Here is a 57,671-nt window from a genome sequence, read left to right as displayed (position 1 = left end):
CCTCCTGCTTGATCGTTACATTCGGATGCTCCTTCTGATACTCGTCAATAATTTGATTCACAATTTTGTTCTGTCCTGCGGACACGCCTGCTGGCCATAAATGCATGAAGTTCACCGTCACTTGATTGCCTTCATTGCTGCCTGAGCCTTCACCTCCAGAATCACTACCTGCACTACCACAGCCAGCTACAATCAAAGCAAGGCACCAGATGAGGAGAAGAATCGTCCACTTTTTGTTGAACATGCATACAACCCCTTTTCTCATGTATAATCGCGGGAAATGTAACCGCTTCACCAAAATTGTAACAATGTGCTCCCATCGAGATAAGGTAACAACGATTAGGATTAATACCACTATGATTGGAAAATCTCGGTACGGATTAGATCTGCTTATCAGGGTCGGACAGACTTTGACGATATTGACCTGGGCTTAGCCCTTCCAGACTACGGAACACCTTCACGAAATACCGAGCCGTCTGGTAGCCTACCTGCTCGGCAATCTCTGCTACTGGCATGGATGTACCTACCAGCAATTCTCTCGCCCGCTGGACACGTCGGTGGGTGAGATATTCGCTGAACGTAAGTCCGGTCTGTTCCTTGAATAGCACGCTCAGATAGCTTGAATTCATATGTAATGCATAGGCTGTCTCACGTAGTGATAAGGGGTCCTGTAAATGCTGATCAATATATCGAAGCGCCTCCTGCACCTTGGTCACATAGGCCTTCTCCTGTCCAGCTGTCTCCAGTAGCTTCACATCAATTAACTGCTCCATGCGTATGACCCGCTGCATATTCTCTTCTTTGGCTAATGCCGCTTCTACCGCGCCTACGAGCTGTTCTTTATCCAAAGGCTTCAGCAAATAGTCCACTACACCAAAGCGGAGTGCCTGACGGGCCAACTCAAATTCAGAGTAACCGGAGATCACAATAATCGCTGGTGGACGAGACCTGTGATGAATGCGTTCAATCAGCTCCAGCCCGCCTAGCTCAGGCATACGGATATCGGTTACTACCAACTGTGCTTCCTGTGCCTGCAGCCATTCCAGTGCCTCTAAGCCGCTGGCAGCAGTCTCAATCCGGCAACGCCCAGAGGACCAGGTGCTTATGGTCTTTTTGACCCCTTCACGTGTTCTTGGTTCATCATCTACGATCAGAATTGTCTTCATATCGCTTCACCTCTTCTACTTCCTCCAGCATGATCAGGGATTTCGAAGGATATCGTCGTGCCATGTCCTGGTTCGCTTTCTATCCGTAGGCAAGGTCCACAATTGTCAAAAAATAACCGCAGACGCCGCTCGACATTGGCAAGACCCACACCACTACGTTTATTACTCTCTGTGTGCCCTGCGCTAAAACTAGCATACAGCTCCTCCACCTTATCCCGGCTCATGCCCGGACCATTATCCGTTACGGAGATGAGCGTATGACCCGGACGTTGAGCAGGAATAACACGTACGACGACTTGTCCGGGCTCCAGACGCTGCTCCACACCATGCCAGATGGCATTCTCTACGATGGGCTGAATCAGGAGCTTCGGGATTAGCAGGCACTGGCTCGCCTCGTCTACCTCCATGGACCAGGAAAGACGATGCATGAGACGCATGTTCATAATGACCAGATAACGTTCGACATGCTCCAGTTCTTCACGAAGCTGGACCCATTCATCGCCCTCTCGGCGATGAATAACGTAACGGAACAATCCGGACATCGCCACGACAATACGGGCCAGTTCTTCCTGCCCACGTTCATCCAGCTCCCAGCACAGCGCCTCCATCGTATTGAACAGGAAATGCGGATGGATCTGCGCCTGAAGTGCCTTCAGCTCCGTTCTGCTCTGGAGGATTTCCTTCTGGTAGACGACCTGGATCAACTCATTCAATGAATCTACCATCTGATTATAGGAAAGACTGAGCTCCCGAATCTCAACCGTTCGTGAGCTGAGAGGTATAGGATTCATCGTCCCTGAGCCTATTCCCCGCATTCCTCGAATCAAATACCGGATCGGCCGAATGAGCATGGTCGTCAGAATAAAGCTCAGTATCAGAAACAATACGGCTCCAATCAGCGCAGATAGCAGGATCGACTGGCGTAGTACTGGAACCCATTCTGTCGTATAGTTCACCGGTGTCAGCATGATCAGCTTCCAGCCAGTGGGCTCCAATTCGTTGTGTACAGCCACATAGTGCTCTTTCCCGAGCTGTAACGTCCCCTGATCCCGCTCAGCTGCAAAAACATCTGCGGCGTCCACAGCAGAGGAAGAATTCGCCGATAGCACATGCCCTCCCTGATCATATAGCCATATCCCTTCCCTAGTGACGGTAGAGAAGCTACTCGTAGCATCCGTTAAAGTGAAGTAGGCCTTATCTAATCGAATATAAAGATATCCACCGTGAGTGAAGGATTTCTCGACCAGACGTATTCTCCTTACTGCTACAACTGCACTGGCATCAACCGGATCTTCACCGAACCAGACTAGCTGCCCCTTCCCCGCATCAGCCTGCTGAATCCAGTCAGGAGGGAGCCTGTCCACGAGACTTCCATCATCCAGAGGAAGCAATCTACGATAATTACCTGTATAGATCTCCAGTGACTTGATGTCTGTAGCATAAGCTTCATATTTGCTAACCTCACGCTGGAGCTGCTGGCGATTTTCGAACGATAGAGGACTGCCCTCCGCCTCCTGCATCAGCAGGCGCTGAACTGTAGCATTGGTCGATACCTGCGCCGTCAGCGTATTGACCTGATTCAGCATCGCTTCCAACCTGCCCATTGTCTGCATGGAGGTCTGCTGGATGTGACGCTCAGCACTGTTGCGGAGCAATACGGACACCTGCTTATACACAATCATCCCGATGAAAATAAGTACAATGACCATTACGAGCATAAAGCCAAGAAAAATCTGATTCCGCAACGTATTCAGACTGTTGATCCATCTATACACGCGCCTGCACTCCTTTCCAATAGAACATCCTTATTCACGAAAGCAAGCGAATATGGCAGCACAAAAAAGCCTCCTTGCCTCCAATGTGCCGGGCAGAAAGGCTTTATTGTCTATTTCTCCAGCCAAAGGACTCGTCAGCCAGCTGTGGTCAATGGGAGGCGAGCAAGCTAAGCACGCCTACAAGGGACCCTCGCGCTTTGATCCACACAAACATCAGAACGAACCCGCTCTATTTATCTGCCTGTGGGGTGGTTATACCTTGCGAGCTGATGAAACGCCGGCTTGGGGAGATGGGACTCATCGAACAGGAACGGCCAGTTTTTTCGCCCCCGTACTGGAAAATCATCCAGCCATGTATAATCGTCTGCTGCCCCCCAGAAGGTTACAGACGACACATGCTGGCGATACTCCTTCAGCAGCTCGAAGACATCCGCATAGCGGCGAGCCTGCAATTCCAGCATTTCTTCGCTCGGTTGTGTGAGATCCTTACGATGATCGTCGAAGCGATACATGGACATATCCAGCTCGGTGATCTGCAATTGCAGACCAAGCGAAGCATATCTTTCGATGGCTGCGCGGATTTCATCTAGACCTGGCTCATAGAGATTCCAGTGCGCCTGTAGCCCTACTCCATGAATGGGTACACCCTGCTCCAGCAATGATTGAAGAAGCTTATGAATCTTCCGGCTCTTCTGCGGATCGGATTCATTATAGTCGTTATAGAACAACAGCGCGTCTGGATCAGTCTCATGCGCGTACTCGAACGCTTTTGCAATGAAGTCTGGCCCTGCAATCTCCAGCCAACGCGAGGGACGAAGCAGCTCGTCTCCCTCATCCGCAATCACCTCATTGACTACGTCCCAGGCGTAAATATCTTGTTTGTACCTGCTCATGACGGTTCTAATGTGGGATTTCATGCGCTGCAGCAAGGTCTCCTGATCCACCCTAGATCCGTTATGGGTCTCGAACATCCAATCAGAGGTCTGATTATGCCACACGAGTGTATGGCCTCGCATCTTCATGCCATGCTCGCGTGCAAAGGAGACGATACGATCTGCTTCCTCGAAGGTATATTCGTCCTCTGTCGGATGCACACTTATGAACTTCATTTCATTCTCAGCTGTAATACTGTTGAAATGCGCCACTAGCAGATCACGCTGCGTATGAATGGTTCGTGCGCTCACTGCCGCTCCAATCAGAAAGTCGTGTCTGAATTGCTCCTGAAACAGCTCCTTCAGCTTCGGCACTTGGCTCTTGTACTGCGATTGGCCCTTGTACTGCGACATCCAGATCGCCTCCTGTAACCTGTATATTTCGAGCGGATAAGCTCATGACAGCATGCAAGCTATCCTTTGACGCCGCCCAACGTCATGCCCTTCACAAAATATTTCTGAAGAAACGGATATACGAGAATGATTGGCACGCTTGCTACAATAGTCATTGTGGCCCGAACCGAGGTCGGTGTGACCTGATTGACTCCACTCTCAGATCTGGCGAACTGACTGGCATAGTCATTGCCGGAATTAAGCGAGGAGTTGGAATTTTGCAGAATCTTCATCAGCTCGTATTGCAGTGTGCTAAGCTCACCGTATGAGGAATTATACAAAAAGACATCGAACCAGGAATTCCATTGAAACACAGCCGTGAATAACGATACCGTAGCTAGTACCGGAACGCAGAGCGGCAGGACGATTCGGATGAATGTACTGAATTCGCCAGCTCCGTCGATACGTGCAGACTCCAGGATGCCCTCAGGCAAGCCCTCGATGAAGGAACGAATTACGATGACATTAAATACCCCGATCAGTCCTGGAATGATATAGACGGCGAACGTCCCCAGCATACCGAGCTCACGAATGAGCAGAAAATTCGGAATGAGGCCTCCATTGAAATACATGGTCAAAATAAAAGCGATGGATACAAATTTGCGCAGAACATACTCCGGGCGACTAATCGTATAAGCGACCATAGCACAGCAGAATACGGAGGTGAGTGTGCCAATAATCGTCCGCAGCACCGAGATGAGTGTAGCGTGAAAGATAGTCGCTTCCTTGAAGACATACTTGTAGTTCTCCCAAGTAAACTCTCTTGGCCACAGATAAATACCGCCTTTGACCGAGTCATTCGCATCATTAAGCGATACCGCAAGTGTATTAATAAAAGGATACAACGTCACAACGATCAAAAATGTCATGAACACGATGTTACACGTATCGAATATCCGATCCGATGGTGATTTGAACCGGGCATGCATACGCGGTGCAGCGGATGTCTTCGCCATAGCGGTCCTCCCGTCGTTATTGTGCCAATTTCACTGTTACACTATCTTACCTGTCACTCCAAGCTTGCTCCCCTATCTACCCTCATGAAGAGCAACGTCTCAAACCGAGACGATTTGTATGTTAGAATAGCCTCTCACCACCAAGCCGCTTCGCGATATGATTCGCACTGAATAGCAGGATGAAGCTGACGATCGTCTTGAACATCCCTGCAGCAATTGAGAGCGAGAAATTCCCCATCTGAATCCCGTATTTCAGTACGAAAATATCGAGGTTCTCCGAATAATCTACGTTCATGCCATTTCCGAGCAAATATTGCGGCTCAAAGCCTGATTCCAGCAAATTACCGATATTCATGATAAGCAGGATGATAAACACGGGCTTAAGTCCCGGAAGTGTGATGTGCCATATTCGTTGAAAGCGCCCGGCTCCGTCCATCTCTGCTGCCTCATATTGTGCCGGATCAATCATCGTCATGGCTGCGAGATAGATGATCGTATTCCAGCCGACATTCTTCCATACCTCCGAGGCTCCTAGAATCCCCCAGAAATATTCACCTTTGCCGAGCCACAGAATAGGCTCCTGGATCAGGCCAGACCACAAGAGTAGCTCATTAACAATTCCGCCGTCAGCGGATAGCGCAGTTGAGATAATGCTCGCCGCGACGACCCAAGAGATAAAGTGCGGCAAATAGCTGACAGTCTGTACGAAGCGCTTGAACATAATGTTGCGCAGCTCGTTCAGCAGAACAGCAAGAATGATTGCCGTCGAGAAGCCCAGAATCAGATTAATGAAACTCATGGCAAGCGTATTGCGCATCACCCGGAAGAAATGCTCATCCTGAAACAAAAACACAAAATGCTGTAAGCCAACCCATTCCTGGTCAAAAATTTTCTTCGCTGGCTTGAAATCCTGAAATGCAATTGTCCAGCCCCATAAGGGAAGATATTTAAAGATGAACAGCCATATCAAAAAAGGAATTGACATGAAGACGAGCGTTCTCTGCTGTAGCAGCTTCTGAAAAAATCCCTTTCGGCTAGCTTTTACTTCCGTTAAGGTCTGATGCTGTACAGGCTCCAATGAATTCGCCTTATTCACAGCTTCTACTCCTCTCTCTCCCAAAATCCGGTGTAGCCCCTCTCACGCCTTTTGAAGATATATCTTCACGATATACCGGGAAGTCCCTCTGTACGGGAGATCCCGGTGGGCCTGTGAGCACTCGTTTATTTGCCCTGCACTCTGTCGATCTTTTTTGCGATCTCTGTAGTAATGAACTCCTCGTAATCCTTGACACCCAGCTTGTCGAATTCGGCAATGTACTCATTCCAGATGCCTTCGAAATCCGCTGGATTGGCCAGTACCAGGCGTGGGAAGTATTTCCGCTGCAAATCGCTCTTCTTCTGGGTGAAAATCTGTGCCGGGGAGCCCTGTACCATAGGAATGCTCCAGGCCGGGAACCAAGGACGCTCATCAGGTGCGGCAAACAATTGGGAGAAAGATTCGATACCATAGGCATCCAATATCTTCTTGTCGCCCTCGGTATAGGACATCTGCGCTACCTCGGGTTGACGCCCGGCACCCACCGAGTTGCCATCGGGGAGCGTAGAGCCGCTTCCGTACCGTGGCCAGCTGTACTCGAAATATTTGAAGCCGAAGGTCTCACGGAATGCCTCGGCATTGGTCTGGACAATCTGTTCTGGCGTGCGGTAGAAGCGACCGCTCTCATCAACAGAATAGGTCTCGTCCTTGATGCCCCACTGCGATAGAATCTGATTCTCATCCGTCAGCAGATTATCGAAGAACTTAATGATCCGCTCTGGATTCTTGGCGCTGACCGAAATGCCAACCCCACGGTTGTTGATAAAGGAAGGTGGATCCAGATACTGATCCTTAGTGTTCTCGTCAAATACGATAGGCAGAGCCATATATTCCAGATCATCATTGCCAGAGGCTCTGGAGGCTTCACGCAGATTGTTCAGCGCTTGCCCGGCCTGCCATCTGTAATCGAAGAAGCCAAGCACCTTACCAGAAGCCAGCTTCGCCAGATATTGGTCATAGTTGTCTACGAAGGAGGACTTGTCGAACAGCCCTTCCATATTCAGTTGGTTTAGTTCCTGCAAATACCGCTTCGTAATGTCATCATCCGAGTAATCGTTCGCCTGATGCGTCTGCATATCAATAAGGACATCGCCCTCGTTAGGGTAGCCAGCCAGATGCATTGGCGGATTCGTAAAGGCAAAGAATTTATCCTGTGTGGTCAGCGCCAGGTAGCCAGTCAAGCCCTCGCCTGGATGCTCTTTGACATAATCGCGAATCAGGTTCAGATACTCATCCAGCGTCTTGACCTTCGGGTAGCCAGCCTCCTTCAACACACGGCGCTGAATCCAGAATGCTCCCTGCTCCACATTCGGATCGGAGATAAATTCACCAACGACCGGACTCATAGGCAGGAAATAGATGTTCCCATCCTCGGCCTTCATGAGATTATAGTACGGCTCATAGACCCGCTTGATATTCGGACCATACTGGTCAATAAGATCGTTAAGAGCAATGAAGGAGCCTGAGCTGACCAGCTTGTCAATGGAATCCCCGGGTACGATCACGTCAGGATAATCGTTACTGGCAATAAAGGTACCTATCTTCGTATTCTCATCACCAACAAGATGCTCCATTTTGAAGTTGACGCCCGTCTGCTCCTCCAGAATTTTACCTATCGTCGTTTCGTTAGTATTTTTGTCTTTACCAGCTACGGAGTTGAAATAAGTAAAGGTGACCTTGTCATCCGGTCCGCCATCCCCTTCTGCCGATTGGGTTCCTTTTCCGCTACAGGCAGCGAGTAAGGATACCATCATCACCATTGTCAAACAGCCAAGCCAAAGTTTCTTGTACATGCTCTGGGCCGACCCCTTTCGCTTCTGGTTTTTGAAAGCACTTTCATTATATGGGAGCCAATGACACATGTTTACCCGCCAATCTTTAGAGGATACTTAGAAAACTATAGAAGCTGCACCTATGACGTGGCTATCCACTTTCCCAAGGTCCGATCTTAACCTTACTGGCCAAATTAAGCCTACACAAGCTTCAAAGGAATAGAAAGCTGGATGCGTGTTCCCTCCCCAAGCGAGCTATCCATCTGGAATTGAAATTCTGTGCCGTAATACAACTTCAGACGATAGATGACATTCTGAATTCCGATCCGCTCCCCCATCTGCGTTTCTGAATCCATATAGCTATAGATTCGCTCTACCTGCTCCCGTGGCATCCCGGCTCCATCATCCTGAATGATGCAGATCAGATGATCCTGCTCACGCTTCACAAGTACACGAAGGCTGCCGCCAAGCTTCAGCGGCTCAATACCGTGTATGACGGCATTCTCTACGAATGTAACGATGGACATCTTGGGGATTAGCCACTCTCCTTCTTCTACAGGGGAATCGACCGAATATTTAATCTTCTCACCGAACCGGTAGCATTGAATTTCAAGGAAGCAGTGTACAAAGCCAAGCTCCTCCTTGAGCGTGACCATATCCTTCTTCCACACTAACGAATTGCGCAGCAGCTTCGCGAGATGATGAATGATTCGTGCGGTCTCATCCTCATCCTTCATCAGGCTTCTCATCCGGATCGTCTCCAGCGTATTGAACAGAAAATGCGGATGGATCTGGCTCTGCAGAGCATTCAACTGGGCATGCCTCCGCTGTAGCTCCAGATCCTTTTTCTGAATATCAGCCACATATACGTCGTTAATCAAGCTCTCGATCCGCCTTGTCATCCGGTTGAACTCATCGGTCAACTGCCCGATCTCATCTCGCGCCTCCGCTCCTTCAATCGTAGCGTAATTCTGATGCTTGACCTGCTTCATATGCTTGAGAATTCGTACTAGCCGTACATTGAGCGATTGACTAATCCAGAGGATGACCATTGTTGGCAGCAAGAAATTCAGACACGTAAGCACCACAATGAATCTGAGCGACTGCTGGACATCACGTAGAACTACATTTTCGGGAATATGAGCTACCAGGGTCCAGGTATTCAGATTATTCGTGCTGAAGGGCTGTGTCTGGAAGGTGATGTATTTCTCGTCATGCGTGATGTGACTATATAGAATACTTGACTTCAGTACATCCACATTCGGGTCCGTTGTATATTCGACCTTGCCGCTGCTGCCTAGCAAATAGATTTTGCCAGGAATATTGAGATTGCTCAGAATCTGTCGGATAGCATTGGTCTGCATGTCGATCTTGAGGTATTTAACATGATGATCCTGAGAAGTAAAGTAGTCCATTCTGCGCACAACACTGAAGCTGTCCAATTGCCCGAATTGGCCTGTTCGCAAGACCACCGGCTGGGAGGAGGGGTTCTGTGATACTTGTTGGTACCAGCTTTCCTGCTGTACATCGTAGTCAATCAAGTTGATCCCTCCCGAAGGAAGCAATGTGGGATTATCAACATACACCGTAATCTTCTCAACTGAGTTGTATACCGCACTGCCCGAGTTAAGGATACGACGCAGATATGAATCATAAGCTGCGACATAGTTAGCAGGATCTTCATAGACGGTATCCACAATTTCGTTCAGTTGAATATCGGTGTAGAACACAGATGAAACCTCCGTAGCAGCTTGTACCTCGCGACTGAACTCATTTTTCATTTGCTCCAGTGCCACCCGCACATCCTGCATTCGTTGCTCTCTAACACTGGTGGAGGTGACCTGATAGAATACCAGATTGGTAATCAGGATGGGCAGGAAAACAGCCAGAAAATACATCAGGAGCATTTTATCGCGAAGGCGAACGTGATTCAGACTAAGCTTCATCATGCTGTCCCTTCCGCAAGGTGCTTGCCATGTTGCTATCTATGGTGCCAATAGCGTTACCGGCCTGATTATCGTTAGCAACGTTATTAGCATTAATAGACTCATTGGTCTCATTGGTCTCATTGATTTTATTAGTCTCATCAGCATGATCCCTCATCCTGGCCTGGGCTAATCCAGTCTCATTCAGCAAGCGAATACGATACTCGGTCGGTGTAGAACGCTCCATCTTTTCGAATTGGGTCACAAAATAATCCGGATTGGCAAAACCCACGTGCCCCGCAATCTCATAAATACGAAGATCCGTCTGACGCAACAGGCGTTTGGCTTCACTCACACGTAGCTGCAGTAAAAAGTCATTGAAATAGATGCCATATGTTTTTTTAAACAGCTGCCCGAGATAGACTGGATTCATATAGAACTTCGCTGCAATGCTCTTGAGACTAATATTATGATGAAAATGGGTCTCGATATAGGCTCTGATCTGCCCAATACCGCCCTTCTGCTGCTCACGGCGAAGCTGAGCAATATAGTGCGCGCTCTCTACAGCAAATGCCGTAAATAGCCGCTTCAGCTCTCTCAAGGACAGATTATGGTCATGCCAGATCATCATCGCTTCAAGACTGGCTAGCTGGTCCTGCTGTCCACCCATCCGATTCAGAACTCGCACGACACCAAGCACACATTGGTTAATGGCGGTCTTCACCGCTTCAGGCGCGTACAGCTTGCTCTGGAATGAGTGAAACAGTTCATGAATTGTCTGCTCCAGCTCCTCAAATTGTAGCTCCTCGATCTGCTCTAGAAGCTTCGTATACAGACTCTCCTCCAGACCAATATAGTGCAGCTCCAACTTGACAGTGTCCTCGAAGATGACAATACCACACTCATCATAGACATACTTGTACTGCAAGGCTTCCTTCACAGAAGCATAGGCTTGCTGCATTTTATCCAATCCTTGGACGGGCTTACTGAAGTACAACAGTACTCTTCTTTGCTCTCCACTCAGAAGATGCTGCACCTGAACTGCAAAAGCCTGCAGATGTCCATCCATCGACATAATCATCCGCTCAGGTACGATAACTCCGATCCGATTACGATGCTCATGCAAATATAACGGATGGTCGCTCCCTATGACCTCTCGTAGTGCCAGCTCGACCTGCGTTTTGAGCGCCTCTCCATCCGATTTGTCCTCCACACTGGGACGAATGAAGTCATGATCATTCAGCTCCACAAAAAGATAATAAAGCCGCTCACTGGGTTGTAGCTGCAGTCTGGATTCCCATTCCCGCAGCAGTACACTATCCACCTCTCCCATAATGAGGGATTCCATCAGACTTCCTGACAGAAGCTGATTCGTTCGGTGGCGGGCCTCGCGCTCTTCTGCCAGCCGCTTGCTCAGACGAATAAGAGCATCGCTCAGTTCGGCTTCATCGATGGGCTTCAATATGAAATCATGCACACCAAAACGTACAGCTTGCTTGGCATAATTGAATTCATCATATCCGCTTACGATCATAAAATAGGGATTGGCCGTTCCTTGCGACTTGACCCGCTTGATTAGCTCCAGACCATCCAGCACTGGCATACGAATATCCGTGATGACCACATCTGGCTGTAGACGCTCAATGATTTCCAGTGCATCCTCTCCATTGTCCGCCTCTTCCACGATTTCAAACCCGCAGGCCGTCCAATCCACCAGCTTCAGTAGTCCTTTGCGCGTGAATACCTCATCATCCACCAAGATCACCCGGTTCAAATGCACGGTATACCCCTCTTCCCTCATCCTTATAGTCGTTTACCTCGATAGGCAAACGCTTTCATTCCTAATTCTTTATTCTATCTACATAAAAGTCAACATATCTCAGATGCAAATCATTTAGTATATTGAGTATGAGTAGCATGAGTATGTGTAGCATGAGTATGTGTAGCATGAGTATGTGTAGCATGGGTACGTGTAGCATGGGTACGTGTAGCATGGGTACGTGTAACATTGGTATGTATATGCTGGAGCAATCTTCAACTATTCTTCCAATGGAGCCTATTGAATCTATGAAATGAATTACAGCAACCACAACAACAGCTAAAAACCATCCAGGACTTTTTGACTCCAGGACAGCTTTTAGCTTTTTTAGCTTTTAGCCGTTAGCCTTTGAATACAATCTCATCTGCTGGCCCTGTTACGCTCGCACAGCTTCATTACAGGTCACTTGTAGCACGATATCCCTGGTTGCACTTATACAGCGCAGCTTCACTTGGCTATACCACCTGAATGCTATAACCTGACGGTATATAATGGACCGAGACATCCGGAAAGTCATCTTGCAGCCCTCTAGCAATCGCTGCCATTCCTGGCTCCTCACTGACGGCGTGCCCTAGTAGGAACAGGACCTTCCCGATGCCCTGAGCAATACTGTCTCCAACATACTCCGGTGTCTCCCATTCGGGACCTTCACCGATCATGAGCAGCTCCACCCCCTCATCCTGAAAAAGTGGAATCGCATGTGTCCCACCACCTCTATATCCCACAGTAATGCCGATACGTCGGCAGAGGGACTGATGATCGCCAATATACCGAAGATATGGTAAATGCAGCTTTTTCTTGATCAGATTCGCTATCACTGCTACTGGTAATGCTTCAGGTAACAGCACGATCGTTGAGGTCGACATCGCCGAGATGACATAGGCTTCCCAATCGAGAGCCGTTACCAAGCTATGCGTTATGATATCAGGGCTATATCGATGTGGAGCATCGTGATGACGATAAATAACAATCCCCGACGAATGGATCAACTCCTGCTTGGCTTTGTATACGGGATCTCCAATCAGTTCAGCCGAAGCCTGTATTCGATGACTATAATAGATACCTTCGTGTGTAATCAACAGATTGGCATCAAGCTCCAAAGCTCGTTGTATAACGTCATGAGATGCACAAAAGGTAACCGCTATTCCCCTTACGAATGTATCTGGTGTACCAGCCAGCAATCCATCTACGTTCTGATCCTGTTGTGCCAGTCCTTCCCATCCTGCAGTCGGCTCTGCTAGTCGTTGAATGACGTCCTGAACCGTAAGCCTCATGTGCAGCCTCCCTCACCTTTACGATTGCGTGTAAATCTATACCGAATCTCTTCCTGCGGAGCGGCGGAATTGGAACCAGCCGAAGTCAAACTGACTGCCAGGCAAAAAGAGAAAGGTGACCTTCTGCATGCCCCGAATCGGCTCCAGATGAAACATCCGTTCTGTGTAATCATCTGATTGATGGAACTCCACCAATTGACGATGCTCCTGATTCCCATCATGAAAGCGCAGATGTAATGTATTCTTATCAATCGAAGATCGGCCAAAGAGAATAAGCTGGTCTGCTCCCTCCTCCTGAAAATCCATATGCAAATATTCCAAGGAAACATTATTGCCTATGCCCTCAATAAAATCACCTGTGACTGTAAAGGTATCGCCATAGATGTGATCACTAGCGGCTGCCGTATGGCGTGCAAAAGCCCGATTGATTGGTTCGAAGGAGAAGCCCTTGATATGGACCTTCTCCTGCAATACGAAGCAGACCGACGTAATTCCCCGCAGCGGCTGGGACAGCACATATGTCTCCTCCTGATACACGTTCCAGCGTGATTCCTTTTGATAGATGACATCGGCCAGCATCGTGCTGCCCGCTTCACCAGGCATACCCTCCCATATTTGCAATGCATAAGGATCACTTGACAGAGCAAAGATGGGGATCGTGATCGTATCTGCTCCGAGCGAACCGAAATCCAGCTCATGGAAGCCAACCTGTGTCTCTCCGTCGCGGCTAGTCGCAACCCCCTTCTCGTTGCCATTGCTGAGGTCGCCTTGGCTATAATCGTACAGTCCTGCAGAAATGAATTCATAGGGATTCTTGAAAGCGGGTCCCAATCCTGTCCCCGTGAATTCCAGCTGTGACATAAGCCTGATGTGCTCTGTCCCATTACGACTAGTACAACGTACGCGGAAATCCCCATCTCCGATTGCGATAACAGTCGCACTATTCCCCGCCGGGACGATACGAGCCATATTAGACACAATTCCGGCTTCATTGACGACAGACCATTCCAATTCAGGATAGGTGGCATGTGGGGGATGAAGCTCGGCGCGGACGATCACCGCACGAGTCATTGGATCAAGCTGCTGCCCTCCCTCGCTGATCAGCTCGATTTTACGAACAGGAATTTCATCCTTGCAGCCCGTCACGATTGGCAGATCTTCATTTCGCTCTTGCGCGTCGATTCTATCTAGCTCGCCTGAATCGACAGCTGCTACGGTGTCCAGCAGTATAGACGCAGTAGGCAAGCCTGGTGATGATACACGAAGCTGAATTGACCCAGCTTGTAGAGTTGATCCTATGATCGCCATTACCTTGCCGCTGAACAGCCGTCTGCTCCTTCCTTTATAAGGGTCATAGTCTGTACTATCCCCATTGTCCAGTCCCAGCAGCCGACCTGCCCCTGTTACCTCTACGTGGATGCGATTGTTGGCATTTTCTACAATACGTCCGTTCCTATCTTCCATGGCAATCTCAACAAAGATCAGATCGGTACCGTTAGCCAACATCGACTTAGAATCAGCATGCAAGACAATACGTTCAGGATCTCCGAAGGAAGCTCTTATGTCTGTAGCAAGTACACGCCCGTTGTCGTCATATGCAATAGCCACCAGTTCTCCCGGTTCATATGGAATCTTCCACCAGCCGAGCAGCTCATGTCCATGAGTATGGTCAATGTAGTGGATACCCAAGCTTCTTCCGTTCAGACGCAGCTCGACCTTAGGTGCATTGGTGCAAACACGTACATCGATCATCTGACCGGGATTGAAATCCCAGTAAGGAAGCAGGTGAACCATGGGGTTCGTACGATAATCCGTCCATGCAGCTTGATAAATAAAGTAGGCATCCTTCTTGAAAGTAGCTGTATCCAGCTGTCCGAAATAGGAGCTCTTCGTATGGTATGGGGTAGGTTCGCCAATGTAATCGAAGCCTGTCCATATGAATTGGCCCAGCGAGAAGGGAGTGTCCCGCTCAGCCAGAATGCAAGCCTCGGCTGACCTAGCTCCCCAACTTGTAGGGCTGTTGCCCAGCGAAGAGCACTGTCTGTCGTCATCCGTAAGAATGGATTGCTCATACGGGAAATGATACACCCCTCTACTGGATACGACGGAAGCCGTCTCACTGCCATAGATGATCCAGTCGGGATATTGTAGATGATGGGCAACATAATATTTATCGCCATAGTTATAGCCAGCGACTTTGACAAGATCAGCACATTTGCGGGCATTCTCCCAGGGCATATAATTCGACCCAATCGTTACGCTTGCATTTTGCCGTGGATCATGCTGCTGCACATACTCCATCAGTCGGAGTGTAATCGCCTGTCCTCGCTCATCCGCATGCGTATCATAGATTTCATTGCCGATGCTCCACAGCATCAGACTCGGATGGTTACGGTCTCGACGAATCCAGCTCCTGACATCCCGTTCTGCCCACTCCCCGAAGAATCTGGCGTAGTCATAAGGTGTCTTCGGACGCTCCCACATATCGAAGGCCTCCGACACGACGAGCAGGCCCAGTTCATCCGTCAGCTCCATAAGCTCCTTGGCTGGCATGTTATGTGCGGTCCGGATAGCATTCGCCCCCATCTCCTTCAGCAACCGCAGTCTTCTTAGCAGCGCCGCCTTATTGAAGGCTGCCCCCAGAGCACCCAGATCATGATGCTCGCATACACCATTCAGCTTCATTCGCTTCCCATTGAGCAAGAGTCCCTGCTCAGGATCAAGCACGATATCACGAAAGCCGATAGATTGGCTAATCGTCTCCAGCAGCTCTAGGTCAGAGGTCGCTCCCTGCGTCATAACCTCGGCCTGACCAGCATGTAACTGCCCGTTAATCGCCTGAGAAGGCAACCTGTGAATTGTAGTGATAAGCTGATACAAATGCGGTGTATCCGGGCTCCACAGTAATGGGCATTGTACCTGCATGGTTAGCTGGCTGGTAATGACTGGACTGGTCTGTGTATCTATCAGCTCGCGTTGCCCGATAGGATTTTGTATAGCTGCAACCACCTGTCCGGCCTGCCAGAGCGTATGCGTCAGTTGAACGGCATGACTCAGCCTGAGCTCTGTCTCTATGTTCAATTGCCAGAACAGGTCCTCCTGCTTGGTAGACACATAGATGCCATCCGTTACGATGTGGCTTGGCCCTCTGGTCTTCAGCCAGACGTTGCGATATATGCCTGCACCCGAATACCAGCGGCTATTAGGCGCCTGATGTACGACTTTGACTACAAGCTCGTTGTCCCCTTGTACGAGTGCATCCGAGATCACATGCTCAAATGCCGAATAGCCATATTTCCACTCCCCTACAACCTTACCGTTGACGTATACATGTGAGTCCATATAGACCCCATCGAAGCACAGAACGAGCTCTTGCCCATCCCAGTCCGGGCTCCATGATATTACCTTGCGATACCAGCCAACGCTGTCCTCGTAGAGCTCTTGGGTATTGTAGATGAGCCAATCATGGGGAATGTCTACCTGTTCGAAATTCAATGCATTCCAATCGGTTATACCCAGACTGCTCTTGGCGAATGTCCAGCCTTCGTTGAAGCGTACCTTGCTGTTCACAGTGCATACTCACATCCTATGTTTAGTATTCAGACTAAAATAGAGAACTATGACTATTCTCAAGCAAAGAGTTTTGATCCTTCTACTATATCACGACATTTGGTAAAAGATGTATTTATATGGCAAGTTCTATATTTCTCAAAGGATTATCTTTATGCACCGTCTGTAAAAACCGTCTCGGATCATATCATCTCCTGCATTTGTGATTACACATTCGTCTACTTGGAATAATTTTCATGCATTGATTTACACAAATCTCGACTTACGTTTACTTTGCAATTACGAACTCTTTCTATACTAAAGCAGATATACGGCCATGAGCTAGAATAAGGACCTGATCATGAAAGGGGAATCTGTTACGTTGAACAAGAAAAAAAACTGGCTCGCCGTGCTCTCCACGGCGGCAATCCTAGCTGGTGGAGTAACAAGTAATCCTCTATCCACGCATGCAGCAGATGCCACAGAGGCTATGCAGCTACGCACTGTTATCCAGAATATGCAAGGGAAAGTACAATGGAATCCTCGTAGCAAGCAGGTGGATATCCGAGCTGATGGGCTGAATGCCAGCCTTGAAGTGGGATCTGGCAAAGCCACGATTAACGGCAGCTCTGTGAGCCTTGACAGCAGCACTTACTTGGCTAATGGCAAGACCTATATTTCCGGCAATACGTTCTCTCTCTTGCAAGACGCTGTGTTGAAAGCCCAGAACAAAACTGGATTCGAGCTGGCAGCTTCCTTCCAGATGCCAGGGAATAAAGCGGAGATTGCTGCCTCCACACCCGATGGCAACCGCCTGCTCGTAACCGAAGCGGATCTGGGAAGCATCAGCGTGCTGGATATCTCAGATCTGAAGCAGGTTCGTGTCTTGAAGACCATCAGCTTCCATGAGTTGTCTCCCGCTGCAGAGGTAACCAGTGTCACCGTCTCCAAGGACGGACAGTATGGACTTGCTGTGCTTCGTACTGGAGACACGGATCTTAACGCCAACAAGGGCTTGCTCGCTTTCGTAGATCTCTCTACGTATACTACAGTCAAGACCTATGAGCTTGGGATCGGCCCCGACTCCATCGCACTCTCACCAGATGGAAAGCAAGCTGTAATTGCGATCGAGGATGAAGAGCTTAATAAGGAAGCAGATGAGATCGACTACGCAAATGCTAAGAGACCTGGCAGCATTATGATCGTGAGTTTCCCAGACGGCGATGTCCTGCAAGGTGAGGTCACGGATATTCCTGTCTCGCTTGCTGAAGTGCCTGGAGCCATTTATCCGCATGATCCCCAGCCGGAGTATGTAGCGATTAGCCCAGACAGCACAACGGCTGCTGTGACTCTCCAGGAGAATAATGTAATTGCCCTGGTCGATTTACGTACCAAGCAGCTCAGCCATGTCTTTTCATTGGGGACGACCTCGCATCCAGCAGATCTAGAGGATGGTGGCGTCGTAGACTTCACTGATGCGCTGACTGCACGCTATGAACCGGATGGCATTGCCTTTACGGCAGATGGCCAGTATGTACTGACCGCGAACGAAGGCGATCTCGGGAAGAATGAATTTAAGGATGGAGTCAAGGCGGGCGGACGCAACATTGCCGTCTGGAATTTGCAAGGCCAACGTATATACGACAGCCAGAACCTCATTGATGAGGCCACCGCCAAAGTAGGACTGTATCCGGATGATCGCAGTCCGAACAAGGGCAGTGAGGTTGAGAATGTAACCATTGCTGACGTAGACGGCGTGGCGATAGCTGCAGTAGCCTCAGAACGAGCAGATGCTATTTTGTTCTTCAATCTGAACAACCCAGCTGAGCCGAGCTATATGGGTCTCATCCCGACTGCAGGTGAATCACCGGAAGGCATCCATAAGATACAAGGGCGAAGCGTGTTCGTTAGTGCAGATGAAAGCACCGGAACCTTGAGCTTCTTTGCCAAATGGGACTTCTAGGACAACAGAGTTGAATTCATATCTATAGTAAGTATCACTATTAAAAAATACACCCTTTGGAGTAAGCTGAGCCACTTTGCCTGCTTGATTCCAAAGGGTGTATTTATCATCATTTGAAATTCGTAAATTGCAGATCCAACGACAGATGCTCAGCTCCTCGCAATAGCTGCATGACCGATTGAAGATCATCTCTGCTTTTGCCTGTCACACGAATCTGATCGCCCTGAATCTGGCTCTTAACCTTGAGCTTCGAATCACGAATAAGGATATTGATCTTCTTGGCATTCTCCTGGTCAACACCTTGCTTGAAGCTTAGCTTCTGGCGAACCGTCCCCATAGAAGCAGGTTCAATCTTTCCATAATCGATGTTCTTCACTGCCAATCCGCGCTTGATCATCTTCGACTTCAGAATATCCAGCACAGCATTCAGCTTATAATCATCATCCGAAGTGATAACCAATGCATCCTTCTCCAGGCTAAGATCGCTCTTGCTGCCTTTAAAATCAAAGCGAGTCTCGATCTCACGTTCCGTCTGATGAACAGCGTTCGTCAGTTCCTGCATCTCCATTTTACTAACGATATCAAAAGAGTGTTCAGAAGCCATATGTATCATCCTTTCCAACCATTTCAATTGTATTATATGTAAAAAAGGAAGCCCTGTCTAATCTGGCAATGACCTGCACTTGGCCAACCACACGAAAAAGGTATTCTGGCAATGAACCAGAATACCTTTTGCTATGCACTTATCCAACTCGTACATACGCTTGCCTTAGGAACGGCTTTCGATGGGACGTCTGAACATATCCAATATCCCGAGCACGATATGTGCCAGACCAAAGCCTAAAATGCCATATCCCCAGGCATTTGGTGTCAGATAATAACCTAATAGGCTGACGATAATACCCAGTCCTGTTACGATCCAGCTAACGGTCAAGCTGATGCACCTCCTTCAGTCGGAGTCTAATTACTGCCTGTCTGTAGACAGTCATAGTATCTCCGGGAGGCACTGGCTATATGCGTGAACTACTGCGCATCCTTGATCCTTCAACAAAGATCAAATTCGGCCATGATCCTAAAGCTTCTTTTCCTTAATTGTTGGAACCGGAAGCATCATCTTCAGAATCAGCGCTCACGTCTGTCGTGGAATTGGAGTTCGAGTTGGCGGCTGAATCATCCATCACGAGACGAATGCGAGTTGTCGCTTTTCCATCCGTGATCGGCTGTCCAGCAACCGTGATTGCTGTGGCCGCGGAGTAGCCTGACTTGATATACATACCCTCAGAACTCAGATCCCAAGAGAAGGAATCACCGCTTGCCGTATTGCCGTATTCCAGCTTCTCGCCCCGCGAATTCTCTCCCTTGTATACTTCGAGCCAGCTATGGCCAGTTGCATTAATTTCAACCTTCACTGGAGCACCAGCTGCACCAGATACCTTAAAGATCGTCGTACTCCCAGCCTTGCCATCCTCAGTTACAGTAACTCCTGTTGGAGTTGAGGTTTCTGGCTCATCATCATTTGGAGTAGAGGACCCATCCTCTGCACCTGTACCGCCTCCAGGCTCATTCGTATCCCCAGGCGTCGTTCCTTGCCCCGGCTCAGTGCTACCACCATTTTGCTCAGGTGTAGAGGTAGATGGAGTCTGCTCTGTAGGAGGAGGGTTTTGTTCCGTTACAGGCGTAGTTGGCGGCTCCTCTGCATTATTCTTGCCGAGTGAATTAACATACCCATAGATCAGCACCACGATCAGAATCGGGAAAAGCCATAACAATATGGAAGACAGACGTTTAATGCTTCTTTCACTTCCATTTGAACGATTGGAGCGCTTCTGCATCACTGGCTCCATCACAGTTTCCGGCTCGCTGGCAGGGACATCCTTCTTATGACCTTCCATCAGCTCATCAGGGTTCAGACCTACCGTCTCCGCATAGGTCTTAATGAAAGCCCGCACATAAAAGGTCCCTGGCAATACCTTGTAATCTCCAGCCTCGATCGCTTCGAGGTACCTTTTACGAATTTTGGTCATTTCCTGGACATCATCCAGGCTCAACCCTTTTTGCAGCCGGGCCTCTCTAAGTTGTTGACCCAGTTCAGACATGCCATCATCTCCTCGTTCATTACGCAATATTATAGATCATCCGTATAGCTTGTAGTAAATGTATCGTAAATGATTTCCTCATTCGGATTGTTCCGCAACTCAATAATAATATCAAAATCATCGAAGCTATAACCGGATTCACGCACAAAAATGTCCGGATGCTCAATAACCTTCGTACTGCGCATACTCATAATCTCCTGCAGGAGATTGTAATGCTTCTCATTAGAACGGATTGTGCTTACAATGCCATCAATGATAAACACATTGTTGGGATTCATCTCTTCCTCAGAAAGCTGACTTCTTACGGTCTGGCGGAGCAAGGTAGAGGATACGAAAGTCCACCGCTTCATGGCACAGACGCTGCTTGCAATAATGGATTCGGTCTTGCCTACTCTCGGCATGCCACGTAGCCCGATAACCTGATTGCCATCCCTTTTAAATACTTCACCCAAAAAGTCGACCAATAACCCAAGCTCATCGCGAGTAAAACGAAAAGTCTTGCGATCATCCGAATCACGATCAATGTATCGACCATGGCGTACTGCGAGAATATCCACCAGCTTCGGCGGGCGAAAGGCTGTAATCGTAATGTTGTTAGCCTTTTGCAGCATTTCTCCCAGAATTCGGATCTTCTCATCATCATCGGATTCCAGCAACATACCTCTACGCTGACCTTCCACCCCATTGATGGTGATAATGTTCACCTCGAGCATCCCTAGCATGGAAGCAATATCCCCGAGCAGCCCCGGGCGATTTTTATGTATTTTATATTCCATATACCATTGCTTGGTTTCCGTCACATTGACACCTCATTCAAACCTATATTCTAACACATATCGACATCAAATATCGAATTTCGTCATAGAAAACCTATTCCTTAGTCTCCACGGACAAAAGAGTCAAGTTTATGATATATAAAAAAGATTCAAAAAACAAGAACAGTCGTGTAACTATTAAAGACAGCCTCCTCCTGCTGCCGTCTGTTTCAAGCCTGCTAGACGCTTACATGCCCAAAGCATGTACATTTAGGCAGAAAAGCCCCCTTACAGGGAGCTTTATCTGCAATTACTGCTACTTCGGCTTAAGCGTTCAGCTTGGCAAGCTTCACCATGCATCTGGCAATGGTGTGACGCTCATCCTCGTCCGCAACCTCCCACAGCTCCTTCAAGGCACGGTTGGAATAGTTGGACGGGTCTACCTTTTCATCCAGGAACTCACCGATTTCAAAAGCAAGCTCGGCAATCGTGTCCTGACTGATCCCCATTTTCTCGGCCTGTTCTACACGTTGGCCAAGGAACTTCTTCCAGCTATCAAAATTTTTGAGTACTGACGACATTTCGGATTCCTCCTTACAGGCAGTTATAATTGGGATGGACAATTGTAATATGCGCTGTCGGCCCGTTCTCTATACTGCCTGAAGCTCAAAAATCCTCGAACTTGTGATGAAATCATGTCAGGTCAGCCAGCCACCATTAGGGCTGATTATCTGACCATTGATGTATCCCGATTCAGGCAGAGCCAGAAAGTACACAAGTGATGATATCTCGTCTGGTGTAGCAAGACGCCCGGCAGGGATCTCTTCCTCCAGCTCGCTTAATTCCTCGTGGCTCAGATGCTCCAGCATAGAGGTATCGACTGCTCCCGGTGCAACAGCGTTGACCGTCACGCCAGAGCGCGCAGTCTCCTTGGCCAGCGCTTTGGTGAACGCGTTGACCGCTCCCTTCGTGGCGGAATACAGCACCTCACAAGAGGCACCCGTCAGTCCCCAGATGGAGGATACATTGATAATACGCCCGTATTTCTGACGGATCATGTGCGGGAGGAACGTCTGTGTACATAGAAATATACTTTTTACATTCACCGCCATCACGCGGTCCCACTCCTGCTCGGATATGTCTTGCAGCATACCATAATGCGATATTCCCGCATTGTTCACCACGATATCCGGCTTCATGGCGTGGTTCTCCAGCTTCTCATACATACGCTTGATCTGCTCATGATTGCACAGATCGGCAGCTACAGTCATCGCTTGCCCTGGATAGGTCATACAACGACGAGCTACTTCATTCGCCGCTTCATGGGAATTGCGATAATGAATAACGACCTTCATGCCAACCGAGGCGAATCGTTCCGCTATGGCTGCACCAATCCCCCGGCTTGCGCCCGTGACGAGAACCGTCATGGATGCTAATGCTTTCTGCTCAGCTCCGGTCTCCCTCTCCACGTTAAGGACTCACCACCAGAGATACTGCCATTTGATTCCAATCCAGATGCTCCTGCAGTCTGCGATTGACGTCCTCTAAGGTAATACTCTCATAGACCGGCAGCACCTCAAATAGATCGCTACCTCGGAAACGATGTCTGGTGAATTCGTGCGCAATATTTTCGGGCGAATTCAGCATGCGTAAATATCCGCCAATTCTCTTTTTCCGGGCACGTTCAAAATGAGCCTCCTCGAAGCCTTTTGGCTTGATCGCCTCGACTTCCTCGCGGATACGAGCCAATAGCTGGTCAGGGTCCTTCGTATCGCCACCAATCGCCGAGAAAGCATACTGAGGAGAGCTGTTATACTCATGTCCGAAGCTATCCGAGATTAAGCCCTCATCATACAGTTTCTGATATAACTGTGTACTGGTGCCAAAGAGCATATCCAGCATCAGCTTGCTCTCCAGATCATGTCGGAGCAGCGCCTCGCCTGTCAGGCCAAGACGGGTCTCCTTGAATCCGAACAAGCACTTGGGCAAAGAAACTGCCAGCTTCATTTCCTTGCGCGGATTTGCCACCGTAGACGGTTCCGGCTCGAACAGACGCTCAATCTCGCCTTGCGGCTCGTAGGTTTTGGCGTTCTGATTGTTTCGTACAAGCTCGAATACTTTCTCAGGCTCCACACCACCTACTACGAACAACAGCATGTTGCTCGGGTGATAGAAGGCATGATAGCATTCGTAGAGCGTTTCCTTCGTAATCGTTTGAATCGACTCCACCGTACCCGCAATATCGATATGCACCGGATGCTTCGAGTACAATGCCTCAATCAGTCCAAAGTAGCTTCGCCAGTCCGGATTATCATTGTACATATTGATTTCCTGACTGATGATGCCCTTCTCCTTGTTGACATTCTCATCGGTAAAATAAGGATGCTGAACGAAATTAACGAGGGTCTCGAGATTATCATAGATGCGCTCTGTCGCTGAGAACAGATACACGGTCTGATCAAAGCTTGTAAATGCATTCGCGGATGCCCCGTTGGAGGAGAACGTAGCGAAGATATCACCCTCAGGCTCCTCGAACATTTTGTGCTCCAGGAAGTGGGCAATGCCGTCCGGGACCTGATGCTCTTGCCCTTTTACTCGAAAATGATTATCCACGGAGCCATATTTTGTCGCAAACGTTGCGAATGTCTTCTGAAAACCTGGCTTGGGCAGCACATATACCTGAAGTCCGTTATCCATGACCTCATGATACAGCGTCTCCTGCAAATGCTCGTAAGGTATGCTCTGCACGTCTATTCCTCCTTCTGGTCTCGCAAAAAGTAAATGGTGTCCAGATGAAACGTGTCAGCCGCATTCTGCACGTCCTGCACGGTAACAGCCTCGATCTGTGCCAGTAGCTCATCAACAGAGCGATCCTTGCCCGACAACTGTCTGTTGAAATCATACGATATCATCTCAAAGGCGGAATCCTGAGTTTCCTTCAGCAGGTTGCGGATCATCGCCTTCGTCTGTGACATCTCAAGTTCACTGATATTGCCACTACGCATATCATCCAGCTGCTGACGAATAATCTTGACTGCTTGCTCGTAATTAGGAATCTCAATTCCGGACTGAATCGTACCAATACCTTTGTGGCCATCATATCGCGATGATGCATAGTAGGCCAGACTTGCCCGTTCGCGCACATTTACAAACAGCTTCGAATGGGGATAACCACCGAGCACGCCATTATACATCAAGGCAGAGGCATAACGAGGATCATCGTATGTGATGCCTGTGCGGAAGCCCATGTTCAGCTTGCCCTGATTCACATCAAGGCGTTCAACGACGGTCTGCACCTCGCGTGTAGCGGCACGCGATGATTCCTTCCGGTAGTCTGGTGCAGCAGAGCGATCCATCTGGAAGTAGCGATCGACTAACGACTCCACCTCTTCAAGACTCGTATCCCCTACAACGTAGAGATCCAGACTGGCTTGCCCCAGCCATTGCTGATAACTGTTGTACAGGCTACTCGCATCTATATTATCGAGATCCTTACGTTGTCCAAGGGGATGCAGTCGATACGGCTCTTCCTTGCACATTTCTTCAAGGCAGCGCTCGCCAGCATAGCGTATCTTATCGTTCACGATCGCTTCGAGCTTCTTGCGAACTGTCTCCTTCTCCTGCTGTACATACGACGAACGGAAGGCTCCGTTCTCCAGCACAGGGCTGGTAAACACTTCTCCAAGGAAGGCCAGGGAGCGATCCAGCAGACTTTCACTGCTGCTGACAAAGCTGTCATTTATCGCGTCCATTCGAAGCTGCACGATCTGATAATCGCCCCGCTTGTAAATGTCAAAGCCGAAGCCCGTGCCATACAGCTGTTCGAGCTGTTCCCTGAATTGAATGGTCTCCGGATAGCTTGAGGTTCCGCGGCGAAGCACGAAAGGCGTTACCGCCACACTAGTTACCGTGTCCTCTGTGAGAGGTACACCGGCGTACAAGGATATAGCAAAAGTCTTGAAACGTGTCGTTGGTAACACATGAATGCGCAGTTGCCTGCGGCTGCCTCGCTCAAAACTCGTCTTAGTCAAGTTCAAAACCCCTTTGCAGCATCAATTTCATTTCAGTAAATATTGGCAACATCTATCTCTTTATTGTAAACGATGAAAATGACAAGAAGCAACCGAAGACAGGCCCCGGTTGCTCATGTCAGGATTACATGGGCGTGGATTGTTCACTTTCAACGCATGTGAGGGCATTGGCTAGCATCTAGACTGAAGCACTTCTAAGCTACATACAGAAAATATGCTGCCCGATCGTCTTCACCTGCGGACGGGTCCAAATCCATTTGGAAGTCGCTGTCCGTGGGTTAAAGTAGTACAAGCATCCTCCAGATGGGTCCCAGCCATTCAATGCCTGCTGTACCGCCTTACGTGCCTGCTCGTTGGGCTCCAGCCAGATTTGTCCGTCTGCAACAGCCGTGAAGGCTCCTGGCTGAAAGATTACACCTGATGACGTATTAGGGAAGCTTGGTGACTTGACGCGATTCAAAATAACGGCTGCTACTGCTACCTGTCCCTCGAATGGTTCTCCGCGAGCCTCGCCATACACGGCGTTTGCCATAATCTTAAGATCATTTTCGGATAGCCCCATTGTATTCCCGGAACTAATTGAATCTGCTCCCTTATCAGCCGCTTGTCCTCCTGCCCCTGCATTCGCATTGTTTTTCTTATGCAAGGGTGTCTCGGTTGGCTTCCAGTGCTTGGTCGCGTTCACCAGCTTCAGCTTCGTTTTTGCACCAACCACTCCATCTGCTTTCATGCCAAATTCACCTTGAAACCATTTGACAGAGTTCAACGTTTTGCTGCCAAACTGACTATCTACTTTACCGTGATAAAAGCCCAAAAGCTTAAGGCGGCTCTGTAGCTCATAGACATCCTGGCCATAGGAACCAAAATTGATGCTCTGTGAGCTGAATGTAGGAGCAGCAGGCTGTAACTGTTCGGTCTCAGAAGCACTTACCTTGCTTGAGCTGGCGCCTTGCTTATCGACAATCCCTGCGTAGATGGCTGTAGATATCACCATTGCACAAGCGCATATCCAAAGTGTCAGTTTTCTCATAAGCTGTGATCTACCTTTCTGTGGTGGAATGAACAGGATAGCTACGCTTATTATGACAAGCTAACAGAAATGCTATTCATTGCTTCTCTCTTCGGGCAATTCCTTGCGAAAGTTCAGGAAATACAACAAGAAAACGCCTATCGACGTACTTTCACAGAAGAGAGACCGCCTTTAGTTGAAGTTTTTTTTGCAATATTTGAATTGCCTCGCTTCGCTAAAAACGTATAATTTCGATTATCAAAAAACAGCGTCTCTCCAAAAAGGAAAGCCGCTGTTTATGTTATTTCAAATAAGTTAAATTCGACGTTCAGACGTTCAACAATGCATATGTCTTAAATCTCATGTCTATGTGATTCAGGAGCTAATCTTGTTCTGCTGATATTGCTCCAGTGAAATTAGTACCTCACGCGGCTTGCTTCCCTCATAGGGACCAATCACACCACGTGCCTCCATGGAGTCAATTAGTCGTGCTGCACGCGTATAGCCAATTCTCATACGTCGCTGCAGCAGCGAGACGGAGGCTTGCTTGGCTTCGAGAATGATGTTTACGGCCTGCTCATACAGCTCGTCCACAATCTCCTCACCCTCCATAGATGATTCCTCAACTTCAGGAACGATAGATTCGTCGTATTCAGCTTCAGCCTGATCTCGTACATAGCTGACAATGTTCTCTACCTCCTGATCACTCAGGAATGCGCCCTGAACACGGACAGGCTTAGAGGCTCCCATCGGCATGAACAGCATATCACCACGCCCGAGCAGCTTCTCGGCTCCACCCATATCCAAGATGGTCCGTGAATCGACCTGTGAGGAGACACCGAACGCGATCCGTGAAGGAATATTGGCCTTAATAACACCAGTGATGACGTCGACAGATGGACGCTGTGTAGCAATAATCAAGTGAATGCCTGCCGCACGGGCCATCTGCGCAAGACGAGCAATAGCATCCTCTACATCTCCAGCCGCTACCATCATCAGATCAGCAAGCTCATCCACGATAACTACGATATATGGAAGCACTGCCGCCGGGTTATCACGCATCAGTTGATTATAGCCCTCAACGTTCCTCGTTCCCGATTTGGAGAATAGCTCATAGCGTTTCTCCATTTCCACAACAATCTTCTTAAGAGCAAGTGATGCACGCTTGGGATCGGTAACCACTGGCGCCATCAAATGAGGGATTCCATTGTATACGTTCAGCTCCACCATCTTCGGATCGACCATGAGGAACTTGACCTCATCAGGCTTGGCCTTATACAGAATGCTGGTAATAATACCATTAATACAGACGGATTTACCCGAGCCTGTCGCACCAGCTACCAACAAATGGGGCATCTTCGCGAGGTTGCCTACAATCGTCTGTCCGGCAATATCCCGCCCAAATGCAATCGATAGCTTCGACTCGGCTTCCCTGAACACGTTCGTTTCCATAACCTCACGCATTGTAACAACCGAGACCTCGCTATTAGGCACCTCAATACCAATAGCTGATTTCCCCGGAATCGGTGCCTCCATCCGAATATCCTTGGCAGCCAATGCCAGGGCAATATCATCGGTCAAGTTCACGATTCGACTAACCTTCACACCGATATCCGGTTGGATCTCATAGCGTGTCACCGCTGGGCCTCGAACTACCTCCAGTACCTTGGCTCGTACACCAAAGCTCTCAAGCGTAGCTTCGAGCTTGCGTGCCGTCTGCATATAATCATTCTGATCACCCGCATTGCCTGCCCCTGCTGGTCGATCAAGGAGCTTTAATGGAGGCAATCGGTAAGGCTTGGGCTGCGGCTGTTGGTCAACTACCGTTGTCCCTGTTGCCGTTGCCCCATTCGCTGCACCTTCCTCTGACTGAGTAACCGTCTCAGAAGCTAATTGCTCTTCTGGCAGTGGCAGCTCCTCGTCCCCAAATTCCTCATCGAGTGGGTGCTGAATCATGCCATCCTGAGCAGACGCATTACCTACATGTGCTTGGCTATCCGTAATTGCCACGGTACTATCCAACGTGTTATCCATGTTACTATACGGCTCTCTCTCTAAATCAGACAGCGGGGCATGACTACCCGGCTGGTTCAGCGAACGCCCCGCATAGCTATCCTCCTGAAGATCCTCATCAAGAGGGTCTTCCTCACTTCGTACCTGCTCGAAGAAATTGCGGATAATTGGGGAACTACTTGGCTGCTGAGCATTCTTGCTATTCTCAGACTCTTCAACTACCTCCGGCATATCATCTCGCCCTGCTACATATATATCCTCATCTGTAGAATCAGTAGCATCCGACTTGTCTTCTGCAGGTGCTGTCTTGTTGCCGAACAGCTGAAAGAATAGCGGCTGACGCTTCTTCGGCATTTCAAGCTCTTCAAAATCTTCCTCCAGATCGTCATAATCCGGGATGGGCTCCGCCTTGATTTTTCCGTTAGCTGCACGCGCGCGAGTGGCGGCAAGGGGACCTTGCCGCTCATTCCACTTGTGCTGCAATGCTCCCCCTACCTTGCCCATGCGAGTCCGTACGAACTTCGCCAGATCCACATAGGAAAGCTGTGTTATTAGCATGAAGGAAATGACGAACATCACCAGCATCACCAGCTTTGCGCCAGTCAAGCCGAACAACCATAGCAGGAGTGTCAGTTGAAGAGCCCCAACGTACCCTCCGCTAATCTCTTTATTGAGCATTGAGCCATCATCTGCTGGCCTTGGAGCAAGCAGCTCCGTATTCATATCCGTATGTATTTGACTCATCACATTTCCAGGCTCAAGCGCCTGAATCGGTCCCAGACGCTGTTCCATGGACGAGATTGCACTCATCAGCGTGAGAGCACACACCAGCAGAACCACACCACTTCTTCTTGTGTTCCATTGATGAGGCCACTTTCGATTAATCATGACCATAAGTCCGACAAAAATGCCGATGAGAGGGATCACAAAATAGAATTTGCCGAGCACCAAACCGAACATTTTGGACAGAGAGCGGCCTACAGCGGCTTCTCCGGATAATGCTATTACAGATAAGGTAATCAGCACGATACCATAGATTTCATACTTGAGTACACTGCCTAATATGGATTTCTTTTTCTTACGTCTTCTGGCCATCCGTTTCACCCCTCCAGAAGCATATTATAGCATGACTGGCATGTATCCGCACATATGTTCTTTTCTGATACTTTTCGACAGAACCGTATGCCTGGATTAATCACCGTCTATGTCCACTCGATTTCGCTCCCAGGCGCATACATGGGGTTCAGGTAAGCTTCTAGCGGACAGTCCAGCAGGCGGACGATCGTTCCACTACGGGGCCCTGTAGAGCGAACCTGCATCAGTAGCCCCCCAACACGAATATCCTGGTACTGTCCCGTATCCTTCCATAGCCCTTCCCAGATCAATTCAGGTGGCATCACGGTGTAGAGCGTCATTGTGGAAATCCTCCTCCGTGCGGGGCTGACAATGGATTAGGAGAACTCCCCACCTGCTGAGTTGAAGCCCCACTCGAAGTTTGCAGCGATTGCAACGATTGCATTTGCTGGCGCCGGATTTCACGACGTTCCTCAATCATGCTATTCAGTTTCGCCAGCGCTTCACCAATCCCGCCCACCTGATCCATCAATCCGTATTTGACTGCTTCTGCGCCGCCAACAGCCGTGCCTATATCCCGATTCAGCTCCCCAGTCTTGAACATAAGCTCCTTAAATTGCTCTTCTGTAATTCTGGAATGTGCCATTACGAAGCGTACGACTCTCTCCTGCATTTTCTCCATATACTCAAAGGTCTGCGGAACCCCGATTACAAGCCCGTTCATTCGAACAGGGTGAATCGTCATTGTTGCACTTTCCGCAATAAATGAATACGAAGCCGAGACCGCAATAGGTACTCCAATACTATGCCCACCTCCAATAACTACCGTAACCGTAGGCTTAGTCAGAGAAGCAATCATTTCGGCGATCGCAAGACCCGCCTCTACATCTCCACCTACCGTATTCAGTAGAATCATGAGGCCCTCGATTTTTGGATTTTGCTCAGCTGCAACAAGTTGGGGAATCATGTGCTCATACTTGGTCGTCTTGTTCTGTGGCGGCAATATATAATGACCCTCGATCTGACCTATGATCGTCATACAGAATACGTTGGACTCTGCGGCTGGCAACGCTGTCTGCCCGAGCTGTTGAAGGCTCTCAAGTACAGGATTCCGCTTCGGCTCCTCCTCTCGTGGTGCTTGCTCCTCATTTCCCTCAGATGAACCATGTACCTGATACATATAATCTTCCTTTCTTAACCAGTTCTATGATAACAATTCACTTCTAGTATGAGGTTCGGATGGAAGAATTTATACATACACTAAGATGAAATCAAACAAAAATGTCAGTAGTGGACGAAAGACGCTCATCACATTTGCTACCTTTCTATGTAGGCTGTCATCCCCTGTCCAGAGGACACCTTTCACAAAAAAAAGCCTTTCCACGGGAAGAAACCGTCCATATTTCTTCCGGGAAAGGCGACTGTGTGCCAGATATTTGATTTCAATCTATTAATTATACTTCCATAATGATCGGCAAGATCATTGGTCTGCGGCGAGTCTGTTCATACAGGAAGCGCCCCAGAGCATCCTTGACATTCGTCTTAAGGGAAGCCCATTCATTTACATTCTCACTCATCAATCTCTGCAGCGTGTTGGATACGATACGATTGGCCTCATCAAGTAATCCTTCTGATTCCCTTACGTATACAAATCCACGAGATATGATGTCTGGACCCGATACGATGGTTCCGTCCTGCTTGCTCAACGTGACCACGACCACCAGAATTCCGTCCTGCGACAACAGCTTACGGTCGCGCAATACGATATTACCTACATCGCCTACACCCAGACCGTCGATCAACACATTTCCTGCCGTTACTTTACCGGCCTTGCGTGCTGAACCGCCCTGAATTTCGACAACCTCACCAATATCCGTAATGAAGATATTATCATGCTCCACACCAACGGATTCCGCGAGCAATGCATGTCTGCGCTGCATCCGATATTCACCGTGAATTGGAATGAAGAATTTAGGCTTCATCAGGTTCAGCATCAGCTTAAGCTCTTCCTGACTACCATGGCCAGATACGTGAACACCCGGGTTGGCACCACTGTAGTATACTTCAGCACCTAGCTTGAACAAATCATCAATGGTGCGTCCTACATATTTCTCATTACCAGGTACAGGTGTCGCAGCAATGATCACTGTATCACCAGGCAGAATGTCCACCTTACGGTGAGTCGAGCGAGCCATGCGTGTCAAGGCTGACATTGGTTCTCCTTGGCTACCTGTGCACAGAATTACGACACGGTCTGCGGACATCTTGCCTACTTCTTCAGGCTCAATAAGCATTCCATCTGGAATGTTCAAGTATCCAAGATCTTCAGCGATTCCTACCACGTTCACCATGCTGCGGCCAATGACTGCAATCTTGCGTCCTGTCTTCTCAGCAGCATGAACAACTTGTTGGATACGATGTACATTAGAAGCGAAGGTTGCTACTACAACCCGCTGTCTGGATTTGCGGAAGATATCCTCAAGCACAATCCCTACGCTCTTCTCTGAAGGCGTGAAGCCAGGCTTCTCTGCATTCGTACTGTCAGACAAGAGGGCCAGTACACCACGGCTACCGATCTCAGCCATACGCTGCAGGTCAGCATAGTGCCCATTTACTGGTGTATGGTCGAACTTGAAGTCTCCCGTGTGAACAACAGCACCTTCTGGCGTATCAATACACACACCTACTGAATCCGGAATACTGTGGTTCGTGCTGAAGAACGATAGGCGAAGATTAGTTCCCAGCTTGATCTCGGAGTCTGCATGGATCAGAATACGCTTCGTCTCGCCAAGCAGATTGGCTTCCTTCAGCTTATTCTCCACCAGCCCCATTGTCAGCTTCGTACCATATACAGGCACATTCAGATGCTTCAGCACGTACGGGAGACCACCAATATGGTCTTCATGACCGTGCGTCAGCACAATCCCTTTTACTTTGTCACGATTTTCCGTCAAGTATGAAATATCAGGAATAACCATATCTATTCCGAGCATATCTTCCTCAGGAAATTTGAGTCCGGCGTCCACCACCACAATATCATTGGCGTATTGAACCACGTACATATTTTTCCCGATTTCACCGACGCCGCCCAAAGCAAAAATCAGCAATTTATCGTTGTTTGTTTTCTTAGACAAAAGAATCTAAACCTCCTATGGTAGTTGGACGTCGTACCTTAATTTATTCAGCAATTTAGCAACATATCAAGCGCATAAGACAGCAATGTATGCAGATCACGCTGCTGAAATCCGGACACATTCCTGCAAAGCGTTGTCAGATGATGCAAACGCATATGCAAAATTAGTGCTTTGTGATTTACAAAACACGAAATTTCAAAATATTACCGCACCCAGTCACTTGCAATCATTATACATGATTAAAAAGCGAAAAAACAAGTCGCCTGTTTGTCATTTACAGGTTACCCCGTAATAGCACATCCCATGACAACGCAGTATAGCAGCAATGTTGTCAATATATGCTTACCTTAAAGGAAGGATACAATGCAGTAAAAAACATGGTCATTCTGCAGATCTGCCCATAGCCACGTGGCGATAGACCTGCTCATTAATTAAGCATAAGACAATCGTCTTTCGGCGTACTTTCATACAAGGTCAGACCGAATTAGTGGGAGATTTCTTGCGTTAATCGAATTGTTCTGCTCCGCTGAAAACTTATAAATCCTATTATCAAAACAAAAAGGGCGTCCCGCCAGCTCTGGCCTCGGACACCCTTCAATGCAATCGCATTATTTATTCATACAGCTGTTTAATCAAAGCTTTCTCTGAATCATTCGGCGCAACGAGCGGAAGCCTCACGGACCCTACATTCAAGCCCTTCAGCTCCAGTGAATACTTCACCGCTACCGGGTTGGGGCATTCAAACAGCCCCTTGAATACAGGCAGCAGCTTACCATGAAGCTTAGTCGCCTCTTCTATACGCCCAGAGATAAAGGCATCCATCATTTGCTTCATCTCCGCACCAACGACGTGACTGGCGACGCTCACAATACCATAGGCACCAACAGACATGGCTGGCAATCCAGAGGAATCATCACCAGAATAGACTTTGAAGCCTTCCGGTGCACTACGGACAATCTTGCCTACCTGCTCTGTCGAGACACACTCCTTCGTCGCTACAATATTGTCGATCTGAGCCAGTCGCAGTGTCGTCACACTGGACATACTTACTGCTGTACGTTGCGGAACATTATACAGCATAACAGGCAACTTCGTAGCTTGCGCTATACTTTCAAAATGCCGGAATATGCCTTCCTGATTTGGCTTGTTGTAGTAAGGCACCACAAGCAGTACCCCATCCACTCCCGTGCGCTCTGCTGCCTGGGTCAAATGAATGGAATGGCGGGTGTTATTGCTTCCTGTACCCGCTATAATCTTGCAGCGACCTGCTGCCTTCTCTACAGCAAAGGAGAACAGCTTTATTTTCTCCTCATCACTGAGCGTAGGTGCTTCTCCTGTAGTTCCGGATATAACAAGTGATTCGGACTTCTGAACATCTATCAAGTAATCCATCAATTGAGCGGTGGCTTCCCAGTTAATCTCACCTTGCTCGTCGAATGGAGTAACCATAGCTGTAATTAATCTGCCAAAATCCAAGCTTGCTTCCTCCCTTCCTACTTCATGCAAAATCTAGCGATGGAGCTCAAACTTGGCATGCAACGCACGCAAAGCCTGAACCATATCTTCCTTCTTGACGAGAACCCATATGGTTGTATTGGAATCCGCTGATTGCAGAATAGGAATACCAGCTACGGTCAATGCCTCTACGATCATGGCCATGATGCCGGGAACGCCATTAATGCCACCACCAATAACCGACACCTTGGCACAGCCTGATAGAATCTTAGGCTCAAGCCCAAGCTCTCCCAGCACCTGTAGCGCCTTGACACCATCCTGATCTGACACCGTATATACAGCTCCAGTAGGAGTCACATTGATAAAGTCAACACTGATTCCGTGCTCAGCCATCGTCTTGAACACCTTCAGTTGCAGTTGTTCAATTCCTGCCTCCGTCTCCACGGTAATCTGCGTAACATTTCCCACGTAGGCAATCCCAGTGACATAACGATCCACTACACCTGGCTGCACCTTCGTGAAGCCTTCCGGATGAGTCACCAAGGTCCCCTCGGATTCCGAGAATGTCGAGCGCACCCTTACAGGAATGTTAGCCTGCATGGCAATCTCGACAGCACGCGGGTGAATGACCTTTGCTCCCTGATAAGCCATGTTGCAAATTTCATTATAGCTGACATACGTAAGGGGGCGTGCATCCTCCACAATCCGCGGATCTGCCGTGAGAATGCCGTCTACATCTGTATAGATATCTACTATATCAGCATGCAAGGCGGCTCCAATAGCTGTGGCTGAGGTATCGCTCCCCCCCCTGCCAAGTGTCGTGAAATCTCCCTGTTCATCCTGCCCCTGGAAGCCGGTAACAATAACGACACGTCCCTGCTCCAGCTCTTGTAGCACCCGATCCGGGCGAATATCTACAATACGCGCATTGCCGAACTGGCTATCCGTCAGGAAGCCGGCCTGTGCTCCTGTCAATACCGTCGCCTCAATGCCCTCATGGCAGAGGAGACTGCACAAGGTGGCTGCGGAGATAATCTCCCCACAGCTCATAAGCAAATCCCGCTCCCGGGTAGGCAGACTGTCCCCATTACTCGCAGCCCAGCCCAGCAGAGTATCGGTAGCATATGGCTCACCTATGCGCCCCATAGCAGATACGACCACGACCAGTTGATATTGATTAGCCAGTTCTCTTTTAATATGTCCAATAACAAGCTCACGGGCTTCAGGTGTAGATAGTGAAGTTCCCCCGTATTTTTGCACTAATATCCCCATTACCTATTTCTCCTCTACGGTAGACACCTTTGGAACCTTATGCTTTCTTTGCTGCGATGATCTCGGCAATCTGAACAGCATTCCATGCTGCGCCCTTAAGCAGATTATCCGATACGATCCACATATTCAGACCGCGGCTATTGCCCAGGTCCTCCCGAAGACGTCCTACAAAGACATCCAGTTCACCCGCAGCCGTCGTAGCCAGCGGATACGCTTGATTCGTTGGATCATCCACCAGTGTAATTCCAGGGGCCGAGGCCAGAAGCTCTCGTACATCCTCCAGCTTGTAATCCTGCTTCAGCTCGACATACACGGATTCCGAATGCCCGTAGACGACAGGAATGCGCACACATGTAGCCGTTACCGACACGGACTCGTCATTCAGGATCTTCTTCGTTTCACGAACCATCTTCATTTCTTCCAGGGTGTAACCATTATCTTGAAATTTATCAATTTGCGGTACTGCGTTGAAGGCGATCTGATGCTTAACAGGCAGGGCACCTACAGGAAGAATGTCCGGCTCAAAAGCATCCCCATTCAGCACTGCCGCCGATTGTCTGTTCAATTCGCTAATTGCTTTGGCGCCAGCGCCGGATACAGCTTGATAGGTCGATACGATGATGCGTTCAATTCCATAGCGGTCATAGAGCGGCTTCAAGGCCGCTACCATTTGAATGGTAGAGCAGTTCGGATTCGCAATAAGACCATTGTGCTCAAAGATCTGATCTGGATTCACTTCTGGGACCACCAACGGAGTGTTCGGGTCCATGCGGTACGCATTGGTATTGTCAATGCAGACAACTCCACGTTCAATGGCATGAGGAGCCAATGCTTTACTTACGTCTCCGCCTGCACTGAATAATGCAATATCGACACCTTCGAAGCTCTCAGGGGTTGCTGTTTCTACTACGATATCTTGGCCCTTAAAGTTAATGACTGTGCCAGCAGAACGCGGAGAAGACAGCAGCTTGAGTGTCTTAATCGGAAAATTCCGTTTTTCCAGCAATTTAATAATTTGCTCTCCAACCGCACCTGTTGCTCCAACGACAGCGACATTAAACTCTACATTGCTCATCTGGCATATCTCCTCTTCTAATCGCACTCATTAATAGTTGCTGCATACAGAACACGTCTATCGTCGTATTCACGATGAAGACCGACCGCAATTCGCGGTCATTTTTTCTGATGACGACAGAATCACTCTGCCCTACTAAAAGCTTATGAATCATGCCATCATAAATAAAACTAGCATTTTGCCAGCGCACATCTCACTCAGCAAAATGCACGAAAGGCCCTTCCTCTTACTCATCACACGTACAAGGAAGGAATATATAATTCTTCAGCTTAGCTGAATTATTACCTGGATGTTAGCTTGGTCTGACCGTTATGCGTTAGTCATGACGTTCAATAATCATGGGCTGTAGCTGTTGTCCTTGTATGGCAGCATAGCATGCTTCTGGAATAATCGACATTTTGGCCACTAGTGAGTTAGGCTTCTGCTGGGGATTATCCTGACCGAAAGGTACGAAGTATATGTTCTTTGCAACCAGTAGCTTAGCGATATTGGCAGCATTCAAGCCCAGACCATCATTGGTCGAAATGGCGAGGACAAGCGGTCGTCCGTTCCTCATCTGTGCTTTGGCAGCCATCAGCACAGGACTGTCAGTCATCGCATTCGCAAGTCGACTGATCGAATTGCCGGTGCACGGCGCAATGACCAGTACATCCAGCAACTGCGAGGGGCCTAGCGGCTCAGCCTCCACAATTGTAGAAATGATATCATTCCCTGTTATATCTTTCAACTGTTTTTGCCAACTTTGCGAGGTGCCAAACCGCGTGTCTGTAGTCATGACCGTATTGGAGACAATCGGAATTACCTTAGCCCCACTGTCTACAAAACGTTGAATAACGGGCATCACTTCCTCAAAGGTACAGTGAGAGCCCGTAATTGCATAGCCAACTGTTTTACCCTGCCAGTTCATTTGCCTTCCCCCCGATTCGGATTATCTTCCATTAACAGCTGCACCAATGCATTTGCCATAATCACGCCTGCCGTCTTGGGAGCTACGATGCCGGGGAGTCCCGGAGCCAGGATCGCCTTAATGCCGCGTTTGGCAGCATATCGGTAATCACATCCGCCGGGGGAAGAAGCAATATCTATAATCACTGCACTTGTCTGCATTCTGGACAGGATTTGTGCTGTGATTATCATAGAGGGTATCGTATTAAAAATCAAGTCAATCTCCCCGACCTCATCGGCCAGATCCCTTGTCATAAAAGGCCTCCAGCCCATCGCACTTGCTCTTGCTGCTTCCTCTCGCAGCTGTATTCCTACCTGCACATTAGCACCAAGCCCTTGCAGCGTCCTGGCCAGAGTAAAGCCGGTTCGGCCCAGCCCCAGTACCATACAGCGCGCCCCATGCAGCGTGATATCCGTATTCTGAATTGCCATCATAATGGCGCCCTCTGCTGTGGGGATGGAATTATAGATGGCAACATCATCGCGCTCCAGCAGCTCTACAAGCCTGAGATTGTACTTATCACACAACTTTTGTAAATAAGGTTTGGCCATTCCCGTATACACCACACAATGAGGCGGTAAAGCGGACGCATGCTCATGCTGAAAGTGAAGTGGCTGTTCCGTAAAATCAGCCTTCACACTCCCATCCTCTTCACAGCCTACCACTGGCAGTACAATGGCATCTGCAGATTCAAAAAGCCGGACACTCAGCTTCTCGTTGCTCACACCCTTAAGCTGATCGGCGATCCGGTCAAAACCAACTACACTTACAGTCGCATCCATATCTACACACTTCCGAATGACCTCAAGCTGCCGTGCATCACCGCCAAGAATGACGGTACGAACTCCTGTCAGCATCTGGACCTCACCCCTTTCCCAGATACGGTATGCATTATCCTATGCATTAGCCTGTGAAGGGTGATACGCAGCACAAAAAACCACTCCAGAATTGGAGTGGTCTAGTGTCATGCGCTCTATTGTCATGTTTTCTTTATTTCCCTGTGTGACCAAAGCCACCTGCACCGCGTACGGTCTCGGATAGCTGATCCACTTCCTTCCACAGCACCTCAGGCACCTCCTGAAACACCATTTGAGCTATACGCTCATGACGAGTGATGGAAAAGGGCTCCTGACCAAGATTAATGAGTAGCACCTTGATTTCTCCCCGATAGTCCGCATCAATAGTTCCTGGTGTGTTCAGGCAAGTAATGCCATGCTTGAGAGCCAGTCCGCTGCGTGGGCGGATCTGTGCCTCGAGTCCTCCTGGCATAGCTATCGCAATTCCTGTCGGGACCAGACAACGCTGTCCCGGCTCCAGCACCAGCGGCTCATGCACAGCAGCATGAAGATCAAAGCCAGCAGCGAGCTCAGACATTTTGCGAGGAAGCTGAATATCCTCATTGCCTGCCAATCTGTTAATTTCTACGTAATGCGGCAAGTTCATTCCTCCTCATTCCCGAGATAGGGGCATCCGATGCGCCTACCATCGCCAGTGCAAATGGCTGTGAGAACACACGGTCCAGCACAGCATGCACATCATCCATCGTTACTCGTTCTATTTTACGAATCATTTCATCCAATGTATAGTGCTTGCCTAGCATCAGTTCATTTTTGCCCAATCGATTCATTCGACTGCCTGTGCTCTCCGAGCTGAGAATCAAGCTACCCTTAAGCTGCTCTTTGCCCTTGCTCAGCTCATCATTCGTCAAGCCATGGATAGCAACATCTCGCAGCAGTTCATGCGTGAGCTCAAGCACATCCTTCGTCTGCTTAGGAGCGGTTCCCGCATAGATCGTCAGCAGACCACTGTCTGCGTGAGAGCTATGATAGGAATAGACGGAATAAGCCAGACCGCGCTTCTCGCGAATCTCCTGAAACAGCCTGGAGCTCATACCGCCGCCAAGGGCATTATTGAGCAGCACCATAGCATATTGCAGATCATCGCCGATACGGTTGCCCTGGAAGGACATACAAATATGATTCTGCTCTGTAGCCTTCTCATGGAATATAAGATCACCGTTAAAGGCAGGCTCTAGCAGTGCAGGAGATTGTCCATGGTTGTTGAAATGTCCAAAATGACGCTCCAACAGCTCAACTACATCATCATTAATATTCCCCGCAAGACTGATTACGGTATTTTCAACCGTATAGTGCTCTTTCATGTAGCTTCGTAAGCTGGAACTGTCCATTGCATGCAGCCGTTCCTCAGTACCAAGAATGGGGTAAGCAAGCGGATGCTCCTTGTAGGCTGCTGTAGCCACCAGATCATGCACCAGGTCATCAGGAGTATCCTCATACATGGAGATTTCCTCCAGAATAACGTTTTTCTCCCGGCTGAGCTCCTCCTCATCCAGCTTCGAATGGAAGAACATATCTGATAACATATCAACGGCAATCGGCAAATGCTCATCAAGTACCTTGGCATAATAGCAAGTGTATTCTTTAGACGTAAACGCATTGACATTTCCGCCGATGGAATCGAACCGTTCTGCGATATCCTTGGCAGAATAACGTTCTGTTCCTTTAAATAGCATATGTTCAATGAAATGGGTTACTCCATTTTGCGGCAGCAGCTCATTTCTGGACCCGGCCTTCACCCAGATCCCGAATGAAACGGAGCGATAGTTCGGAATCTTCTCCAGAACTACCCTTAGCCCATTGCTTAGCTGTATTCGTTCCACGCATAGTCCTCCTAATTAACATAGACTTACCTACTCTGGCATAATTAAAAACAAAAATGCCCGTACAATCCCTTCATCGTAACAGAAAAATACGCATCACTCAACCTGTGTGGATGGTACACGTCTGGAGGAAAGCGTCTCACTGACGGTTCCAAGCGTCAGCCCCTTACTTCTGATGCCCTGAATCATGCCTTTGAGTGCCTGGGAGGAGGAGGAGGTTGGATGCATCAGAATAAGAGCCCCTGGCTCTACTCGTTTGGTGATTTTATTCACGACAGCACCAGGCTCTGGCTTTTTCCAGTCCACTGTATCCAGAGTCCAGAGCACTGTCCTTAGCCCGGCTTCCGCAGCAACCTCTATCGTCTCTTGGTCAAAATCACCCGATGGGGGTGCGAACCAGACATTTTTCACCCCTAATGTATCCTTGAGCAGCTGCTCCGTCTTGGTAATCTCCAATCTCGCCCGCTCCCGGCTAACTCTGCTCATGGCTGGGTGAGAATAAGCATGATTACTTAGCTCATGTCCTCGCTTCTGAATGGTTTTGGCTAGCTCCGGATTCTTCTTCAGCCAGCTACCATCCAGGAAAAAGGTCGCCTTCACTCCCTCAGCATCCAGCGTATCCAGCATAGGCACAATGAATTCATTGCCCCACGCTACATTGATCATGAATGCAACCATCGGCTTGTTCGGATTCCCACGATAGGTTGGGTGTTGTCCGAGCTGTTCAAGCTGGACCTTCGGTGCAACCTCTTTGTAAATATACTTTATTGGCGTGCCAGGGGCTGCCAGTGCCTGTCTGTAAGTCGCCTCTACGTCAACCTCAAGTCCATTATAGCCCGGGATTGCCTTCCAGATCGGGTCCATACGCGCATCTACGGCTGGCTTGCTTCGTGTCTTCGCCTCGGCCTGGATCTGCTCTAATAGTGGCTGCTCCGCTACAGATGCTGCAATGGCGGGTACAGAGTTGCTGTGCTCCAAATGTCTATTTCTCATGTCCTGCAGGTAATCGCGTACTCCAGTGAGTTGTCCAACTAGCAGCACGGCTGCTGCGCTGATGACAATGACTGCCGCTTTATTAGACCTCATTCTCATTCATCCTTCCGCTAGCCTTTGTCCCCAATTTATGCAAGGCGGACAAGGTTTATGCCGTCAGGATGAGCAAGCATGGCAAAAGAAAAAAGAGCCAGAAATCACTCTCTGCCTCTTTGACTTTTATATGCTTTTTGTGAAACGATAACGCTTCTTCTCATGCTGCCTAGGACTTAGCAGGATCCTCGGCTGTCAGCACAGCTTTACGGGATAGATTCACGCGCCCTTGCTGATCAATCTCGGTCACCTTCACGGTAATAGTATCACCGATCGCTACTACGTCCTCAACCTTGCCGACACGCTCAGTGGAGAGCTGTGAAATGTGCACAAGGCCGTCCTTACCAGGCAGGATTTCTACAAACGCACCGAACTTCTCGATTCGCTTAACGGTTCCTACATAGATCTCGCCAACAACCACTTCGCGAACGATACCTTCAATGATTGAACGTGCTTTTTCATTCATTTCCTGATTGGAGGAAGCGATGAACACACGGCCATCCTGTTCGATATCGATCTTGACGCCAGTCTCTTCGATGATCTTGTTAATGATCTTGCCACCTGCGCCGATTACATCACGGATCTTGTCCGGATTAATGAACATCGTGATAATCTTAGGTGCATATTGTGACAAAGTCGCTCTTGGAGCCTGGATAGCCTCCATCATCTTGCTCAAAATGAACAAGCGGCCTTCCTTCGCCTGCGTCAGTGCATCCTGCAAAATGTTACGGTCGATTCCATCGATCTTGATATCCATTTGGATCGCCGTTACTCCTTCCGCAGTTCCAGCTACCTTGAAGTCCATATCCCCGAGATGATCCTCCATACCCTGAATATCCGTCAGAATGGAGACATGCTCCTGATCCTTGATCAGACCCATAGCTACACCAGCCACTGGCGCCTTGATCGGCACACCTGCATCCATCATTGCCAGCGTGCTTGCACAAATGCTAGCCTGTGAAGTTGAACCATTGGATTCAATAACCTCAGATACCAAACGAATCGTGTACGGGAATTCCTCTTCCGAAGGAATAACCTTGGACAGAGCACGCTCACCAAGAGCACCATGCCCGATCTCACGCCGACCTGGAGCACGCAGCGGACGAGCTTCGCCCACGCTGAACGGAGGGAAATTGTAATGATGCATGAAGCGTTTAGTTTCTTCCAGAGAGATCCCGTCCAGAATCTGTACATCTCCCAGAGCACCAAGAGTACATACGCTAAGCGCTTGTGTCTGACCACGCGTGAACAGACCGGAGCCATGCGTACGCGGAAGCAGACCTGTGTCAGATTCGATTGGACGAATTTCGTCCAGCTTACGACCATCTGGTCTTACCTTATCATGGGTAATCAGACGGCGTACCTCTTCCTTCACAATGTCATAGAGCACTTCATTCACGTCTTTCATGAATTCCGGTGTGTCTATGTATTTCTCTTCAAAATGAGCCACAGTCTCTGCATTAATCGCATCAATTGCGTCCTGGCGAGCATGCTTCTCAGCAATGCTTACAGCCTCAACCAGTCGTGCAGCAGCAAATTCACGCACTTCCTTGTTAACGGACTCGTCTACCGCATGCAGCTTGACTTCCATTTTTTCCTTACCAGCAATCTTCACCAGTTCTTCAATGGTAGCTACAATGTTCTTGATCTCGTCGTGTCCGAACATGATTGCTTCCAGCATCGTCTCTTCAGGAATCTCATTGGCTTCTGCCTCTACCATCATGATAGCGTCCTTCGTACCTGCAACCACAACATACAGATCACTTACGGTCTGCTGTTCAATGGTTGGGTTAATCACGAATTGGCCTTCAATACGTCCTACAGCCACTCCACCAATCGGTCCGTTGAAAGGAACGTCCGAAATACTGAGGGCAGCAGAAGTACCAATCATAGCAGCAATTTGCGGCTCACAGTCCTGATCCACACTCATGACCAGATTCAATACCTGTACATCATTCCGGAAGCCTTCTGGGAACAGTGGGCGAATCGGACGGTCTGTCAGACGGCTGGCCAGAATAGCCTTCTCGCTCGGACGACCCTCTCTTTTAATGAATCCACCAGGTATTTTACCAACAGCATATAGTCTCTCTTCATAGTTCACAGTGAGTGGGAAAAAGTCCAAATCCTTAGGCCCACTGGATGCTGTAACTGTACACAATACGGCTGTGTCACCATATCGAACCATTACTGCTGCATTTGCCTGCTTAGCCAGTCGGCCTGTCTCCAGGACCAGCTTTCTTCCGCCAAGCTGCATCTCAACTTGTTGTTGCATGGGATCCCTCCATTCTTCAAAATAGTTACTTCGGCATAAAACAAGTATTTCCTGCTTCACGCGTATTCATAATGGATGCAAACCGCTCACTTCAAATGTATTGGATTGTATCCATAAATCAAATCATTTATATTAAGAAATCTTCAATGAACATACTGCATTGCAATGAAAAGTTTGTCCATTTATAAATTCGATTATCTTAAAAAATAACCTGGCTGCTGTCCGCAGTCGCCTCCTAAGGGACAAGCGGTGAACAACCAGGTTGTTTTTTTTGGATAGCTTATCTAAAAATTAACGACGCAATCCAAGTCTTTCGATCAACGCGCTGTAACGTTTAACGTCAGTCTTCTTCAGGTAAGCCAAAAGCTTACGACGTTGACCAACCATTTTCAGCAATCCACGACGGGAGTGATGATCTTTCTTGTGCGAACGAAAGTGGCTTTGCAAGTTAACAATGTTCTCCGTAAGGATCGCGATTTGTACCTCTGCAGAACCAGTGTCGGATTCATGAGTTTTGTACTCACCAATCAATTGTTGTTTGCGCTCTTGAGTCAATGCCATTCTGTTCACCTCCTTCATTATAATCGCCATTAGCCTCGTAACCGCCGGTGAGAGCGAGAAACCAAGCTAAGGTTCAGTGTTGCTTGACACAACATAAAACAGTATAGCACACCAGCATGTCCTATGTAAATCATGGAATGCTGTTTTGCATGAATTTACATCTATTCAGCTGAGGAGAGCAATTGGCGTGCTGTGTCCGCATCATGGCCAATCTGAGCCACCAGTTCATCCACAGAAGCAAATTTCCGTTCAGGTCTTATGTAATAGTACAAATCAACCTTCACCTGCTCGCCGTAAATATCCTCCGCAAAATCAAACAAGTGTACCTCAAAGGAAGGTCGAGTTACTCCATCGTGGAAGGTAGGCTTCACACCCACATTCATAACCCCGCTGTACACCGCGTCTCGTACATGAGCTTTCACAGCATACACGCCCTTCGTCGGCATTACAAATTTATCCTCTAGCTGCAAATTCGCTGTCGGAAAACCAATCGTCCGTCCGCGCTTCTCACCGTCCGCTACGATTCCACGTACTCGGTATGGACGCCCCAGCCAGCTACGTGCTCTTGCAAAGTCTCCGTCTTGAAGTGCACGACGAATACCCGAGCTACTGACCTTCTCTCCATTCAGCTCATAAGGAGGTACCGTCTCAACCTGCATTTCTTGCCCGCCCAACTCACGTAGCAGGGCTTCATTGCCTTCACCGCGGTATCCGAAGCGGAAATCAAATCCAACTACAGCCTGCTTGACCTGAAGCGGGAGCAACAATTGCTGTACAAAGTCAGATGGAGATACCTGCGAGAATTCCGGATTGAATTCCACAATATATAGAATATCCACTCCCATGGATTCCAGTACCTCCTGCTTCTCAGCAAGTGGCGTAAGATAGCCTTCGTAATCCCCCTTCTTCATCACTTCCTTCGGATGAGGGTAGAAAGTCATTACGGCTACGGGATATTCATATTTCCGGCCGAATGCAATCGCATTGCGGATCACACTGGCATGTCCCATATGAAGGCCGTCAAATTGGCCAATAGCCATCACCTGCGGACGTCCCCATGTCTGCAGTAGCTCCGGTAAAATTGGGTACGACAGTGATACGGTTATCATATGATTTCACCTGCAATTCATCTTCGATTTCACGGGAGCCCGTGCATCTATCCATTGCCTGGAAGAAATACCTTCACTGGTGCAATAGCGCCCGATGATTCTTCGCGCTTGTAGATTCCAAGAAACTGTCCATTCTCCCGATAAAGACGAATCGGTTGATCTGTACTTACAGGAGGATGAACTACAGTGAAGGACAGACGCTGTCCCTGTAATGCTGCTGTCGCCTTGGCTTCCTCAACAGTATGTGAGGCTAAGAAGGATATCGCCTCATCCACAGGAATCAGATATTTATCCAGGGTCCCATCTGCAGCATACTGCTCAATCTGCTCCAGCGTCAAGCAACGATCGAGAGGAATCCCTGCCGACATCGTACGCTGCAGCTCTACCATCGTAGCTGGCAATCCAAGCGCTTGTCCAATGTCTACACATAAGGTTCGGATATAGGTTCCCTTCGAGCATAGTACGCGGAAGGTAATATCCGTAAAATAGTCATGATGTGCACACTCCGTCATTTCGATCTCATGTATAGTTACCTGGCGACTCTTTCGCTCAACGGTCTTTCCCGCACGAGCCAGTTCATACAATCTCTTACCATCAACCTTGACGGCAGAGTACATCGGCGGCACCTGAGAAATGGTTCCTATGAACTGCTCCAGAACCGCCTTGGCTTCCTCCAAAGTCACATGACTACCATCTGCCTGCTCCAGAACGGTTCCCGTCAGATCTTCCGTATCTGTCGAGATGCCAAGGCGTAGCGTGGCTCGATATTCCTTGGGCTGCTCCTGTACATATTCGACGACACGCGTAGCTTTGCCCAAGCACAAGGGCAGTACGCCTGTCACCTGTGGGTCCAGCGTCCCTGTGTGTCCGATACGCTTCATACGCAGCAATCTGCGAGTCTTAGCAACGACGTCATGAGAGGTGAAGCCCGCTGGCTTGTATACAGGTAGTATTCCTTCCCAGTGGCTCATAGCATCTCCTTCGCCTTCATAACGATCTGGTTCATCGCCTGCTCCAGCGAGTCCTCGATACGACAGCCAGCGGCACGTACATGCCCCCCGCCACCGAAGCTCTGAGCCAGAGCCGCAACATCGACATGACCCGCAGAACGAAGACTGACCTTGACAGACTGCTCTTCTACTTTCTTGAATAGAATGCCGACTTCCACACCCTCGATATTTAGCGCATAGTTCACAATGCCCTCAAGGTCTTCATTAATAGCACCACAGGCAGCCATCGCTTCCGGCGTTACATAGACCCAGGCAATTTTACCATCATCCGTCATGGACAACGTCTGCAGTGTATTCGTTAGAATCCTGAACTGGGATCGGGTCAGCCGCTCCAGAAGCATTTCTGACAAGCCTGGGCCATCCACTCCGTAAGTCAGCAGCTTCGACGCAATAGCCATAACCTTCGGCGTAGTATTGGAGTAGCGGAATCCGCCTGTATCCGTCAACAGCCCGGTATACATAGCTGTAGCAACGTTAACATCCAGCTCCAGATCGAACTGCTCCAGTAGATCAAACAGGATCTCAGCCGTTGCCGCTGCATCCGTCTTGATGAGGTTCACGGCACCATATCCGTTATTGGTCGGATGATGATCGATGTTCAAAATAAGGGCATCCTCCGCAAAATACTGCTCGGTTAGTCCAACCCGTCGGTAATCAGCACAATCGACAGCAATGACCCGGCTATACTTCCGTTCAAGTGGCTGAGCCGACAAATCATGTATTTGATCGGCGTTCCACAAGAAACGCATTCGCTGCGGAATCGGTCCCTCATTCAGCATTATGAATTTTTTGCCCAGACATGAGAGAAGCCAGCCCACCGTTAAGGTGGAGCTGACTGCATCTCCGTCAGGCTGTACATGCGACACGATCAGGTAATCATCATGCTCCATCAGAAATTCCTTTCCTAGTTGAAGCGCCTGTTCATAAGTGTGCATCGCCGTCTCCTTTACATTCAGTTCAAGATTGTTCTTCTTTCTCGATATCACTCAGCAGTCTCTCAATGCGGCTGCCGTAGGCGATGGACTCGTCGATCTTGAAGATCAGCTCAGGCACATGACGAAGGCGGATACGTTTACCTACCTCCGAGCGAAGAAATCCGCTTGCCTTCTCAAGTCCCTTCAGAGACCCCTGCTTCTGTTCCTCATCGCCCAACACACTTAGATATACTTTGGCCTGTGACAAATCGTTGGTTACCTCTACACCGGTTACTGTAATAAAGCCGATGCGCGGGTCCTTTAGTTCCGACTGGATTAAAAGACTCAGTTCCTTTTTGATTTGTTCACTGACTCGTCCCGTACGTATTTTAGCCATGGATGTTCTACCTTTCTGCCCTTAGCGCTCCACGGTCTCCATGACGAAGGCTTCAATAACATCCAATTCCTTCACATCATTGTAGCCGTCCAGAGTAATACCGCACTCGTAGCCTTGTGCAACTTCCTTGGCATCATCCTTGTAGCGTTTCAAGGAATCAATCTTGCCTTCGAAAATTACAATGCCGTCACGGATGAGACGCGCTTCTGCCGAGCGAGTAATTTTACCGGAGGTCACCATACAACCAGCAATCGTACCGACCTTGGTAACTTTAAATGTACTTCTTACTTCAGCATGCCCGATAATATTTTCTTTATAGATTGGATCAAGCATTCCCTTCATGGCCTGCTCAATCTCTTCAATTACATTATAGATAACGCGATGCAGACGGATATCTACCTTCTCAGACTCAGCTGTAGCTTTCGCCTGATTATCCGGACGGACGTTGAAGCCGATAACGATCGCATTCGAAGCCGCCGCGAGAATAATATCCGATTCATTGATAGCACCCACGCCATTATGAATAATCTTGACGCGAACACCTTCTACTTCGATCTTGTTCAAGGAGCCCTTAAGCGCCTCGACCGAGCCCTGCACGTCACCCTTGATAATAACGTTCAGATCCTTCATTTCGCCGTCTTTAATGTGCTGGAACAGGTCATCCAGGGTAACTCGAGTATTGCTGCCCAGCTCGGACTGACGATGAGTAATAGCACGTCTGTCAGCAATCGCACGAGCTTTACGCTCATCCTCGAACACCATGAATGGATCACCAGCCAGAGGCACCTCTGTCAGACCTGTAATTTCTACAGGCGTAGATGGGCCAGCTTCCTTCAAACGGCGACCCTTGTCGTTCACCATCGCACGCACACGACCGAAGCAGTTACCAGCTACGAAAGCATCCCCGACTTTCAGCGTACCGTTCTGCACCAAGATTCGCGCTACAGAACCGCGACCTTTGTCCAGCTCGGCTTCAATAATCGTACCACGAGCACGCTTATTAGGGTTAGCCTTGTATTCATTGACCTCGGCTACCAGCAGAATCATCTCAAGCAGATCCTCCAGCCCCATGCGCTGCTTGGCAGACACGTTTACGAAGATCGTATCGCCGCCCCACTCTTCAGGTACCAATTCATATTCAGTCAGCTCTTGCTTGACTTTATCCGGATTCGCATCCGGCTTGTCAATTTTGTTGACAGCCACAATGATCGGAAGACCTGCAGCCTTGGCGTGATTGATCGCTTCAACGGTCTGTGGCATGACACCGTCATCTGCTGCCACGACGATGATCGTCATATCTGTTACTTGAGCACCACGAGCACGCATCGCTGTGAAAGCTTCGTGACCTGGCGTATCCAGGAAAGTGATCTTCTTGCTATTAATCTCAACCTGATAAGCACCAATATGCTGGGTGATACCGCCAGCTTCTCCGCCCGTTACGTTCGTGGAACGAATCGCATCAAGCAAAGTCGTCTTACCATGGTCAACGTGACCCATGATGGTAACAACTGGTGGACGTGTAACCAAGTTAGCTTCATCGTCAACCTCTTCTACAGTCTCGAAGCGGTCTTCTTCAACTGGAATCTTCACTTCAACTTCAACACCGAAGTCACCGGCAAGCAGCAAAATAGTGTCCATGTCAAGCTCTTGGTTGATTGTCGCCATTGTACCAAGGGTAATCAGCTTCTTGATTACCTCGGATGCATCCTTGTGGAGCAGCTTAGCAGTCTCGCCTACAGTCATCTCTCCACGCACAATAATCTTCTTAGGCGTGTTGTCGATCTTCTCGCGACGCTCTTGCTGTTGGCCTCCACGACCTCGGTTATTAAACTTACCGCCTCGGTTATTGCCACCTTTGTTGCCACCACGGCTATTGTTACGATTGCCGCCCTGACGGTTGTCATCAAAACGGTTCTGTCCCGGACGGCCGCCACCGCTATTGTTGTTACTGCGGTTGCCGCCACGATTATTGCCGCCTCCGCTTGAATTACTGCCCGAACCACTGCGTTCGGCTGTTCTTACTGGAGCTCCACCATCACGTTGTCCACCTTGCCCACCTTGTGGACGGCTATTAGCTGTCGCTGTACCTGCAGGACGGTTACCGCCTTGCGGACGAGGCGAGGAGCCTGTATTACCTTGACTACCTTGGCGCGGTGCGCCACTGCGATTTGCATTTGACTGACTGCCTTGACTGCGGGAAGCACTTCTTTGACTTGAGTTTTGGTTTGAGTTTTGGTTTGGTTTATTATTCATACTTACCTGCTTTTCCTGTTGATTTTTGGACTGCTCTGTTTTCTGGGAACTGATCTGGGCAGTTCCGCTGTCACCAGGCTTCGCAGCACTGGATTTAATATCCTTGAAGAACTTTTCAACCTTGCTAACCGAATCGTTCTCCATTACACTCATGTGATTGTTAACGGGAATGTCCAGCCTCTTGAGGATGGTAATGATTTCTTTGCTGCTCATATTCAACGATTTGGCATATTCGTATACCCGCAATTTATCTTTGCTTTCCTGTTTACTCAATATACTCCACCTCCGACATGATCCCAGCATGTTTTACGATCAGCTTCGCGAACCCTTGATCCAGAACTGCCAGCACCACCCGTTCAGGCTTGCCGACACTATTCCCTAAGCTTTCCCGGTCAAATCCTATCAGTAGAGGAATGTTGTAAGACCCGCATTTATCACGGAATTTTTTTTGAGTATTCTCTGAAGCATCTTTAGCAAGGATGACCAGCTTGGCTTCGGAAGAGCGGACAGCCTTTAGCACGATTTCATCGCCGGTTGCCAATTGGCCTGCCCTCATCGCGAGCCCTATATTAGACAGTGCTTTATTCATCATCATCAGCCCTGTGTTGTGCCGCTAGGAATTCTTCCTCGGCGGCAGCGAAATCACGAGCAAGCTGTTCGTGAATTTCCGGTTGTACTTGATGTTTGAGCGCCCGGTCCAACGCTTTATTCTTCTGAGCCAGCTTAAAGCAAGCAGCCTTGCCGCACAAGTAGGCTCCGCGGCCTGATTTTTTTCCGGTCAGATCAATCAGCACCTCATCTTCAGGGGTCTTGACGATGCGGATCAGCTGCTTTTTAGGCATCATTTCCTGACAAGCCACGCACTTGCGCAGTGGTATTTTTCTCTGTTTCATGACCACACCCCCTCTAATTGCCACTAATCGACGGATACGGAATCCTGATGCATTTCTCCATCGGATGTTCTCGGTCTGCCGAATTCCTCTTCCGCCTGCGTCTCACTCTTAATATCGATCTTCCATCCAGTGAGCTTGGCAGCCAGACGGGCATTTTGTCCTTTGATACCAATCGCAAGGGAGAGCTGATAATCCGGTACGATTACTCGTGCCATCTTCTCTTCTTCAAACACCTGTACTTCCAGTACCTTGGATGGGCTGAGTGCATTTGCCACATATTCATCCACATTATCAGAGAAGCGCACGATGTCAATCTTCTCACCACGCAGCTCGTTCACGATGGTCTGGACACGAGTCCCTCTCGGGCCAACACAGGAGCCAACCGGATCGACTTCTGTATTTCTCGAATACACAGCAATTTTGGAGCGGAAGCCTGCTTCACGCGCAACGGAGCGAATCTCAACGACACCATCAAAGATCTCAGGCACCTCGAGCTCGAACAGGCGTTTGAGGAGGCCTGGATGCGAGCGAGACAGCATAATTTGCGGCCCCTTGGTGGTGTTCTCTACCTTAGTAATGTAAGCCTTGATTCGATCCAGATGATTGAACTTCTCGTTCGGCATGAGCTCGCCCAGCGGAAGCACAGCTTCTACCTTACCCAGATCCACATAAATATTACGCAGATCCTGACGCTGCACCGTTCCAGTAACGATGTCCTCTTCTTTGTCTACGAAGGCATTGTAGATCAGACCACGCTCAGCTTCACGAATCCGCTGTGTGACAACCTGTTTGGCCGTCTGTGCTGCGATGCGTCCGAAATCACGCGGTGTAACTTCGATCTCCGCAATATCCTCCAGTTGGAAATGTGGGTTGATTTCGCGGGAAGCTGGCAAAGAAATCTCCGTACGCGGGTCCAGCACCTCTTCCACAATCAACTTGCGGGCATATACCTTAATTACCCCAGTATTACGGTTCATATCAACACGTACATTCTGAGCCGTATTAAAATTACGCTTGTAGCTGGAGATCAAAGCGGCCTCAATCGCCTCGAACAGAACATCCTTACTGATGCCCTTCTCTCTCTCCAATTCATTCATTGCTTCAATAAAATCCATACTCATGGACTTGTTTCTCCCCCTTTCATATCATGGCGCCCTGCTATGAGAAAGCTTGCTGATACATCAAGGCCGCCTCTCACCGCAGGACTAAACAGTCATTCATGTGTGTGTGTCAAGCATTAAAATATGATCGCCAGTCTCGCTCCCGCTACCTTGGCATATGGCAATGTATACGTTTTGTTACCTATTTGAACCGTCAGCTCATCGTTCTCAAAGGAAACCAGCTTGCCTTCGAATTCCTTGAGACCGCTTATTGGTTCGTAGGTGGTCACAAACACATTTTTCCCAACGGCCTTGGCTACGTCCTGTGCCTTCTTCAGCGGACGCTCGGCTCCAGGAGAAGATACCTCCAGGAAATAAGCATCAGAGACCGGATCATTCTCATCCAGCTTCTGACTGAGAAATTCACTGATCATACTGCAATCGTCCAGATCAATACCGCCATCCTTGTCAACGAAGACACGCAAAAACCAGTTACTTCCTTCCTTGACATATTCGACATCGACCAGTTCGAAGCCATGCTCAAGTAAATAAGGTTGGACCATTTCTTCCACGATAGATTTGATCTTTGGTGTGCTCAAAGATTATAACCTCCAAGAGTATCGTTTCCAGTTCGCCTGCTATGGTACATAAACCAAGCAAGCTGAACTCAAGTGATGTTGTCGGCGTTTACAGCCAACGGGCTGCCTTTTTATGGCGTAATATATGAAGTTATCCAGAGAAGCAATCCAAGTAGATCAGATTACTTGTCGGGCAGCTTTCGTTAGTTACAGGGCATAGGACATGAGAAAATCATCAATTTCGGGCGAATTTCATCTGTAGCAAATATGAAAGAGTGGGTTTCCCCACTCTTTTAGCAACGAGCCTATATCCGTAATTACCAAAAAAATTATACCATACCATAATGTAAGTGACAAGTGCCGGGACTTGACTGAATCCGTATCCCGCAGCAACGCATTGACTGCTAGAACAGTGACAATTGATTGCTTTCTGGGAGTCCACGGAAGCAGCCCATTTGCGACAGCAATTCAATAATCGTCTTACTTGCCTTGGATTTCTGCTGGAAGTCCTCAACGGACAAGAATTCTCCCTGCTCGCGAGCTGCGGCAATGTTACGTGCGGCATTCTCACCAATCCCCTGTAAGGCACCGAATGGAGGAATCAATGCATCGCCATCCACCTTAAAGCGTGTCGCCTCGGAACGGTACAGATCAATCGTCTTGAAGCTGAAGCCGCGGGCAGTCATTTCGAGTGCCATCTCTAGTATTGGCAGCATGTTTTTCTCCTTCGGCGGCGCCTGGAAGCCTAGCTGTTCAATCTCCACAATTTTACGATAGATGGCCTCATAGCCCTGACAGCAAAGCTCAATATCGAAATCTGCGGCACGAACAGAGAAATATGTCGCATAATATTCGATCGGGTGATATAGCTTGAAGAAGGCTGTACGTACGGCAGAGATAACATAAGCCGCGGCGTGCGCCTTAGGGAACATGTATTGGATTTTCAAGCAGGAATCAATGTACCATTGTGGCACCTTGCATTTCTTCATCTCCTCGATCCACTCTGGCGGCAGCCCCTTACCCTTACGAACACTTTCGGTAATTTTGAAGGCAAGGCTGGCATCCATGCCCGCTTTATAGATCAGGAACAGCATGATATCGTCACGACATCCGATTACTGTCTTGATGTTACAGGTTCCATTTTTGATCAGATCCTGCGCATTTCCCAGCCATACGCCCGTACCGTGAGACAATCCCGAAATCTGCAGCAAATCCGCAAAGGATGACGGCTGTGATTCCACAAGCATCTGCCTTACGAACTTTGTTCCCATCTCCGGTACCCCGTAAGTGGCCACTGGGGTTCGAATCTGTTCGGAAGAAACACCCAGAGCCTCTGTGGAGTTGAACATGCTCATGACCTTTGGATCATTCATCGGAATGCTAGTCGGATCAACACCCGTCAGATCTTGCAGCATTCTCATCATGGTCGGATCATCGTGGCCCAGAATATCGAGCTTCAGCAGGTTCGCATCGAAAGCGTGATAATCAAAGTGTGTCGTCTTCCATTCTGCATTCGTATCATCGGCCGGGAATTGAACCGGAGTAATGTCCTCAACTTCCATATAGTCAGGAACAACCACAATCCCGCCCGGATGCTGCCCGGTACTCCGCTTAACCCCTGTACAGCCAGAAGCAAGACGGTTCAGCTCGGCCCCGCGCCATCTTTGGTTATGCTCTTCTTCGTATTTCTTGGCGAAGCCGAAGGCAGTCTTCTCCGCTACCGTACCGATCGTTCCTGCCCGAAATACACTTTTTTCCCCGAACAGCTCCTTCGTATAGTTGTGAGCCGTCGGCTGATACTCACCGGAGAAGTTCAAGTCGATATCGGGAACCTTGTCCCCCTTGAAGCCCAGAAAGGTCTCAAACGGAATATCCTGCCCTTCTCCCTTCAGTTTACCTCCACAGTGCGGGCAATCCTTGTCCGGGAGATCGAATCCGCTCGGAATACTTCCGTCGAGGAACCACTCACTGTATTTACATTCCGAATTGACACAGATGTAATGCGCAGGAAGCGGGTTAACCTCCGAAATACCGAGGAAGGTCGCAACGACTGAGGAGCCAACTGAACCCCGTGAGCCTACCAGATATCCATCCTGATTCGATTTCTTAACGAGACGCTCAGAAATAAGATAGTTGGCAGAGAAGCCGTATTTAATGATTGGCTCCAGCTCCTTCTCCAAGCGAGCCACCACTACTTCAGGCAGATCCTCTCCATATATGGACTTGGCTGTTTCATAGCAAGTATTTCGAATTTCCTCATCTGCTCCCTCCAGAACTGGAGTGAACAGCTCATCCGGGAACAGCTTCAGCGATTCAAAGCGATCCGCGAGATCATTTGTGTTGGTAACAACGACTTCGAACGCCTTCTCTTCCCCCAAAAACTCAAACTCTGCCAGCATTTCTTCGGTGGTCCGCAGATGAGCATCTGGCTTGCGCATTCCTTTAAGTGGACTGAAGCCCGTGATCCCATGAATGGTAATATCCCGGTACAGCTTATCTCTTGTCTCCAGGTAATGTACATTGCCCGTAGCAATGACTGGCTTGCCTAGTCGATCTCCGATATCACAGACTTTGCGAATAGCTATTTTCAGCGCTTCGGGATCACTCACCAGCTGCTTCTCCACCAGGTGCATGTACATCGTAAGAGGTTGAATCTCCAGCACATCATAGAAGGCCGCTACCTCCTCAGCCTCTTCCACCGACTTGTTCAGCACCGCCTCGAAGAATTCACCCTTCTCACAGCCAGAGATGATAAGAAGCCCCTCTCGCATCTCTGTCAGCTTGGACTTGGGGATACACGGAACGCGCTTGAAGTATTCTGTGTGAGACATGGAGACCAGCTTGTACAGGTTTTTCTTCCCGACAGGATTGAGCGCATAGATGCAGCAGTGGAACGGGCGTGCTGTAGACAGATCCTTGCCGACATAGTCGTTCAGTCTGTCCAGCATGGTCATTCCCTTCAATTGCGCCGCATCATTCAGCAGTCCATTCAATACTCCGCCGAGCGCAAGCGTATCATCAATGGCCCGGTGGTGACTCTCCAGTGCTACTTTATATTTATCTGATAAAGTGTTCAGCCTGTGATTCTTCATCGTTGGAAAGAGCATCCGTGCCAGCTCCAAAGTATCCAGCACCGGGTTTTGCAGCTCCGGTAACCCCATCTGCTTCAGGGTAGCCTGGATAAAGCCGATATCAAAGCGGGCATTATGAGCAACAAGCACTCCATCCCCCACGAATTCGACAAATTCTCTCATAACAGGCTCGACATCCGGAGCATCCTTCACCATCTCATCATTGATATTGGTCAACTGCTGAATATTGTAGGGAATTCGTTCATGCGGATTGACGAAGGTAGCATAACGGTCAATTTCCTTACCCTCCTGCATTTTGACAGCAGCAATCTCAATAATCTTGTTCTGGGTTACGGATAATCCCGTCGTCTCGATATCAAATACGACAAAGGTAGCCGTCTTCAGCTCCAGTGGTACGGCCTGCATGACGACCTCTACCGCATCATTGACGACATTGGCCTCTACTCCGTATATCATTTTTATATCATTCTTTTTGGCTGCCTTCGCAGCTTCTGGATAACACTGCACACCACCATGATCGGTCACGGCAATCGCCTTATGCCCCCATTTGGCTGCAGTCTTCACATACGTATCTATCGAGGTTACCGCATCCATCGTGCTCATCTTCGTATGGAGATGGAATTCGACTCGCTTCACGGGAGCGTTGTCCTTGCGCGAAGGCGGAGCCTGAACCTCAACCAGATCAGAAGGAATCATCGCGAGCTCCGGTACCTGCATGAATCGGTCATATTCGACACGTCCGCGTACCTTGACCCATTTACCGTTGGCCAGCAGGCTAAGGATCTTAAGGTCCTCCTTGGTCTTGGCGAACATTTTCATCTGTAAAGAGTCAGTAAAGTCAGTCAGGTAGAAGGTGAACAGCGTACTGCCGTTTCTTAGTTCTTTGCGATCCAGACCGAAGATCGTCCCCTGCAGGGTCACCTTCTTCTCCTCATCCTGAATCTCTTGCATTGGAACAGCTGGCTCCTTGATATCATAGCCAAACTGAAGTCGAACATCGCCTTCGTCCTCATCTGCCGGTGGCATTTCCGACTCAATGCTCTCCATCATGGCTTGGATGACTTCCCGTTCCTCTTCAAGCTTCTTCTGCTGGAATTCTTCCAAGGCTGCCTGATCTGCCTCTCCCGCCTGAATTTTAATACGAAGCGGAACATGGAAATACTGATTGTAGAAACGGATGATCGCCTGATCAATCTGCTTCTTGCGGGCAAGCTCCAGTGACATGGCGTCTGTCATGTTCAAGGTCAACAGCCCCTCTTCCCATTCCTGCCCTGCTCTCGTTAGCCACCCATTCACAGAAGGAATCTCTCTATGCACCCACTCCAGGAACAATCTCCAATACTCTTTAACGATTGCTTCATGCTCCACAGCCTCTGCATACTGGAACCCGAAGGTGATCTTGGCGATATGCTGCAGCTTCTCTTGAATCCGCAGACAGAAGGTTCGATATACCTGGGCAGGTACAAGCGTCTCCTTGTGCAGAATAATATGCCATTCTTTATTAGCCTTGCTGATCTCTACCCGCTCAATTCGTCCATCCAGAAAATAGGGATCAACGACAGCCGCCGGCATCTCAGCCTGCTTCATCAATAATTCCAGCCTATGTCTCTTATCGACAGTTCCGCTCATGCTTTCCCCTCCTGGAACTTTGAAATCTCCTGTTCTCTCACATCATTATATCAGGATATCAGAATTAGTTGATTGAACAATACTACGCTTATATGAAGGAGCTATACGAAAAGGATGCTTATACATACGATGCCTATACATAACGGCGCTTGTATGAACGCCCATGTAAAAAGCTTCTGTGCGTCACTGCTCTGCAACAGAAGCTTCTTATATACTCTATTCAACCGTGCCGAATACGGTGGTGGTGAATGTCATTCACCTTAACACATACATATCCCTACCAAGTAATTGCTGCGTCGAGCTATTAATAGGCTCTAGCGAACACCACAGTATGTGCCGCAGGCTTGCCACAGCACAGGCATGTCTCCTTCACCACTGCAGGCTTGAATGGAATATTACGGCTGGTTGCTCCCGTAACTTCCTTCACTTGGTCCTCACAGGTCTCAGAACCACACCAGCCTGCCAATGTGAAGCCGCGTTTTTCTTCCATTAAGGCTTTCATTTCATCCAATGTGTCAACGTCATAGAAATGCTCATTCATGAAACCTTTGGCCCGCTCATACATCTCACGCTGCACTTGCTCCAGCATAGCTTGAACTTCCTCGACCAGCCTTGCT

46 protein-coding genes (2 of these 46 cut by a window edge) are annotated in these 57,671 nt (G+C 48.8%); 1 reads left to right on the top strand and 45 read right to left on the bottom strand.

All coding sequences use genetic code 11. The features are described from left to right. The 11 genes from MKX74_RS10240 to MKX74_RS10190 form a co-directional block, all read right to left on the bottom strand. Positions 1-244 carry the start of an extracellular solute-binding protein gene (locus tag MKX74_RS10240; RefSeq protein WP_341178270.1) on the bottom strand. Its footprint begins 1,088 nt before the window's first position, so only the first 244 of its 1,332 coding nucleotides appear in the window; it begins with the start codon at positions 242-244; its stop codon lies off the left edge, out of view. Positions 245-380: 136 nt separating this feature from the next. Continuing rightward, positions 381-1,166, bottom strand: a complete 786-nt coding sequence (locus MKX74_RS10235) for a response regulator transcription factor (RefSeq protein WP_018883324.1) — start codon at positions 1,164-1,166, stop codon at positions 381-383. Further along, positions 1,163-2,941, bottom strand: a complete 1,779-nt coding sequence (locus tag MKX74_RS10230; protein WP_341178269.1) for a sensor histidine kinase — start codon at positions 2,939-2,941, stop codon at positions 1,163-1,165. The genes MKX74_RS10235 and MKX74_RS10230 overlap by 4 nt, the downstream gene beginning before the upstream one ends. 233 nt (positions 2,942-3,174) lie before the next feature. After that, positions 3,175-4,227 (bottom strand): endo-1,4-beta-xylanase, encoded by a 1,053-nt coding sequence (locus MKX74_RS10225; RefSeq protein WP_341178268.1) that lies wholly within the window; start codon positions 4,225-4,227, stop codon positions 3,175-3,177. 59 nt (positions 4,228-4,286) lie between these two features. After that, positions 4,287-5,222, bottom strand: a complete 936-nt coding sequence (locus tag MKX74_RS10220) for a carbohydrate ABC transporter permease (protein ID WP_018883327.1) — start codon at positions 5,220-5,222, stop codon at positions 4,287-4,289. A 121-nt stretch (positions 5,223-5,343) separates the two neighbouring features. Continuing rightward, positions 5,344-6,318, bottom strand: coding sequence for an ABC transporter permease (locus MKX74_RS10215; RefSeq protein ID WP_018883328.1), 975 nt, complete (start codon positions 6,316-6,318; stop codon positions 5,344-5,346). 125 nt (positions 6,319-6,443) lie between these two features. Continuing rightward, positions 6,444-8,111: an ABC transporter substrate-binding protein gene (locus MKX74_RS10210; protein WP_341178267.1), complete on the bottom strand. Its 1,668-nt coding sequence runs from the start codon at positions 8,109-8,111 to the stop codon at positions 6,444-6,446. A 179-nt stretch (positions 8,112-8,290) separates the two neighbouring features. Then, complete coding sequence (locus tag MKX74_RS10205) at positions 8,291-10,036, bottom strand: sensor histidine kinase (protein WP_341180553.1); 1,746 nt, start codon at positions 10,034-10,036, stop codon at positions 8,291-8,293. Then, the gene (locus MKX74_RS10200; protein ID WP_341178266.1) at positions 10,026-11,795 is read right to left on the bottom strand and encodes a response regulator transcription factor; all 1,770 of its coding nucleotides are present in this window, start codon (positions 11,793-11,795) and stop codon (positions 10,026-10,028) included. The genes MKX74_RS10205 and MKX74_RS10200 overlap by 11 nt, the downstream gene beginning before the upstream one ends. Before the next feature lie 494 nt (positions 11,796-12,289). Next, on the bottom strand, positions 12,290-13,108 hold the full coding sequence (locus MKX74_RS10195; RefSeq protein ID WP_341178265.1) for a Nif3-like dinuclear metal center hexameric protein: 819 nt from the start codon (positions 13,106-13,108) through the stop codon (positions 12,290-12,292). A 36-nt stretch (positions 13,109-13,144) separates the two neighbouring features. After that, positions 13,145-16,678 carry a glycoside hydrolase family 2 TIM barrel-domain containing protein gene (locus MKX74_RS10190; protein WP_341178264.1) on the bottom strand — a complete coding sequence of 1,178 codons (3,534 nt, stop codon included), beginning with the start codon at positions 16,676-16,678 and terminating at the stop codon, positions 13,145-13,147. Positions 16,679-17,039: 361 nt separating this feature from the next. On the opposite strand from MKX74_RS10190, the gene MKX74_RS10185 reads away from it, so the two are divergent. Further along, the gene (locus MKX74_RS10185; protein WP_341178263.1) at positions 17,040-18,620 is read left to right on the top strand and encodes a choice-of-anchor I domain-containing protein; all 1,581 of its coding nucleotides are present in this window, start codon (positions 17,040-17,042) and stop codon (positions 18,618-18,620) included. A 109-nt stretch (positions 18,621-18,729) separates the two neighbouring features. Here MKX74_RS10185 and MKX74_RS10180 read toward each other — a convergent pair whose 3' ends face one another. The 34 genes from MKX74_RS10180 to proS form a co-directional block, all read right to left on the bottom strand. Further along, a complete protein-coding gene (locus MKX74_RS10180; protein ID WP_018883335.1) occupies positions 18,730-19,224 on the bottom strand; it encodes a YajQ family cyclic di-GMP-binding protein in 495 nt (164 codons plus the stop codon). Between the two features lie 165 nt (positions 19,225-19,389). Next, complete coding sequence (locus MKX74_RS10175) at positions 19,390-19,554, bottom strand: hypothetical protein (RefSeq protein WP_166653173.1); 165 nt, start codon at positions 19,552-19,554, stop codon at positions 19,390-19,392. A gap of 154 nt (positions 19,555-19,708) precedes the next feature. After that, on the bottom strand, positions 19,709-20,716 hold the full coding sequence (locus MKX74_RS10170; RefSeq protein ID WP_341178262.1) for a RodZ family helix-turn-helix domain-containing protein: 1,008 nt from the start codon (positions 20,714-20,716) through the stop codon (positions 19,709-19,711). Positions 20,717-20,745: 29 nt separating this feature from the next. Next, positions 20,746-21,492: a DUF3388 domain-containing protein gene (locus MKX74_RS10165; protein WP_033412136.1), complete on the bottom strand. Its 747-nt coding sequence runs from the start codon at positions 21,490-21,492 to the stop codon at positions 20,746-20,748. A 305-nt stretch (positions 21,493-21,797) separates the two neighbouring features. After that, positions 21,798-22,052, bottom strand: a complete 255-nt coding sequence (locus tag MKX74_RS10160; protein ID WP_018883339.1) for a DUF3243 domain-containing protein — start codon at positions 22,050-22,052, stop codon at positions 21,798-21,800. Between the two features lie 117 nt (positions 22,053-22,169). After that, entirely contained in the window at positions 22,170-22,898 is a 729-nt protein-coding gene (gene ymfI, locus MKX74_RS10155; protein ID WP_081625214.1) for an elongation factor P 5-aminopentanone reductase, read from the bottom strand. A gap of 43 nt (positions 22,899-22,941) precedes the next feature. Further along, the gene (gene yfmH / locus MKX74_RS10150; protein ID WP_341178261.1) at positions 22,942-24,219 is read right to left on the bottom strand and encodes an EF-P 5-aminopentanol modification-associated protein YfmH; all 1,278 of its coding nucleotides are present in this window, start codon (positions 24,217-24,219) and stop codon (positions 22,942-22,944) included. A 2-nt stretch (positions 24,220-24,221) separates the two neighbouring features. Continuing rightward, positions 24,222-25,502, bottom strand: coding sequence for an EF-P 5-aminopentanol modification-associated protein YfmF (gene yfmF / locus MKX74_RS10145; protein ID WP_341178260.1), 1,281 nt, complete (start codon positions 25,500-25,502; stop codon positions 24,222-24,224). A 199-nt stretch (positions 25,503-25,701) separates the two neighbouring features. Next, the gene (gene sleB, locus MKX74_RS10140; RefSeq protein WP_018883343.1) at positions 25,702-26,496 is read right to left on the bottom strand and encodes a spore cortex-lytic enzyme; all 795 of its coding nucleotides are present in this window, start codon (positions 26,494-26,496) and stop codon (positions 25,702-25,704) included. Between the two features lie 390 nt (positions 26,497-26,886). After that, on the bottom strand, positions 26,887-29,619 hold the full coding sequence (locus MKX74_RS10135) for an FtsK/SpoIIIE family DNA translocase (protein WP_341178259.1): 2,733 nt from the start codon (positions 29,617-29,619) through the stop codon (positions 26,887-26,889). A gap of 107 nt (positions 29,620-29,726) precedes the next feature. Continuing rightward, positions 29,727-29,939 carry a YlzJ-like family protein gene (locus MKX74_RS10130; protein WP_018883345.1) on the bottom strand — a complete coding sequence of 71 codons (213 nt, stop codon included), beginning with the start codon at positions 29,937-29,939 and terminating at the stop codon, positions 29,727-29,729. Beyond that, positions 29,936-30,778 carry a ClpP family protease gene (locus MKX74_RS10125; RefSeq protein ID WP_341178258.1) on the bottom strand — a complete coding sequence of 281 codons (843 nt, stop codon included), beginning with the start codon at positions 30,776-30,778 and terminating at the stop codon, positions 29,936-29,938. Before MKX74_RS10125 ends, MKX74_RS10130 begins: the two co-directional genes overlap by 4 nt. Positions 30,779-31,052: 274 nt before the next feature. After that, positions 31,053-32,732: a ribonuclease J gene (locus tag MKX74_RS10120; protein WP_018883347.1), complete on the bottom strand. Its 1,680-nt coding sequence runs from the start codon at positions 32,730-32,732 to the stop codon at positions 31,053-31,055. A gap of 612 nt (positions 32,733-33,344) precedes the next feature. Further along, positions 33,345-34,208, bottom strand: a complete 864-nt coding sequence (gene dapA / locus MKX74_RS10115) for a 4-hydroxy-tetrahydrodipicolinate synthase (protein ID WP_341178257.1) — start codon at positions 34,206-34,208, stop codon at positions 33,345-33,347. 33 nt (positions 34,209-34,241) lie between these two features. Next, positions 34,242-35,459, bottom strand: a complete 1,218-nt coding sequence (dapG, locus tag MKX74_RS10110) for an aspartate kinase (RefSeq protein WP_028589356.1) — start codon at positions 35,457-35,459, stop codon at positions 34,242-34,244. Positions 35,460-35,496: 37 nt separating this feature from the next. Then, the gene (locus MKX74_RS10105; RefSeq protein WP_341178256.1) at positions 35,497-36,534 is read right to left on the bottom strand and encodes an aspartate-semialdehyde dehydrogenase; all 1,038 of its coding nucleotides are present in this window, start codon (positions 36,532-36,534) and stop codon (positions 35,497-35,499) included. Between the two features lie 316 nt (positions 36,535-36,850). Then, entirely contained in the window at positions 36,851-37,441 is a 591-nt protein-coding gene (locus tag MKX74_RS10100; protein ID WP_018883351.1) for a dipicolinate synthase subunit B, read from the bottom strand. Continuing rightward, on the bottom strand, positions 37,438-38,337 hold the full coding sequence (dpsA, locus tag MKX74_RS10095) for a dipicolinate synthase subunit DpsA (protein WP_341178255.1): 900 nt from the start codon (positions 38,335-38,337) through the stop codon (positions 37,438-37,440). The genes MKX74_RS10100 and dpsA overlap by 4 nt, the downstream gene beginning before the upstream one ends. A 133-nt stretch (positions 38,338-38,470) precedes the next feature. After that, positions 38,471-38,923 carry a dUTP diphosphatase gene (dut, locus tag MKX74_RS10090; RefSeq protein ID WP_033411980.1) on the bottom strand — a complete coding sequence of 151 codons (453 nt, stop codon included), beginning with the start codon at positions 38,921-38,923 and terminating at the stop codon, positions 38,471-38,473. Further along, entirely contained in the window at positions 38,895-40,160 is a 1,266-nt protein-coding gene (locus tag MKX74_RS10085) for a M16 family metallopeptidase (RefSeq protein WP_341178254.1), read from the bottom strand. The genes dut and MKX74_RS10085 overlap by 29 nt, the downstream gene beginning before the upstream one ends. 96 nt (positions 40,161-40,256) lie before the next feature. Continuing rightward, complete coding sequence (locus MKX74_RS10080; RefSeq protein WP_445667262.1) at positions 40,257-41,246, bottom strand: polysaccharide deacetylase family protein; 990 nt, start codon at positions 41,244-41,246, stop codon at positions 40,257-40,259. A gap of 169 nt (positions 41,247-41,415) precedes the next feature. Next, positions 41,416-43,518 carry a polyribonucleotide nucleotidyltransferase gene (gene pnp, locus MKX74_RS10075; protein ID WP_341178252.1) on the bottom strand — a complete coding sequence of 701 codons (2,103 nt, stop codon included), beginning with the start codon at positions 43,516-43,518 and terminating at the stop codon, positions 41,416-41,418. Positions 43,519-43,809: 291 nt separating this feature from the next. Next, on the bottom strand, positions 43,810-44,079 hold the full coding sequence (gene rpsO, locus MKX74_RS10070; RefSeq protein WP_025679857.1) for a 30S ribosomal protein S15: 270 nt from the start codon (positions 44,077-44,079) through the stop codon (positions 43,810-43,812). Positions 44,080-44,240: 161 nt separating this feature from the next. After that, positions 44,241-45,188, bottom strand: a complete 948-nt coding sequence (locus MKX74_RS10065) for a bifunctional riboflavin kinase/FAD synthetase (RefSeq protein ID WP_341178251.1) — start codon at positions 45,186-45,188, stop codon at positions 44,241-44,243. A 47-nt stretch (positions 45,189-45,235) separates the two neighbouring features. Beyond that, the gene (gene truB / locus MKX74_RS10060; protein ID WP_341178250.1) at positions 45,236-46,159 is read right to left on the bottom strand and encodes a tRNA pseudouridine(55) synthase TruB; all 924 of its coding nucleotides are present in this window, start codon (positions 46,157-46,159) and stop codon (positions 45,236-45,238) included. Next, complete coding sequence (locus MKX74_RS10055; RefSeq protein ID WP_341180552.1) at positions 46,156-47,133, bottom strand: DHH family phosphoesterase; 978 nt, start codon at positions 47,131-47,133, stop codon at positions 46,156-46,158. Before MKX74_RS10055 ends, truB begins: the two co-directional genes overlap by 4 nt. Positions 47,134-47,155: 22 nt before the next feature. Further along, complete coding sequence (gene rbfA, locus MKX74_RS10050) at positions 47,156-47,509, bottom strand: 30S ribosome-binding factor RbfA (protein WP_018883361.1); 354 nt, start codon at positions 47,507-47,509, stop codon at positions 47,156-47,158. Between the two features lie 21 nt (positions 47,510-47,530). Next, positions 47,531-50,035, bottom strand: coding sequence for a translation initiation factor IF-2 (gene infB / locus MKX74_RS10045; RefSeq protein ID WP_018883362.1), 2,505 nt, complete (start codon positions 50,033-50,035; stop codon positions 47,531-47,533). Then, positions 50,028-50,351, bottom strand: a complete 324-nt coding sequence (locus MKX74_RS10040) for a L7Ae/L30e/S12e/Gadd45 family ribosomal protein (RefSeq protein ID WP_025679865.1) — start codon at positions 50,349-50,351, stop codon at positions 50,028-50,030. Before MKX74_RS10040 ends, infB begins: the two co-directional genes overlap by 8 nt. Then, positions 50,344-50,655 carry an RNase P modulator RnpM gene (gene rnpM / locus MKX74_RS10035; RefSeq protein ID WP_018883364.1) on the bottom strand — a complete coding sequence of 104 codons (312 nt, stop codon included), beginning with the start codon at positions 50,653-50,655 and terminating at the stop codon, positions 50,344-50,346. The genes MKX74_RS10040 and rnpM overlap by 8 nt, the downstream gene beginning before the upstream one ends. A gap of 23 nt (positions 50,656-50,678) precedes the next feature. Next, the gene (nusA, locus tag MKX74_RS10030; RefSeq protein WP_341178249.1) at positions 50,679-51,776 is read right to left on the bottom strand and encodes a transcription termination factor NusA; all 1,098 of its coding nucleotides are present in this window, start codon (positions 51,774-51,776) and stop codon (positions 50,679-50,681) included. A 116-nt stretch (positions 51,777-51,892) separates the two neighbouring features. Next, positions 51,893-52,354: a ribosome maturation factor RimP gene (gene rimP, locus MKX74_RS10025; RefSeq protein WP_025679867.1), complete on the bottom strand. Its 462-nt coding sequence runs from the start codon at positions 52,352-52,354 to the stop codon at positions 51,893-51,895. Between the two features lie 383 nt (positions 52,355-52,737). Further along, positions 52,738-57,054: a PolC-type DNA polymerase III gene (locus MKX74_RS10020; protein WP_341178248.1), complete on the bottom strand. Its 4,317-nt coding sequence runs from the start codon at positions 57,052-57,054 to the stop codon at positions 52,738-52,740. 304 nt (positions 57,055-57,358) lie between these two features. Next, positions 57,359-57,671, bottom strand: the end of a protein-coding gene (gene proS / locus MKX74_RS10015) for a proline--tRNA ligase (protein WP_341178247.1). It continues 1,136 nt past the right edge of the window; only the last 313 of its 1,449 coding nucleotides appear in the window; its start codon lies beyond the right edge, outside the window — the gene reads right to left on this strand; it ends in the stop codon at positions 57,359-57,361.

It is taken from the genome of Paenibacillus sp. FSL K6-1230 (assembly GCF_038002385.1).
Taxonomy (GTDB): domain Bacteria; phylum Bacillota; class Bacilli; order Paenibacillales; family Paenibacillaceae; genus Paenibacillus; species Paenibacillus massiliensis.
This window is presented reverse-complemented; position numbering and strand designations above follow the sequence as displayed.

What these genes read in the sequence shown, in the direction of transcription:
- MKX74_RS10235 (WP_018883324.1), bottom strand. Translation starts at nt 1,166, where the DNA reads ATGAAGACAATTCTGATCGTAGATGATGAACCAAGAACACGTGAAGGG.
- MKX74_RS10225 (WP_341178268.1), bottom strand. Translation starts at nt 4,227, where the DNA reads ATGTCGCAGTACAAGGGCCAATCGCAGTACAAGAGCCAAGTGCCGAAG.
- MKX74_RS10220 (WP_018883327.1), bottom strand. Translation starts at nt 5,222, where the DNA reads ATGGCGAAGACATCCGCTGCACCGCGTATGCATGCCCGGTTCAAATCA.
- MKX74_RS10210 (WP_341178267.1), bottom strand. Translation starts at nt 8,111, where the DNA reads ATGTACAAGAAACTTTGGCTTGGCTGTTTGACAATGGTGATGATGGTA.
- MKX74_RS10205 (WP_341180553.1), bottom strand. Translation starts at nt 10,036, where the DNA reads ATGAAGCTTAGTCTGAATCACGTTCGCCTTCGCGATAAAATGCTCCTG.
- MKX74_RS10195 (WP_341178265.1), bottom strand. Translation starts at nt 13,108, where the DNA reads ATGAGGCTTACGGTTCAGGACGTCATTCAACGACTAGCAGAGCCGACT.
- MKX74_RS10180 (WP_018883335.1), bottom strand. Translation starts at nt 19,224, where the DNA reads ATGGCTTCTGAACACTCTTTTGATATCGTTAGTAAAATGGAGATGCAG.
- MKX74_RS10170 (WP_341178262.1), bottom strand. Translation starts at nt 20,716, where the DNA reads ATGTCTGAACTGGGTCAACAACTTAGAGAGGCCCGGCTGCAAAAAGGG.
- MKX74_RS10165 (WP_033412136.1), bottom strand. Translation starts at nt 21,492, where the DNA reads ATGGAATATAAAATACATAAAAATCGCCCGGGGCTGCTCGGGGATATT.
- MKX74_RS10160 (WP_018883339.1), bottom strand. Translation starts at nt 22,052, where the DNA reads ATGTCGTCAGTACTCAAAAATTTTGATAGCTGGAAGAAGTTCCTTGGC.
- ymfI (WP_081625214.1), bottom strand. Translation starts at nt 22,898, where the DNA reads ATGACGGTTCTCGTCACGGGCGCAAGCCGGGGGATTGGTGCAGCCATA.
- sleB (WP_018883343.1), bottom strand. Translation starts at nt 26,496, where the DNA reads ATGGTGATATCTACAGCCATCTACGCAGGGATTGTCGATAAGCAAGGC.
- MKX74_RS10135 (WP_341178259.1), bottom strand. Translation starts at nt 29,619, where the DNA reads ATGGCCAGAAGACGTAAGAAAAAGAAATCCATATTAGGCAGTGTACTC.
- MKX74_RS10130 (WP_018883345.1), bottom strand. Translation starts at nt 29,939, where the DNA reads ATGACGCTCTACACCGTGATGCCACCTGAATTGATCTGGGAAGGGCTA.
- MKX74_RS10125 (WP_341178258.1), bottom strand. Translation starts at nt 30,778, where the DNA reads ATGTATCAGGTACATGGTTCATCTGAGGGAAATGAGGAGCAAGCACCA.
- dapG (WP_028589356.1), bottom strand. Translation starts at nt 35,459, where the DNA reads ATGGGGATATTAGTGCAAAAATACGGGGGAACTTCACTATCTACACCT.
- MKX74_RS10105 (WP_341178256.1), bottom strand. Translation starts at nt 36,534, where the DNA reads ATGAGCAATGTAGAGTTTAATGTCGCTGTCGTTGGAGCAACAGGTGCG.
- MKX74_RS10100 (WP_018883351.1), bottom strand. Translation starts at nt 37,441, where the DNA reads ATGAACTGGCAGGGTAAAACAGTTGGCTATGCAATTACGGGCTCTCAC.
- dpsA (WP_341178255.1), bottom strand. Translation starts at nt 38,337, where the DNA reads ATGCTGACAGGAGTTCGTACCGTCATTCTTGGCGGTGATGCACGGCAG.
- dut (WP_033411980.1), bottom strand. Translation starts at nt 38,923, where the DNA reads ATGAACTTGCCGCATTACGTAGAAATTAACAGATTGGCAGGCAATGAG.
- MKX74_RS10080 (WP_445667262.1), bottom strand. Translation starts at nt 41,246, where the DNA reads ATGAGGTCTAATAAAGCGGCAGTCATTGTCATCAGCGCAGCAGCCGTG.
- pnp (WP_341178252.1), bottom strand. Translation starts at nt 43,518, where the DNA reads ATGCAACAACAAGTTGAGATGCAGCTTGGCGGAAGAAAGCTGGTCCTG.
- rpsO (WP_025679857.1), bottom strand. Translation starts at nt 44,079, where the DNA reads ATGGCATTGACTCAAGAGCGCAAACAACAATTGATTGGTGAGTACAAA.
- MKX74_RS10065 (WP_341178251.1), bottom strand. Translation starts at nt 45,188, where the DNA reads ATGATAACCGTATCACTGTCGTACCCAATTTTACCGGAGCTACTGCAG.
- truB (WP_341178250.1), bottom strand. Translation starts at nt 46,159, where the DNA reads ATGAGCCACTGGGAAGGAATACTACCTGTATACAAGCCAGCGGGCTTC.
- MKX74_RS10055 (WP_341180552.1), bottom strand. Translation starts at nt 47,133, where the DNA reads ATGCACACTTATGAACAGGCGCTTCAACTAGGAAAGGAATTTCTGATG.
- rbfA (WP_018883361.1), bottom strand. Translation starts at nt 47,509, where the DNA reads ATGGCTAAAATACGTACGGGACGAGTCAGTGAACAAATCAAAAAGGAA.
- MKX74_RS10040 (WP_025679865.1), bottom strand. Translation starts at nt 50,351, where the DNA reads ATGAATAAAGCACTGTCTAATATAGGGCTCGCGATGAGGGCAGGCCAA.
- rnpM (WP_018883364.1), bottom strand. Translation starts at nt 50,655, where the DNA reads ATGAAACAGAGAAAAATACCACTGCGCAAGTGCGTGGCTTGTCAGGAA.
- nusA (WP_341178249.1), bottom strand. Translation starts at nt 51,776, where the DNA reads ATGAGTATGGATTTTATTGAAGCAATGAATGAATTGGAGAGAGAGAAG.
- MKX74_RS10020 (WP_341178248.1), bottom strand. Translation starts at nt 57,054, where the DNA reads ATGAGCGGAACTGTCGATAAGAGACATAGGCTGGAATTATTGATGAAG.